This is a genomic window from Cryobacterium sp. M25 (genome assembly GCF_002929635.1).
GTDB classification, from domain to species: Bacteria; Actinomycetota; Actinomycetes; order Actinomycetales; family Microbacteriaceae; genus Cryobacterium; species Cryobacterium sandaracinum.
Genome location: NZ_PJJU01000042.1, coordinates 1 through 48,652, shown reverse-complemented (window position 1 = coordinate 48,652; position 48,652 = coordinate 1). Strand labels below are relative to the sequence as shown.

43 protein-coding genes and 1 pseudogene are annotated in these 48,652 nt (G+C 68.8%); 23 read left to right on the top strand and 21 right to left on the bottom strand.

Annotated features, from left to right (window positions below):
• Positions 1-73: 73 nt before the first annotated feature.
• Complete coding sequence (locus tag CXY81_RS04950) at positions 74-406, bottom strand: helix-turn-helix domain-containing protein (protein ID WP_104194173.1); 333 nt, start codon at positions 404-406, stop codon at positions 74-76.
• Between the two features lie 211 nt (positions 407-617).
• Between CXY81_RS04950 and CXY81_RS04945 the strand changes: the two genes are divergently transcribed.
• Positions 618-1,250 (top strand): hypothetical protein, encoded by a 633-nt coding sequence (locus CXY81_RS04945; RefSeq protein WP_104194172.1) that lies wholly within the window; start codon positions 618-620, stop codon positions 1,248-1,250.
• Positions 1,251-1,252: 2 nt separating this feature from the next.
• On the top strand, positions 1,253-2,509 hold the full coding sequence (locus tag CXY81_RS04940; protein ID WP_104194171.1) for a regulator: 1,257 nt from the start codon (positions 1,253-1,255) through the stop codon (positions 2,507-2,509).
• Between the two features lie 93 nt (positions 2,510-2,602).
• Here the strand turns inward: CXY81_RS04940 and CXY81_RS04935 are convergent, their stop codons facing one another.
• The gene (locus CXY81_RS04935) at positions 2,603-4,312 is read right to left on the bottom strand and encodes a DUF5671 domain-containing protein (protein WP_233193993.1); all 1,710 of its coding nucleotides are present in this window, start codon (positions 4,310-4,312) and stop codon (positions 2,603-2,605) included.
• Positions 4,309-4,773, bottom strand: coding sequence for a hypothetical protein (locus CXY81_RS04930; RefSeq protein WP_104194170.1), 465 nt, complete (start codon positions 4,771-4,773; stop codon positions 4,309-4,311). Before CXY81_RS04930 ends, CXY81_RS04935 begins: the two co-directional genes overlap by 4 nt.
• Positions 4,774-4,849: 76 nt before the next feature.
• On the opposite strand from CXY81_RS04930, the gene CXY81_RS04925 reads away from it, so the two are divergent.
• Positions 4,850-6,343 (top strand): sensor histidine kinase, encoded by a 1,494-nt coding sequence (locus CXY81_RS04925; protein WP_104099852.1) that lies wholly within the window; start codon positions 4,850-4,852, stop codon positions 6,341-6,343.
• A gap of 190 nt (positions 6,344-6,533) precedes the next feature.
• Here CXY81_RS04925 and CXY81_RS04920 read toward each other — a convergent pair whose 3' ends face one another.
• Positions 6,534-6,782: a WhiB family transcriptional regulator gene (locus CXY81_RS04920; RefSeq protein WP_035837005.1), complete on the bottom strand. Its 249-nt coding sequence runs from the start codon at positions 6,780-6,782 to the stop codon at positions 6,534-6,536.
• 183 nt (positions 6,783-6,965) lie between these two features.
• On the opposite strand from CXY81_RS04920, the gene CXY81_RS04915 reads away from it, so the two are divergent.
• Complete coding sequence (locus CXY81_RS04915; protein WP_233193992.1) at positions 6,966-7,421, top strand: hypothetical protein; 456 nt, start codon at positions 6,966-6,968, stop codon at positions 7,419-7,421.
• Positions 7,422-7,586: 165 nt separating this feature from the next.
• Here the strand turns inward: CXY81_RS04915 and bcp are convergent, their stop codons facing one another.
• From bcp to aroA, 3 genes are all read right to left on the bottom strand, one after another.
• A complete protein-coding gene (gene bcp / locus CXY81_RS04910; RefSeq protein ID WP_104099853.1) occupies positions 7,587-8,066 on the bottom strand; it encodes a thioredoxin-dependent thiol peroxidase in 480 nt (159 codons plus the stop codon).
• 175 nt (positions 8,067-8,241) lie between these two features.
• Entirely contained in the window at positions 8,242-9,291 is a 1,050-nt protein-coding gene (gene rsgA / locus CXY81_RS04905; RefSeq protein WP_104170225.1) for a ribosome small subunit-dependent GTPase A, read from the bottom strand.
• Positions 9,288-10,646, bottom strand: a complete 1,359-nt coding sequence (aroA, locus tag CXY81_RS04900; protein WP_104194169.1) for a 3-phosphoshikimate 1-carboxyvinyltransferase — start codon at positions 10,644-10,646, stop codon at positions 9,288-9,290. The genes rsgA and aroA overlap by 4 nt, the downstream gene beginning before the upstream one ends.
• 110 nt (positions 10,647-10,756) lie before the next feature.
• Here aroA and CXY81_RS04895 point away from each other — a divergent pair, with 110 nt between their 5' ends.
• Positions 10,757-11,362 carry a sigma-70 family RNA polymerase sigma factor gene (locus CXY81_RS04895; protein ID WP_233193997.1) on the top strand — a complete coding sequence of 202 codons (606 nt, stop codon included), beginning with the start codon at positions 10,757-10,759 and terminating at the stop codon, positions 11,360-11,362.
• Positions 11,359-11,601, top strand: coding sequence for a zf-HC2 domain-containing protein (locus CXY81_RS04890; protein WP_104170222.1), 243 nt, complete (start codon positions 11,359-11,361; stop codon positions 11,599-11,601). Before CXY81_RS04895 ends, CXY81_RS04890 begins: the two co-directional genes overlap by 4 nt.
• Here the strand turns inward: CXY81_RS04890 and CXY81_RS04885 are convergent.
• Positions 11,598-12,434 (bottom strand): VOC family protein, encoded by an 837-nt coding sequence (locus CXY81_RS04885; RefSeq protein ID WP_104194168.1) that lies wholly within the window; start codon positions 12,432-12,434, stop codon positions 11,598-11,600. The genes CXY81_RS04890 and CXY81_RS04885 overlap by 4 nt on opposite strands.
• Before the next feature lie 445 nt (positions 12,435-12,879).
• A complete protein-coding gene (locus CXY81_RS04880) occupies positions 12,880-16,692 on the bottom strand; it encodes a multifunctional oxoglutarate decarboxylase/oxoglutarate dehydrogenase thiamine pyrophosphate-binding subunit/dihydrolipoyllysine-residue succinyltransferase subunit (protein ID WP_104194167.1) in 3,813 nt (1,270 codons plus the stop codon).
• Between the two features lie 132 nt (positions 16,693-16,824).
• On the opposite strand from CXY81_RS04880, the gene CXY81_RS04875 reads away from it, so the two are divergent.
• From CXY81_RS04875 to CXY81_RS04865, 3 genes are all read left to right on the top strand, one after another.
• Positions 16,825-18,264, top strand: a complete 1,440-nt coding sequence (locus tag CXY81_RS04875) for a GuaB1 family IMP dehydrogenase-related protein (protein WP_104194166.1) — start codon at positions 16,825-16,827, stop codon at positions 18,262-18,264.
• A gap of 179 nt (positions 18,265-18,443) precedes the next feature.
• On the top strand, positions 18,444-19,877 hold the full coding sequence (locus tag CXY81_RS04870) for a hemolysin family protein (protein ID WP_104194165.1): 1,434 nt from the start codon (positions 18,444-18,446) through the stop codon (positions 19,875-19,877).
• Positions 19,870-20,931, top strand: a complete 1,062-nt coding sequence (locus CXY81_RS04865; protein ID WP_104170217.1) for a hemolysin family protein — start codon at positions 19,870-19,872, stop codon at positions 20,929-20,931. The genes CXY81_RS04870 and CXY81_RS04865 overlap by 8 nt, the downstream gene beginning before the upstream one ends.
• Before the next feature lie 6 nt (positions 20,932-20,937).
• On the opposite strand, the gene CXY81_RS04860 is transcribed toward CXY81_RS04865, so the two are convergent.
• Positions 20,938-22,029, bottom strand: a complete 1,092-nt coding sequence (locus CXY81_RS04860) for an NADH:flavin oxidoreductase/NADH oxidase (protein ID WP_104194181.1) — start codon at positions 22,027-22,029, stop codon at positions 20,938-20,940.
• A 74-nt stretch (positions 22,030-22,103) separates the two neighbouring features.
• On the opposite strand from CXY81_RS04860, the gene CXY81_RS04855 reads away from it, so the two are divergent.
• From CXY81_RS04855 to CXY81_RS04845, 3 genes are all read left to right on the top strand, one after another.
• Complete coding sequence (locus tag CXY81_RS04855; RefSeq protein WP_104194180.1) at positions 22,104-22,964, top strand: ADP/ATP-dependent (S)-NAD(P)H-hydrate dehydratase; 861 nt, start codon at positions 22,104-22,106, stop codon at positions 22,962-22,964.
• 71 nt (positions 22,965-23,035) lie between these two features.
• Positions 23,036-24,274, top strand: a complete 1,239-nt coding sequence (locus CXY81_RS04850; RefSeq protein ID WP_158252001.1) for a glycosyltransferase 87 family protein — start codon at positions 23,036-23,038, stop codon at positions 24,272-24,274.
• A 4-nt stretch (positions 24,275-24,278) separates the two neighbouring features.
• Positions 24,279-24,614 (top strand): thiamine-binding protein, encoded by a 336-nt coding sequence (locus CXY81_RS04845; RefSeq protein WP_104170215.1) that lies wholly within the window; start codon positions 24,279-24,281, stop codon positions 24,612-24,614.
• Between the two features lie 324 nt (positions 24,615-24,938).
• Here CXY81_RS04845 and CXY81_RS04840 read toward each other — a convergent pair whose 3' ends face one another.
• The 7 genes from CXY81_RS04840 to CXY81_RS04810 all read right to left on the bottom strand — a co-directional run bounded on the left by CXY81_RS04840 (position 24,939) and on the right by CXY81_RS04810 (position 34,122).
• Positions 24,939-25,625, bottom strand: coding sequence for a response regulator transcription factor (locus CXY81_RS04840; RefSeq protein ID WP_255408575.1), 687 nt, complete (start codon positions 25,623-25,625; stop codon positions 24,939-24,941).
• Positions 25,626-25,685: 60 nt separating this feature from the next.
• On the bottom strand, positions 25,686-26,984 hold the full coding sequence (locus CXY81_RS04835) for a hypothetical protein (protein ID WP_104194163.1): 1,299 nt from the start codon (positions 26,982-26,984) through the stop codon (positions 25,686-25,688).
• A complete protein-coding gene (locus tag CXY81_RS04830; protein WP_104194162.1) occupies positions 26,981-28,150 on the bottom strand; it encodes a sensor histidine kinase in 1,170 nt (389 codons plus the stop codon). Before CXY81_RS04830 ends, CXY81_RS04835 begins: the two co-directional genes overlap by 4 nt.
• A gap of 130 nt (positions 28,151-28,280) precedes the next feature.
• Positions 28,281-29,768 (bottom strand): DUF4389 domain-containing protein, encoded by a 1,488-nt coding sequence (locus CXY81_RS04825; protein ID WP_104194161.1) that lies wholly within the window; start codon positions 29,766-29,768, stop codon positions 28,281-28,283.
• A 125-nt stretch (positions 29,769-29,893) separates the two neighbouring features.
• The gene (locus CXY81_RS04820) at positions 29,894-31,120 is read right to left on the bottom strand and encodes a homoserine O-acetyltransferase (protein ID WP_104194160.1); all 1,227 of its coding nucleotides are present in this window, start codon (positions 31,118-31,120) and stop codon (positions 29,894-29,896) included.
• Positions 31,121-31,464: 344 nt separating this feature from the next.
• Complete coding sequence (locus CXY81_RS04815) at positions 31,465-32,796, bottom strand: bifunctional o-acetylhomoserine/o-acetylserine sulfhydrylase (RefSeq protein ID WP_104194159.1); 1,332 nt, start codon at positions 32,794-32,796, stop codon at positions 31,465-31,467.
• A 117-nt stretch (positions 32,797-32,913) separates the two neighbouring features.
• On the bottom strand, positions 32,914-34,122 hold the full coding sequence (locus CXY81_RS04810; RefSeq protein ID WP_104194158.1) for an acyltransferase family protein: 1,209 nt from the start codon (positions 34,120-34,122) through the stop codon (positions 32,914-32,916).
• A 26-nt stretch (positions 34,123-34,148) separates the two neighbouring features.
• On the opposite strand from CXY81_RS04810, the gene CXY81_RS04805 reads away from it, so the two are divergent.
• Positions 34,149-34,928, top strand: a complete 780-nt coding sequence (locus CXY81_RS04805; protein WP_104170208.1) for an SDR family oxidoreductase — start codon at positions 34,149-34,151, stop codon at positions 34,926-34,928.
• Between the two features lie 84 nt (positions 34,929-35,012).
• Here CXY81_RS04805 and CXY81_RS04800 read toward each other — a convergent pair.
• The 4 genes and pseudogenes from CXY81_RS04800 to CXY81_RS04785 all read right to left on the bottom strand — a co-directional run.
• Positions 35,013-35,240: pseudogene (locus CXY81_RS04800) on the bottom strand (alcohol dehydrogenase catalytic domain-containing protein); the annotation flags it as partial.
• 138 nt (positions 35,241-35,378) lie between these two features.
• Complete coding sequence (locus tag CXY81_RS04795; protein WP_104170207.1) at positions 35,379-37,022, bottom strand: cation acetate symporter; 1,644 nt, start codon at positions 37,020-37,022, stop codon at positions 35,379-35,381.
• Complete coding sequence (locus CXY81_RS04790) at positions 37,019-37,378, bottom strand: DUF485 domain-containing protein (protein WP_104099874.1); 360 nt, start codon at positions 37,376-37,378, stop codon at positions 37,019-37,021. Before CXY81_RS04790 ends, CXY81_RS04795 begins: the two co-directional genes overlap by 4 nt.
• A 78-nt stretch (positions 37,379-37,456) precedes the next feature.
• Positions 37,457-39,391, bottom strand: a complete 1,935-nt coding sequence (locus CXY81_RS04785; RefSeq protein WP_104194157.1) for an AMP-binding protein — start codon at positions 39,389-39,391, stop codon at positions 37,457-37,459.
• An 87-nt stretch (positions 39,392-39,478) separates the two neighbouring features.
• Between CXY81_RS04785 and CXY81_RS04780 the strand changes: the two genes are divergently transcribed.
• From CXY81_RS04780 to CXY81_RS04735, 10 genes are all read left to right on the top strand, one after another.
• Positions 39,479-40,195: a GntR family transcriptional regulator gene (locus CXY81_RS04780; RefSeq protein WP_104170205.1), complete on the top strand. Its 717-nt coding sequence runs from the start codon at positions 39,479-39,481 to the stop codon at positions 40,193-40,195.
• A 51-nt stretch (positions 40,196-40,246) separates the two neighbouring features.
• Positions 40,247-41,782, top strand: a complete 1,536-nt coding sequence (locus CXY81_RS04775; protein WP_104194156.1) for an MmgE/PrpD family protein — start codon at positions 40,247-40,249, stop codon at positions 41,780-41,782.
• Positions 41,782-42,693: a methylisocitrate lyase gene (prpB, locus tag CXY81_RS04770; protein WP_104194155.1), complete on the top strand. Its 912-nt coding sequence runs from the start codon at positions 41,782-41,784 to the stop codon at positions 42,691-42,693. The genes CXY81_RS04775 and prpB overlap by 1 nt, the downstream gene beginning before the upstream one ends.
• Positions 42,694-42,739: 46 nt before the next feature.
• Positions 42,740-43,870 (top strand): bifunctional 2-methylcitrate synthase/citrate synthase, encoded by a 1,131-nt coding sequence (locus CXY81_RS04765; protein ID WP_104194154.1) that lies wholly within the window; start codon positions 42,740-42,742, stop codon positions 43,868-43,870.
• Between the two features lie 36 nt (positions 43,871-43,906).
• The gene (locus CXY81_RS04760; RefSeq protein WP_104170202.1) at positions 43,907-44,524 is read left to right on the top strand and encodes a phosphoribosyltransferase; all 618 of its coding nucleotides are present in this window, start codon (positions 43,907-43,909) and stop codon (positions 44,522-44,524) included.
• Complete coding sequence (locus CXY81_RS04755) at positions 44,521-45,240, top strand: Type 1 glutamine amidotransferase-like domain-containing protein (RefSeq protein WP_104170201.1); 720 nt, start codon at positions 44,521-44,523, stop codon at positions 45,238-45,240. Before CXY81_RS04760 ends, CXY81_RS04755 begins: the two co-directional genes overlap by 4 nt.
• Positions 45,241-45,250: 10 nt before the next feature.
• The gene (locus CXY81_RS04750; protein WP_104170200.1) at positions 45,251-45,937 is read left to right on the top strand and encodes a uracil-DNA glycosylase; all 687 of its coding nucleotides are present in this window, start codon (positions 45,251-45,253) and stop codon (positions 45,935-45,937) included.
• Positions 45,938-45,963: 26 nt separating this feature from the next.
• Positions 45,964-46,542: a GNAT family N-acetyltransferase gene (locus CXY81_RS04745; protein WP_174720224.1), complete on the top strand. Its 579-nt coding sequence runs from the start codon at positions 45,964-45,966 to the stop codon at positions 46,540-46,542.
• 44 nt (positions 46,543-46,586) lie between these two features.
• Positions 46,587-46,949, top strand: coding sequence for a hypothetical protein (locus CXY81_RS04740; RefSeq protein ID WP_104194153.1), 363 nt, complete (start codon positions 46,587-46,589; stop codon positions 46,947-46,949).
• 72 nt (positions 46,950-47,021) lie between these two features.
• Positions 47,022-48,476: an amidase gene (locus CXY81_RS04735; RefSeq protein WP_104170197.1), complete on the top strand. Its 1,455-nt coding sequence runs from the start codon at positions 47,022-47,024 to the stop codon at positions 48,474-48,476.
• Positions 48,477-48,652: the final 176 nt, after the last annotated feature.

The following is a 48,652-nucleotide window of genomic DNA, read 5'->3' as shown; positions in this document are numbered from 1 at the left end:
CCCCCCGTGCGGTCAGCCCTGACCCTCCGGGAGCGGCACAACCACACGACGAGGATTCATCAATCTAGCCGGGTCAGTCGTCGGGACGGATGATCGTGCCGCCGGAAAGCTCGGGGATGTTCCCGAAGTCGGACTGCTGCCACAGCGACATGCGCCGGGCCTCTTCGTACTTGGCCTCGATGAAAGACTCGAGCACGACCCGTTCGACCCGCCACACGCCCGCGCTGCCGGCCCCGATCGTGCCTGCGCCGCCCGCCGGGGTGCTCTGGGTGCCGAGCCGGATGGCCGGCAGCTCACCGCTGCGCACCAGCTCCAGCACCTCGGCCACCGTCAACGAGAGGATCTCCGCGGTGTCGGCCAGGGTGAGGAATCGGCCCACACTGGAAGCAGCCCCGGAATCGTTCATGGATCGATTATCCGTCGGCGGGCGGGCCCTAATCGGGGCGGAGTGAGGCTGTGGATAACTTTCCCGCGTGGGGGCGAAGACGACCACGATGGACGTCGAGGCGGATTCCCGGGTCAAACGGAGTTTCGAGTCGAAACTATTGAGTCGGCACCATCGATTCGGCTCCATCGAGTCAGCACCAATTGAGTCAGTATTGGGGAGGCAGGCGCCCGTGAGCAAGACCGCCAGGAACGCACGACCGAAATTCTGGTTCGATCCGCGATTCGCGATCGGGCTGGCGCTCGTGGTCGCCGCCGTCGGAGGCGTCTATCTGATCGTCTCCGCCGCCGACCGGTCCACGGCGGTGTTCACCGCGCGCTCGGCGCTCGCCGTCGGGGACCGAGTGGAGGCATCCGACCTCGTGGCCACGCAGGTGCGGCTTGGTGTAACGGGAGACCTGTACGTGACCCCCGACGGGCTGCCGGATGACGGGCTGGTCGTCACCCGCACGATCGCCGCCGGGGAACTCGTGCCTGCGTCCGCGGTCGGGCGCACCGCCGGCACCGAGGTCACGAGCGTGGTCGTTGAGCTGACCAGCGCCCTGGCCTCGAACATCGGTCCCGGCTCCGTGGTCGACGTCTGGTCCGCCCGCAAAACGGTCCCGAACACGTTCGGGCCGCCGACGGTGCTCGTCGACCGGGCCGCGGTCGTGCGTCTGGTCGAGCCCACGGGGCTCGTGGCGGGCGGCGGCATCCGAACACTTGAGATCCTGGTGCCGAAGGGAGCCGTCGCGGCGGTGCTGGAGTCCATCGCGAACCGCGACGCCATCGCGGTCGTGCCCGTCAACGCACCGCTGGAGAAGTAAACGTGGCTACCATCGCACTGGCACTCGACCGGAACACCGAAGACCGTCTGCTGATCGACATCATCGAGCAGGGCCATGTGATCGTGGCGCGTTCGACGACTGCGGGCGAAGTGATCCTCGCCCTGCGGAGGCGCGCGCCCGAGTTGGTGATCGTTGGAGCCGGCCGCAGCACGCTCACGGCCGAGCTGATCACCGCCTGCGACGCCCACGGCGCCCGGGTGATCGCACTCGCCACCAACGACCAGGACCGGCGCAATGCGGCCGGGCTCGGCCTCTTCGACGTGGTCGACGCCGCCGCCGATTGGGCCGAGACTGAGGCGCTGATCGGCGCCGGGGTCGCCATTCCGCTGCGGGTCGGCGATCCGGCGGGCTTGCCCGGCACAAAACGGCAGGGCACGGTCATCGCCGTCTGGGGGCCGGCCGGCGCCCCGGGGCGCACCACTCTGGCGATCAACATCGCGGCGGAGATCGCCGCTGCCGGGCATACCGTCGCCCTGGCGGACATCGACACCTACAGCGGTTCGGTGGCGCCGAGCCTGGGGATGCTCGACGAGGCGCCGGGCTTCGCCGCTGCGTGCCGCCTGGCCGGCTCGGACAGCTTCACCCGGTCCGAATTTGAGCGCATCGCGCAGCGCTACAACTCACCGCAGGGAGCCTTCTGGGTGCTCACCGGCATCGGGCGGCCATCCCGCTGGCCTGAGCTCTCCACCGAGCGGGTGACGCGCACCATCAACGCGCTCCGTATCTGGGTCGACTACGTCGTGCTCGACACCGGGTTCAGCCTTGAGAGCGACGAGGAGATCTCCAGTGACCTGTTCGCCCCGCGCCGCAACGCGGCCACCCTGACGGGCCTCGGACTGGCTGACCACGTCGTCGCCTGCGGCCTCGCCGACCCGGTCGGGATGGCCCGGTTCCTGCGCGCCTGGGTGGACCTGGCCGAGGTGGTCACGACCGATCAGGTCAGCGTGGTCATGAACCGGGTGCGCCGGGGCGCGGTCGGGCTGGATGCGAACGGGCAGGTCGTGTCGGCGCTCCGCCGGTTCGGCGGCATCGAGTCGCCGATCCTGGTGCCGCAGGACCAGGTGTCCACGGATGCGGCCATCGTCGCCGGGCGCACGCTGCGGGATGCCGCGCCGAAGTCCCCGGCGCGCACCAGCATCCGTCGCTTCGTGCGCACTGAGCTGCTGTCGGTGCCCGCGCCCGCCACGGGGCGACGGCGCCGGGAATCGAGATGGCGCCGGCCAGCGGTGGCCACCTGAGCCCACCGTCGGCGTCGAATCCCGCGTCGAACCCCGCGTCGACTTGCGCGTCGACCCTTGTGCCAACCCCGGTGCGGAAGGCCGCACCGGCGCTCATTCCTGAAGCGGGATCACCTCTACCCGGTCGCCGGGGCCCGTGACGACCAGCACCCGCTTTCCGGTTACGCCGGTGAGGGCCTGGGCGAGATGCTCGGCCGTTGCCGAGCTACCGGCGCCGTCGGCGCGCTTCAGCACGAAGACGGCCGCGCCTCCGGTCGCTGCGCCGATTGCGAGGCTGAGGGGTTCCGGGTCGGCGTCCGTTACCAGGAGCACGCGGCCGATGGTGCGCGCCGGCTGCGGGGCCTCTGCACTCACCGAGCGGTCTCGTCGCCAGACAGCGAAATGATACCCAGCGGCGAGGCCGGTGGCTACCAGCAGCCCTAGCGAGGCCCGCACCCGGTCGATCACGCTGTCCCCGGTGAAGTCGCCGAGGGCGAACTCGAAGAGCCGGTAGCCGATCACCAGAAGCGTCACGATGGCAACGACCGCACTCACGCCGAACACCAGGATCAGGTACACCCTTCGTCCCGTGGAGCGGACCTCCGCGGGGGAGAGCGGCGTCGTAGGCTGCCAGGCCAGCCACCACACCGGGCCGCCGACGACGAGGGCGCTGATGCCGCCCAGCAGGAGGGTTCGGGTTCCTGAACCGGCGAGCGGGGTGGTCGTGGCGGCGAGGATCGCGTTCACGACCACGCCCAGCCCGGAGGCCGCGGCCACGAGACCCACGCCGGAGGTCACAAGCTTCGTCGCCACCCTCGTCGTGTCCGACCGGGCCAGGGTCAGGCCCCGGTGGTAGCTCCAGACGAGTGCGCCGATGAAGGCGACCGAGACGCCGAAACCCAGAAGGTCGAGGATGTCGGTGACCGGGTCGGTGCGGTCGAAGGCCAGTCTGAGCAGCAGGAACAGCACGGTTCCGACCCCGCTCAGCGTCAGGATGGCCGCCCCGGCCACGCCGACGGCCACGACCATTAGATCGGCGAGGCCGCCGCGCAGGTCGCGGGCCTGGCTGCGGATCCAGTGCCACCACCAGATGACCAGCCCGCCGGCGAACCAGATGAGCGCCTGGAGGGTCAACTCCCACCAGGGTTCGCCCGGGGTGAGGCTCGGTGCGGCGTCGACGGCGGCGTCGATGGCGGCGTCGAGAAGAGAGCTGAGGGCCGTGACGGCGCCGCCCACCGCGATCACGAGACCGAAGACGGAACCGAGGATCGGGGCCACGGTGACCAGCTGGGTGGGGCTCTTCTCCTCGTGCCGGGACATCCACAGGTGCCAGACCCACACGCCGGCCCAGACCACTCCGGTGGCGAAGAGGCGCGGTTGCCAGTCCCCGCGCACGAGCACGGCCGCCGTGGTCAGCAGGGCGGTGCTGAACGTGACAAGGGAGACCGTATACAGGCCGGCCAGGTAGAGCCCCCAGGCGACGGATGATCGTTCCGCGCCGTCCATTCGGCGCCACAGTACCCACCAGAGTACGGCCGCGAACGGGCCGGCGATGAGGGTGAACGCGAGCGAGCGGGCGAGCCCGGTGATGTCGCTGGAGGCAAGTGCGTTGCCGGCGTCGAGGAGGCGCCCGAGCAGTCCGCTCACTCCGATGGCGGCAATCACGACCAGGGCGAAGAGCAGAATGTATACGATCACCCGGCGTACCGTGGGCTGGGCCGCGCTCTCCCCGGACGGCGTCGATTTGCGCACCGCGATCACGATGCCGGCGATACCGCCGCCGATCACCAGGACGGCAACCAGCAGCACCACGCTGACCATCATGAACCGGCTTTCGGATTCGGGCAGATGTTGAGTTCGTAGGGGGCGTCATCGATCAACCACGTGCCGTCGACGGCCACCAGGTCGAAGACGCCCTGGGTCTCGTACTCGTCGGCGCCGAAGGGGCCGCTGCCGTAGGAGGTGACGATGGACACCTTCACGTCGGCGGACTCGGCCCGCTCGGTGGTCGACACGAGAGTGACCCGCATGTTGTCGGTGGGGCCCCGGTCGAAGTCCTCGCAGCCATCGAAAGCGTCCTCGGTGAGGTACGCGCCAGCGGCCTGCTCGTCGCCGTCGATGACGGCCGCGGAATAGTCCTGGACGCGGCCTTCCGGGGTGTCGGCGTCAAGCTGTTCGGGTTCGCCGCCGGTGAAGACGACGATGAGGGCGATGACCACCAGCGCTCCGATCACGGACAGTAGGGCAACCAGGGTCCGATCGGGCTTTCCATTTGCTGTGCTCATCTGTTCAGCATGGCCCAAACTACGCGACGGCACCACGACGGCGGTGGCACGTGTCCGGGGGACCTAGGCTATTGCTGTGTCGACGCTCAGTAATCTCGTACTTGCCCAGGGCCGCAGCAGTGCGGAGGATGTGGACTGGCTCCATATGCTTGTCGCGGATGGCCAGCTCCTGGCCGATCTCGCCTTCGCGGACATCGTCGTGTGGGTGCCCAGCAGCACCGGGAGCTTCGTGGCCGTCGCCCACGCCAGGCCGTCGAGCGCCGCCACCCTCTTCTATCGTGACTTCGTCGGGCAGAGCATCAAGGTCGAGTGGCGACAGCAGGTCACCGAGGCTTTCGAAACGGCGAAGATCGTCGACACCACGGCCCCCGACTGGTACGAGGAGACCCCGACCCGGGTGCGCGCGATCCCGGTGCGGCGGCGGCTCAGTTCCACGGGTTCCCAGATCTCGGACACGCCGGTGGCGGTGCTCACCCGGCACACCAACCTGAGTGAGGCGCGCACGCCGAGCCGACAGGAGCTGACCTTCAACGACTGCGCCAATGACCTCTTCGCCATGATCGCGTCCGGCGATTTTCCCGATCTGGGCGCCCCCACCGGCCCGAGGCGCGGCGCCCCGCGCGCCTCGGACGGACTCATCCGTCTCGACGTCGACGGCGTGACCACGTTCGCGAGCCCGAATGCCCTCTCCGCCTTCAACCGGATGGGGTTCGCCGACGAGCTGGAGGGTGAGTCCCTCGCCGAGGTGACCACGAGCCTGCTCACTGGAACGGCGGTTGTCGACGAGACCCTGCCGCTCGTGGTCACCGGCCGGGCGCCATGGCGCACCGACGTGGAGGCCCGCGGCGTGACGGTCTCGCTGCGTGCCATCCCGATCCGCAACCGGGGCGAACGGATCGGAGCCATCGTTCTCTGCCGGGACGTCACCGAGCTGCGGCACCAGGAACGTGAGCTGATCACGAAGGATGCCACCATCCGGGAGATTCACCACCGGGTCAAGAACAACCTGCAGACGGTGGCCTCGCTCCTGCGGATCCAGGCGCGCCGCACGCATTCCGACACGGCCAGGGAAGCGCTCAACCAAGCGATGCGCCGCGTGGCCGCCATCGCCGTCGTGCACGACACACTGTCCGAGGGCCTCAGCCAGAAGGTCGACTTCGACGTGGTGTTCGACCGGGTGTTGCTGCTGATCATGGAGGTGGCGTCCGCGCACAACACGACGGCGCATCCGAAGTCGTCCGGCAGTTTCGGTATCCTGCCCAGCGCCTACGCGACGCCGCTCGCCCTCGCGCTGACAGAGCTCGTGACGAACGCCGTCGAGCACGGGCTGGCCGGACGCGAGGGGGAGGTGTCGATCGAGGCCGAGCGTAACGAGGAGACTCTCACCGTGCGGGTCCGGGACAACGGCACGGGCCTGCCGGAGGGCAAGGTCGGGTCGGGACTCGGAACCCAGATTGTGCGCACCCTGATCCAGGGAGAGCTCAGCGGCAGTATCGACTGGCACACCATGATGGGCAGCGGCACCGAAGTGACCATCGAGATCCCGCTGCGGTACATGCGCGAAGCGTAGCGCCGGGCGCGGGGTGGCGCCGCGGGGTGTCGCCTCGGGGTGGCGCCGCGGGGTGGCGCCGCGGGGTGTCGCCTCGGGGTGTCCCCTCAGTGTGTCGCCTCGGGTGCTGAGCGCGTCGCGCGCAACGAAGAAAGGCCCGGCTGTTCAGCCGGGCCTTTCTCTGTGATCCTGTGGTGCGGGGGGCGCCGTGTTAGGACGCGCGCCGGGCCCGGGCCGCGCGTCGCTTGAGCGCGCGACGCTCGTCTTCGCTCAGTCCACCCCAGACGCCGGAGTCTTGACCGGTTTCGAGGGCGTACTGCAGACACACCTCGGTGACGTTGCAACGGGCGCAGACCGACTTGGCCTTCTCGATCTGGTCCACAGCGGGGCCAGTATTACCGACCGGAAAGAAGAGTTCCGGGTCGGCGGTGAGGCAGGCAGCTTTGTCGCGCCAGTCCATAGGGGTGCTCCTTTATTGCAGGGATGCCTGGCCGATTGGCCGAAGATGAGAGGCTGCCGATTGCAGGAAGGGTAATGGATCTACTCGTTCAGATCTACTCACGTCCCTGTGAGCGTCAACCGGGCCTCAAAAATGATCGCATAATGGTGGAGTCAAATCAATAGTTTTGAATGGGATATCTCTGTGAATGCACGGTCAGACCACAGCGGCGACGACGAGAACCAGGCCGGCCGGGTGCGTCGGCCACGGGCCGTGCTGCTCCTCGCCGCGATCCTCTGCGCGGAGGCCGCCCTCCTCTGGGTCGCGGTCGCGTGGCTTATTCTCGAGTTGCTGATCGCGACGCCGACCTCCTTGGCCACGGCCCTCGCCATCCTGGTGCTCGTGCTGATCGCCGCGTCCTGGGTGACCGCCATCGCGGTCAACTCCCTGCGGCGCCGGTCCTGGATCCGGGGCGCGGCCGTCACCTGGCAGCTGGTGCAGATCGCCGTCGCCATCGGCTCCTTCCAGGGGCTCTACGCACGGCCCGACCTCGGCTGGGCGCTTCTTCTGCCGTCGGTCATGGTCCTCGTGCTGCTGTTCCAGCGGCGCGTAATCGCAGAAACGACGTCGGCGCGCTCCGAGGACGACTTGCCGCAGTAGTGGCGCAGCAGCGGCGCAGCAGGGCCGCACCGGCGGCGGCAGCGGCGGGGTGGACCCGACGCGCGTTCGAGCGCTCCGGGGGCCGGTATGGGCCACCTGCGGCCGGTGAGGGCAGCGCAGGGACCGTGCAGGGACTGTGTCGGCCGCGTGGCGGCATCCGTTTGGTCAGGCCGGCAGGCCGAGCTTCTTGCGCAGGCTCGCGACATGGCCGGTGGCCTTCACGTTGTAGAGGGCTAGCTCGACCATGCCGGTCTCGTCGATCACGACGGTGGAACGCAGCACGCCCGTGACGGTCTTGCCGTAGAGGTTCTTCTCGCCCCAGGCGCCGTAGCCCGTGTGCACCGCGAGGTCGGTGTCGCTGAGGAGCGCGAACGTGAGCTGCTCGGTCTCCTGGAACTTCTTCAGCTTGACCGGGGCATCCTTCGACACGCCGAGCACCTGGTAGCCGGCCGATGCCAGTGAGCTGAGGTTGTCGCGGAAGTCGCAGGCCTGCTTCGTGCAGCCGGGCGTCATCGCCGCCGGGTAGAAGTACACGACGACCTTCGAGCCGGCGAAATCGGCCAGCGACACGGCGTTCCCGTCCTGGTCGGACAGGGTGAACGGAGGGGCTTGGTCGCCGGTCGCGAGCCGCGTGGAATCGGTCATCCCCCCACGCTACTGGTCCCGCCTGTACCCATTTTCCGCCCATCCCTGACGAATTCGACGGAGATTTGGGGTCAAGCACCCGTTTTTTGGCCCTGCAACGCTCTCTAGAGCAAAATCTCCGTCGAATTCGTTCAGTGCAGGGGCTGCTGGCTCGGGGGTGGTGGGTGACAGGGGGCTAGTGGGTGGGGGCGGCGGCGAAGGTGGCGAGCAAGCGCTGCAGCGAGTCCAGGCGCACCTTGCCGGTCTCGCCGAGCTTGCCGGCGCTAACGGCTTCATTGATCGCGCAGTCGGGCGAGTTCGGCAGGTGGGTGCAGCCGCGCGGGCACTTTTGGGAGATCAGGGCCAGGTCGGTGAAGGCCTTGAGGATGTTGTCGGTGTTGATGTGGCCGAGACCGAAGGAGCGCACGCCGGGGGTGTCGATGACCCAGCCCCGGCCGGCATCCGTTTGCAGTCGCAGCGAGATGGTCGACGAAGACGTGTGCCGGCCGCGGCCGGTCACCGTGTTGACGACTCCGACGGCGCGGTGGGCGCTCGGCACCAGGGCGTTGACGAGGGTGGACTTGCCGACGCCGGAGTGACCGACGAAGACCGTGTCGTGGCCGACCAGGGCGGCGGAGATCTCCGCCAGCGGCATGGCGTCGTCGCGGCTCTCGAAGACGGGCAGGTCGAGGCCGGCGAAGTTGCGGAGGAAGGCGGTGGGGTCGGCCAGGTCGGTCTTGGTGATGCAGAGAATGGGATTCACGCCCGCGTCGTAGGCGGCGACGAGGTAGCGATCGACGAGACGGATGCGCGGCTCCGGGTTGGCAACGGCCACCACGATCAGCATCTGGTCGGCGTTGGCGACGATCACTCGCTCCACGGCGTCGGTGTCGTCTGCGCTGCGGCGCAGCAGCGTCGTGCGCGGCACGATCCGCACGATTCGGGACAGGCTGCCCGGTGCTCCGGTCGTGTCGCCGACGATGTCGACGCGGTCGCCGGTGACGACGGCCTGCTTTCGCAGTTCGCTCGCCCGGGCGGCGGTCACCCGGCGCTCGGCAGGCAGGTTCTCGTCGAGCATGACGGTGTACCGGCCTCGGTCGACCGAGAGGATGCGCCCGGTCAGCGCGTTCTCGTGGTCGGGGCGGGTCTTGGTGCGCGGCTTGCTGCCCTTGCGGTTGGGGCGCACACGCACGCTCGACTCGTCGAACTCGGGCTCATCGTCGTCGGCACTCGCCCACCACGTCACGACGGGACTCCGGAAACGAGCGCCGACCAGAGGTCGGTGAACTGGGGGAGGGTTTTCGAGGTCGTGCCGATGTTTTCGATCAGCAGTCCGGGAACGCGAAGCCCGATCAGCGCGCCTGCGGTTGCCATCCGGTGGTCGTCGTAGGTGTTCCACGGCCCGCCGTGCAGCGGGCGCGGGTCGATCTGCAACCCGTCGGGCAGCTCGGTGACGGCGCCGCCAAGCCCGTTGATCTCCGCGGCGAGGGCCGCCAGCCGGTCGGTTTCGTGGTGCCGGATGTGCCCGATCCCGGTGATCGTGCTCGGGGACTCGGCCAGGGCGGCCAGGGCCACGAGCGTGGGCGCGAGCTCTCCGCCGGTCGACAGGTCGAGCTCCACGCCCCGGATGCGGCCGGTCCCAGAGACCGTCAGCCGGTCGCCCTCCCGAGACACCTCGGCGCCGAAGCGCGGCAGCAGGTCGGCCAGGTCGGCGCCGACCTGGGTCGTGGTCTCGGGCCAGCCGGAGATGGTGACGCTGCCCCCGGCCACGAGGGCCGCGGCGAGGAACGGCGCCGCGTTCGAGAGATCGGGTTCGATGTCGACCTCGGCGCCCTGGATCGGGCCGGGAGCCACGATCCACTCGCCGACGGCCGGGCTGTGCACCGTGACGCCGCGCCGGGCCAGCGTGGCGATGGTCATCTCGATGTGCGGCAGGCTGGGCAGGCGCTCGCCGGAATGGCGCAGGTGCAGGCCCTGCCCGAAGCGCGGCGCGGCGAGCAGCAGGCCGGAGACGAACTGGCTCGACGTGGACGCGTCGATGGTGATCTCCCCGCCGACTAGCGTGCCGGTGCCGTGCACGGTGAAGGGCAGGGCGCCGCGACCGTCGTCGTTGATGTCGGCGCCGAGGGCCCGCAGGGACGAGATGGTGGTGCCCATCGGGCGGCGGCGTGCGCCGGCGTCCCCGTCGAAGGTGGTCGGCCCGAGGCCGAGCGTCGCGACCGGCGGCAGGAAACGCATCACGGTGCCGGCGAGACCGCAGTCGACGGTCGTCGACCCGAGCAGCTCCCCGGGGGTGATCCTCAGGTCGGAACCGAACTCCCCGGCGCCGGGGACCTCCTCGATGACGGTGCCCAGTTGACGCAGCGCCGCGACCATCAAGTCGCTGTCCCGCGAGTGCAGCGGGGCACGCAACAGCGACGGATGCGCGGCGAGGGCGCTGAGCACCAGCTCCCGGTTGGTCAGCGACTTCGACCCCGGCAGGGACACGGACGCTGAGAGCGGGCCGGCGGCCGTCGGAGCGGGCCAGCGGGCATCCGTCACCTCGGGCGACGTGTCGCCGTAGGGATCGAACTCAGGCTTGGAATATCTCGAGATCAACATCGGTTATCAGAATAGTCGGTGATGAAAGAGAGAGGGAGGCCCGGGTGACGCTGTCCATGGTGCTGGAGCGACCCGCGGTCGTTTCACGCGACGGCTTAGGATTGTCCGTGATGACAACCGATGCGATCGAAATGCGAGACCTGTTCGAAGAGCAGGCACTGCCCTTTGTCGACCAGCTGTACGCCGCGGCCATGCGCATGACGCGCAACCCCTCCGACGCCCAGGATCTGGTTCAGGAAACGTTCGTGAAAGCGTTCGCTGCGTTCAAACAGTTCGAGCAGGGCACCAATCTCAAGGCCTGGCTGTACCGCATCCTGACCAACACCTTCATCAACACGTACCGCAAGAAGCAGCGTGAGCCGTTCCAGGGCACCATCGACGATCTCGAGGACTGGCAGCTCGGCGGCGCGGAGTCCCGCACGGCGATGGCGAATCGTTCGGCGGAGGCCGAGGCCATCGACCACCTGCCGGACAGCGCCGTCAAGGACGCGTTGCAGTCCATCCCGGAGGACTTCCGGCTGGCTGTCTACTTCGCCGACGTGGAGGGGTTCTCCTACCAGGAGATCGCCGAAATCATGAAAACACCCATTGGCACCGTGATGAGTCGCCTGCATCGTGGCCGGCGCCTCCTGCGCGACCTGTTGGCCGGTTACGCCCTTGAGCGCGGCCTGGGAACAGCGGCGGGCCAGACTCGAACCGGGAGCACACCAGCATGACCGATTGTGGCTGCGAGAAGGCCAAGGCCGAACTCGAGGAATACCTGCACAACGAACTGTGCGGCGAAGACGCGTCTGACATTCAGGAGCACCTCGCCCACTGCAGCGACTGCAGCGACGAGCACCTGGTCGGGCGCACCCTGACCGAGGCCGTGCAGCGCGCATGCCGTGAAATGGCCCCCGAAGACCTGCGCGACCAGGTGTTGCTGAAGCTGCGCACCATCCAGTCCGCCCACTAGCCGATCGGCAGGTCGGCGTCCTCCTCACCGGCGTCGTCGATGTTCTTCTCCTCGGGGAGCGGCTCGTCGACATAGCCGAGCACGAACAGGGCCCCGGTCGGGTCGGTGACCAGCGCGAAGGTGCCGAACTCCGCCGTCCACGGCTCACGGACGACCGTGCCGCCGAGCTCTGTCACGGTCGTGACGGCCGCGTGCACGTCAGGCACCCCGAGATAGAGCTGCCAGTGCGAGGGCACGCTGTCGGGCAGGTGTTCCGCGGCGTCGAAGACGCCCGTCACCATCTCACCCTCCGCCCCGATCGTGCTGTAGCGGAAGTCCTCCGTGTCGCTCAGGACGACCGGTTTCCAGCCGAACACCTCGGTGTAGAAATCGAGGGCGGCGGAATAGGAGCGGGTGTTCAGCTCGTGCCAGACCGGTGAGCCCGCCTCGCCGAAGACGTCGAAGCCGGTGAACTCGTCGGCCTGCCACACCCCGAAGGGCGCACCCGTCGGGTCCATGAGGATGGCCATGCGGCCCATGGTTCCCACCGTCATCGGCTCGGCCAGCACGGCTGCGCCGGCTGCGCGGGCGACGGCGACGGCGGCGTCGGCATCCGTCACCGACAGGTAGGTGGTCCACGCGTCGGGCAGTTGGGAACCCGGCTCCTGTGAGCTCATGCCGGCGACGTCCGCGTCGCCCTTCCGGAAGGTGACGTAGTTGCCGTACTCCGAACCGGAATCGCTGGCCGTCCAGCCGAACAGCCGGGTGTAGAACTCCCGGGCGCGCGGCAGGTCGGAGGTCATCAGGTCGGCCCAGCAGGGCTGGCCGGTTCGGTTCGCGTGCGGTGCGGGCATGGCGGATCTCCTTGTCGGTGGCCGATGCGTCGGCGGGCGGTGCGGCCAGCCTAGATGAGTGAGTCCTGATAGCCGAGGGGCATTAGGGGTTCGCGGTTCCGAGACGGTTGTTTCCGGTGCCGACGCCGGATGATCAGGGGACCGTGACGCTGGATGAAGTGTGGACCGCCGTGTCTTTCGAGTCCGAAGCCGTGCAGTAGCGCTGTCCCGAACGAATTCGACGGAGATTCCGCCCAAAACCGACCCAAAACATCCGGAAATGCTGTTTTGGAAGAAAATCTCCGTCGAATTGGTTCGACGCCGGGTCATGACCAGCGCTACGCGGTCGTCGCCTCTGATCTTGCGGGGGTGACACAGCCCGTCGATCAGGACTCACCCGTCGAGGACTGGGCCGTAGCGTCCGGTGCGGCCCATTCTGTCGAACGGTTCTGCCTGTCGGCGCAGGTTACAGGGTAAGCGCCTGGCGTAGTAGTTCGGCCTGCTCGACCGCGTGACGCTTCGCCGAGCCCGCCGCCGGCGACGCCGACGCCGCCCGGGAGAACAGGGTCACCGGGCGCGGGCCCAGCTTGTTCGTCTCGAGGTAGAAGAACGGCCAGGCACCCTGGTTCTCCGGCTCGTCCTGCACCCAGGCGAGTTCAGCGTCGGGGTACTGGTCGGCGACCTGCTTGAGTTCGACGGCGGGCAGCGGGTAGAACTGCTCCAGGCGAACCAGCGCGATCTCCGGGTTCGGGTTCTTGTCGAGTTCGGCGAGCAGGTCGTAGTAGAGCTTGCCAGCCAGGAACAGCACCCGCTTGACGCGCGGCTTGTCGGTGATCCGGGCGTCGTCGATGACCGGTTCGAACCGGCCGGTGGTGAAGTCGGCCACCTCGCTGGTCGCGCCGCGCAGGCGCAGCATCGACTTCGGAGTGAAGACGATCAGCGGGCGCCGCGGGCGCATGTAGGCCTGACGGCGCAGCAGGTGGAAGTACGACGCGGGCGTCGACGGGCGAGCGACGGTCATGTTGTCTTCCGCGCACAGCTGCAGGTAGCGCTCGATCCGGGCGGACGAGTGGTCCGGCCCCTGGCCCTCGTAGCCGTGCGGCAGCAGCAGCACAACGGATGACCGCTGGCCCCACTTCTGCTCGGCGGAGGAGACGAACTCGTCGATGACCGTCTGGGCACCGTTGGCGAAGTCGCCGAACTGCGCCTCCCAGAGCACCAGGGCGTCGGCGCGTTCCACCGAGTAGCCGTACTCGAAGCCCATGGCCGCGTATTCGCTGAGCAGCGAGTCGTAGATCCAGAACCGGGCTTGGTCTTCGCTGAGGTTCGCCAAGGGCAGCCATTCCTGGCCGTTGATGCGGTCGTGCAGCACCGCGTGACGCTGCACGAACGTGCCGCGGCGGGCATCCTGGCCGGCGAAGCGCACCGGGGTGCGCTCGAGCAGCAGGGAGCCGAGGGCGAGGAGTTCGCCGAAGCTCCAGTCGATTTTGCCGTTGCGACTCATGTCGTTGCGCTTCTGCATCAGCTGCTGCAGCTTATTGTGCACGGTGAAGCCGGCGGGCTTGTTCAGGAAGGCGTCGCCGATCAGGTGCACGACCGCTTCGGGCACCCCGGTGGTGGACGGTTCCCCGACCGCGTCGTCGTGCTTGTCGGTACCGTGCTTCTCGGCACCGATTCCCTGCGGCGCGGCACCGGCCGCGCTGACGATCGGGATCGACGAGGACTGCGCCGCGTGCGTCTCCATGAACGCGCGCTCGAGGCGGTCCTGGAAATCCGCGTGCGAGGCCTCGTATTCCTCCTGCGTGATGTCGCCGCGACCGACGAGAGCCTCGGTGAAAAGCTTCCGGACGGAGCGCTTGGCCTCGATCAGGTTGTACATCAACGGCTGGGTCATCGAGGGGTCGTCGCCCTCGTTGTGCCCGCGGCGGCGGTAGCAGACGAGGTCGATGACGACGTCCCGCTTGAATTCCTGACGGTAGGCGAAAGCGAGCTCCGCAACCCGCACCACGGCCTCGGGGTCGTCCCCGTTGACGTGGAAGATGGGCGCCTGGATGGTCTTGGCGACATCCGTCGAGTACACCGAGGTGCGTCCGTCACCGGGCAGTGTGGTGAAGCCGACCTGGTTGTTGACGACCAGATGGATGGTGCCGCCGGTGCGGAACCCGCGCAGTTGGGACATCTGGAGCGTCTCCAGGACGATGCCCTGGCCGGCCATGGCCGCGTCGCCGTGCACGAGGACGGGGAGGGTGGAGAAGGTGCCGATCGGCTTGCGGTCCTGCTTGGCGCGCACGATGCCCTCGAGGACGCCGTCGACGGCCTCGAGGTGGGACGGGTTCGCGGCCAGGTAGACCGGCATCTCCGTGCCGTTGGTGGCACGGAAGGTGCCCTCGGTGCCCAGGTGGTACTTGACGTCGCCGGAGCCCTGCACGGTGCGGGGATCCTGCGTGCCCTCGAACTCGCGGAAGATCTGACCGTAGGTTTTGCCTGCGATGTTGGTGAGCACGTTCAGGCGCCCGCGGTGGGCCATGCCGATGCAGACCTCGTCGAGGCCGGCATCCGCGGCACCCTGCAGGATCGAGTCGAGCAGCGCGATGGTGGACTCGCCGCCCTCGAGGCTGAACCGCTTCTGGCCGACGTACTTGGTCTGCAGGAAGGTCTCGAAGGCCTCCGCCTCGTTGAGCTTGCCGAGGATGCGCATCTGCTCGTCATGAGTGGGCTTGACGTAGCTCTTCTCCATCTTTTCCTGCATCCACTTGCGCTGGGCAGGGTCCTGGATGTGCATGTACTCGATGCCGGTCGTGCGGCAGTAGGAGTCGCGCAGCACGCCGAGGATGTCGCGCAGGAGCATCAGGCGTTTGCTGCCGAACCCGCCGGTGACGAACTCGCGGTCCAGGTCCCAGAAGGTCAGCCCGTGGTTCGAGATTTCCAGGTCGGGGTGGGAGCGCTGCGTGTATTCGAGCGGGTCGATGTCGGCCATCAGGTGGCCGCGCACGCGGAACGCGTTGATGAGCTCCTGCACGCGGGCGGTCTTGTCGACGGCGCTCGCCAGGTCGACGCTGATGTCGGGCGCCCAGTGGATCGGGTCGTACGGGATGCGCAGGGCCGAGAAGATGTCCTCGTAGAAGTTGTGCTGCCCGATCAGGAGCTCGTGCACGATCTTGAGGAATTCGCCCGAGCCGGCACCCTGGATGACCCGGTGGTCGTAGGTGCTGGTCAGCGTGATGGTCTTGGAGATGGCGAGGCCGGTCAGGGTCTTGCCGCTGGAACCCTGGAACTCGGCCGGGTAGTCGAGGGCGCCGGCGCCGATGATGCAGCCCTGGCCCTTCATCAGGCGCGGCACGGAGTGCACCGTGCCGATGCCGCCGGGGTTGGTGAGGGAGACCGTGGCGCCGGAGAAGTCATCCGCCGTCAGCTTGCCCTTGCGGGCCCGGGTGACGAGGTCTTCGTAGGAGGAGAGGTACTCGCCGAAGGTCATCGTGTCCGCGCGCTTGATGGCCGGGACCATCAGGGAGCGGGTGCCGTCGGGCTTGGGCAGGTCGATCGCGATGCCGAGGCCGACGTGCGCGGGGGCGATGACCGAGGGCTTGCCGTCGATCTCGTTGTAGTAGACGTTCTGGCTGGGGAACATCTTCAGCGCCTGGATCAGCGCCCAACCGATCAGGTGCGTGAACGACACCTTGCCGCCGCGCGAGCGCTTCATGTGGTTGTTCATCACGATGCGGTTGTCGATGAGGAGCTTCGCCGGGATGGTGCGCACGCTGGTGGCCGTGGGCACGGTCAGGCTGGCCGCCATGTTCGCCGCGAGGCTCTTGGACATGCCGCGGAGCGGGGTGACGACGTCGACCTCGGTGGCCTCGGCGGCGGTCGGCTGCGAGTTCGTGATCGGAATGTCGGCCGGCACGGGGACCCGCTTGGGCGCGCTGGACGTCGTGCGCGCGGTGCGCTGCCCGCCGACGACGGGGATGGGTGCCGTGATCGGGGCCGGCTCCGCCGCTGAGGCGGCCGGGGTTGCGGGGGCGCTTGCCGCGGGTGTGGTCACGTCGGGAGCGATCACGGCGGGCGCGTCGCCTGCGGGTGCGCTGCTCGCGGGAGCCTCTGAACCGTCGCTGCGGCCGTTCGCGGTCCGGTGGTAGCTCTCGAGGACGGGCCACCAGGACTCGTCCACCAGCTTCTTGTCGACGAGGTACCGATCGTACAGTTCGTCGACGAGCCACTCGTTCGCTCCGAATTCACCCGACGTCGTCTCGTCGGACCCACTACCGGTCAACTGGCTTGACACAGCCGGTTCCCACTCTCTACGTTGATTTTGAATGTCCCGAGCGGTCGTGCACGCCCGGCGCGGTCTGCCCGTCCAGCCTAATCCCCTCGGGCCTGGCTGCGGGCATCCGCGCGGGGCGCTAGCGTTATTTCCATGCAGTTCTATGGAGCGGTACCCAGCCACGACCTCACGTATTCCGACGTCTTCCTTGTGCCGAGTCAATCGGATGTGAGCAGCCGTCTCGATGTCTCCCTCGCCCCGGGCGACGGCAGCGGCGCCACCATCCCCATCGTCTCGGCGAACATGAACTCGGTCACCGGGCCGCGCCTGGCGGCCGCGCTCGCTCGCCGCGGCGGGCTCGGCGTGCTGCCGCAGGACATGCACCTGCAGGATCTCGACGCCGCGATTCGCTGGGTCAAGGCCCAATCCACCCGCTTCGACACCCCCTTCAACTTCGCCCCGGGGGACACCGTGGCGCTCGCCCTGCGGCAGGTGCCGGCTGTGGCCGGCCAGGGATTGGTCATCAACGACCAGAACGGCGACTACCTGGGTGCCATCGACGCGTCCCGGCTGGCGACGGCGCTGCCCGACGCGCTCCTCGGAGACCTCCTGCACGGCACGATGACCTCCCTCGACGCCGACGATATCGAAGGCCCGCGCCGCGCGTTCGACGTGATGACCGCGGCCGAGCTCGACTTCGCCACCGTGCAGCACCACGGCCGGGTGATCGGCACCCTCAGCCGCAAGAGCGCGCTTCGCTCCACCCTGTATCAGCCCGCGCTGGACGCGCAGGGCCGACTGCGCGTGGCCGCGGCGGTCGGCATCAACGGCGACATCGCGGCCAAGGCCCGGGCGCTCGTCGCCGCGGGGGTCGACGTTCTCGTGATCGACACCGCGCACGGCCACCAGGGCGGCATGGCGCGGGCGATCGAGATCGTCGCCGACCTGGGCCTCGGCATCCCCATCGTGGCCGGCAACGTCGTGACCGCGGATGCCGTGGGTGACCTCGTCGGCGCCGGCGCCACCATCGTGAAGGTCGGCGTCGGCCCCGGCGCCATGTGCACCACGCGCATGATGACGGCGGTCGGCCGCCCCCAGTTCTCGGCCGTGCTCGAGACCGCCGCCGCCGCCCGGGAACTCGGAGCGCACGTCTGGGCCGACGGCGGGGTGCGCTACCCGCGCGACGTGGCGCTCGCGCTCGCCGCCGGCGCGGCATCCGTCATGATCGGATCCTGGTTCGCCGGCACGATCGAGGCACCCGGCCTGCTCGACCGGGACGCCGCCGGCGGCATTTACAAGGAGAGCTGGGGGATGGCCTCCACCAGGGCTGTGCGCCAGCGGTTCGACCGCCTCGACGCCTACGAGCTGGCCCGCAAGACGCTTTTTGCCGAGGGGATCTCCAGCTCGAAGATCTACCTGGACCCGCTACGGCCGTCCGTCGAGGACCTGCTGGACATGATCACCTCCGGCGTGCGCAGCTCGTTCACTTATGCGGGCGCGACCTCGGTCGCAGAGTTCCACACCCGTTCGCTAATCGGGATCCAGTCGGCGGCCGGCTACGAGGAGGGCAAGGCCCTGCCCGTCTCCTGGTAGAGGTGGGGGGCCTGACACCCGGGACCGACTCGTGGCCTCGGTGCCGGGCGGTAGACTGGGAGGAATAATGGACGACCCCCCTCCTGCGCATGCGCCCGGTTTCTCGCCCGGAAATTCTTCCCGTCACCCGAACGGCGTCTCGGTCATGAACTTCGGTGCCGCCGTCGTCGAGGTCCGCCATGTATGAGTGGATCATGCTCGCCGCGGGGCTCCTCCTCACCGTCGGCACCGGCCTGTTCGTCGCCAGCGAGTTCGCCCTGGTCAACCTGGACCGGTCGGAGCTCGAGGCCCGCCGCGATCGAGGAGAGACCCGACTCGGCCTGACCATCGCCGCACTCAGGATCACCTCGACGCACCTCTCTAGCGCTCAACTGGGCATCACCCTCACCACCCTGCTCACCGGTTACACCATGGAGCCGGCTCTGACCATGCTGCTGTCGCCGTCGCTGATCGGCCTGGGGCTGTCCCCGGCGGTGGTGCCGGTCGTCGCGGTCACGACCGCGGTCATCGTCGCCACACTCGCCTCGATGATCATCGGCGAGCTGGTGCCGAAGAATTTCGCCCTCGCCCTGCCCGTGCAGACCGCGAAGCTGGTCATCCCGTTCCAGACACTGTTCACGACCGTGTTCAAACCGGCCGTCGTCGTGCTCAACGGCAGCGCCAACGGTGTGCTGCGGTCGATCGGGATCGAGCCGAAGGAAGAGCTGTCCGGGGCGCGCACCGCGGAGGAGCTGTCCTCCCTCGTGCGGCGCTCGGCCAGTGCCGGGCTGCTGGAGAAAGACACCGCCACGCTCCTGCACCGCACGCTGCTCTTCTCCGGGCATACCGCCTCGGACGTGATGACGCCCCGCCCGCGGGTGGCCAGCATCGAGCGCACCGCCTCCGCCCAGGCCGTCATCGACCTCACCCGCCAAACCGGGTATTCCCGCTTCCCCGTCGTCGACGAGGGCGTCGACGACATCGTCGGGATCGTGCACGTGAAGCAGGCCGTGGCCGTTCCCCGACGTCGCCGGGCGGATGTCCCGGTATCGGCCCTGCAGTCCGAGGCCATCCGGGTGCCCGAGACCATGAAACTCGACGGACTGCTGGTCGAGCTGCGCGGCCGCGGTTACCAGATGGCCATCGTCGTCGACGAATACGGCGGCACGGCCGGAGTGGCCACGCTCGAGGACCTGGTCGAGGAACTCGTCGGAGAGGTTGCCGACGAGCACGACCGCACCCGCGCCGGTGTGGTGTTGTCTACCGACTCTCTGACATTCCCCGGCATGCTCCGCCCGGACGAGCTGCTCGACCGCACGGGCATCGTGATCTCGGAGGACGGCCCCTACGAAACCGTGGGTGGGTTCGTGATGAGCGAATTGGGTCGCCTGCCCGTGGTCGGCGACGTCGTGCAGCTGGCCGGCGGCGTGCTGTCGGTGGAACGCCTCGACGGCCGACGGATCGACCGGCTCCGCTTCACACCCTGCGGCGAGCCCGTCGAGCCCGAGGAGGGCGGCGGGCCTGCCCGGGGCGACCGCGGTACCAGGACCGACAAGAAATCCGAAAAAAAGTTGGACAAAAAGGGTGACCGCAAGAAGAACGGTATGGAGCGCACGGTGAGTGACCATGAGTGACTGGGCGGGGCTGGTCTGGCTGGTCGTGCTGCTCGCGGCCAACGCCTTCTTCGTCGCCGCGGAATTCGCGGTTATCTCCGCGCGCCGGTCCCAGATCGAACCTCTCGCCGAGGCCGGCAAGAAGCGCGCAATCACAGCGCTGTGGGCGATGGAACACGCCACCCTCATGTTGGCGACCACCCAGCTGGGCATCACGGTCTGCTCGCTGCTCATCCTGAACGTCTCGGAGCCGGCGATCCACCACCTGCTCGAGATCCCGCTGGGCCTGACCCCGCTACCGGAGGAGGCCATCGGAGTGATCGCCTTCGTGATCACGCTGCTGCTGGTCTCCTACCTGCACGTCGTGTTCGGTGAGATGGTGCCGAAGAACCTGTCGTTCTCCATCCCCGACCGGGCCGTGCTCGTGCTCGCCCCGCCGCTCGTCTTCTTCGGCCGCCTGGTCAAGCCCGTGATCGTGACGCTCAACGCCACCGCCAACCTGGTGGTGCGAATGTTCGGGGTCCAGCCCAAGGAGGAGGCCACCAGCACCTACACGTTGGACGAGGTGGCGACCATCGTCTCCCAGTCGACCCGGGAGGGCGTGCTGCGGGACGGCACCGGGGCACTCAGCGCCACGTTCGAGTTCACCACCCGCAAGGTGCGGGACGTCGCGGTGAACCTCGATGGCCTGATCAGCCTGCCCGAGGCGGCCACCCCCGCAGACGTGGAGAAGGCCGTCACCAGACACGGTTTCTCCCGCTATGTGCTGGTGAACGAGTCCGGTGAACCGACCGGGTACGTTCACCTGAAGGACGTCATCGACCTCGACGGCGACACGGCCACCTCGGTCGGGCAGGGCAGCTACGCGGAGCCGATCCCGGGCAAGCGCATCCGTTTGCTGGCGTCGATCTTCGAGGACACCGACCTCGAAGATGCCCTGGCCACCATGCGGCGTTCGGGCGCGCACCTGGCGCGCTCGTTCACCGCGACCGGTGAGACCGTGGGGGTGCTGTTCCTCGAGGACATCATCGAAGAGCTGGTCGGCGAAGTGCAGGACGCGACCCGGCGCCTGTAGCCGTTCTCAGGAGGCCGGCCACCGGGCGCGCAGGTACTGCGGCGGCCAGTAGTCCACGCCGGCGCCGAGCTCGTGGGCGGCCCGCAGCGGGAAGTGCGGGTCGCGCAGAAGTTCGCGGCCCAGAAGGACCGCGTCGGCCCGACCGGATGCCACGATCTGCTCGGCCTGGTGCGCGGTGGTGATCAGCCCGACGGCGCTGACCCGCACATCCGCCGCCGTTTTCACGTGCTCGGCGAGCGGCACCTGGTAGCCGGGACCCAGCGGGATGCGCACCCCGGTCACGTTGCCGCCGGAGGAGATGTCGAAGAAGTCGGCGCCGGCGGCCGCGGCCCAGCCGGCGACCTCGGCCGTCTCGTCTTCGGTCCAGCCGCCCGGGGTGTAATCGGTGGCGGAGAACCGCACGAACAGGGCGCGCTCCTCGCCGATGGCCGCGCGCACGGCGGCCACGACCTGAAGCAGCAGGCGGGCCCGGTTCGGCAGCACGCCGCCGAACCCGTCGGTGCGCCGGTTGCTCAGCGGGGACAGGAACTGGTGCAGCAGGTAGCCGTGCGCCGCGTGCAGCTCCACGACGTCGAACCCGGCCTCCACCGCCCGGAGCGCGGCGGACGCGAACCCGTCAACGATTCCCAGGATGCCCGCGGCATCGAGGGCCACGGGCGGTGCGTAGCCGGGGAACGGCACGGCCGAGGCCGACACGGTCGGCCAGCCGCCGTCATCCGTCGCCATGGTGCCGTGCCGGTCTCCGCCCCAGGCCGGCCAGACGGAAGCCTTGCGCCCCGCGTGGGAAAGCTGGATGCCGGCCTTCGCGCCCTGCGCATGAAGGAAGGCCACGATCGGTGCCCAGGCGGCGGTCTGTTCCGCGTTCCAGAGGCCGGTGTCGGCGTAGGAGATGCGGCCCTCCGGGCTGATCGCGGTTGCCTCGACCAGGATCAGGCCGGCGCCGCCCGCGGCCAGCGCGCCCAGGTGAACGAGGTGCCAGTCCCGCGGGACGCCGTCTTTCTCCTGCACCGCGTATTGGCACATCGGCGCCGCCCAGATGCGGTTGCGCAGGGTGACGCCGCGCACGGTGAACGGTTCGAACAGGGCGGCAACAGCCACGGATTTCCCCCAAGGGTCGAGTGCGCGGGCGAAGCGGCCGGCCCGACGCACTCAAAACAACCTATCGTGAGTGCATGAGCGAACCACGGGGATGGCTGGAATGGGACGACGCACGGGCGCGCGAGCGGATCGCGGTTCCCCGGGCGGACGACGACAAGTACCGCCGCGGCGTGCTGGGCGTGCGCACGGGCTCCGACGAGTACCCCGGGGCCGCGGTGCTCGGAGTCGAGGCGGCCCTCCGCACCGGGGTCGGGATGGTGCGCTACCTCGGCCCGAGACGGGCGTCCGACCTGGTGCTGCAGCGCCGCCCGGAGGCCGTCACCGCCCCCGGGCAGGTGCAGGCCTGGCTGCTCGGCTCGGGCCAGGACGCCGCCGCGCGCGACCGGGTGACCGAGGCCGCGCTGCTCGGTGCCCTGGCCGAGGGGCTGCCCACGGTGTGCGATGCCGGGGCCCTCGACCTGGTCGGCCGGGCGACCGGGCCCGTCGTGATCACCCCGCACTACCGCGAACTCGCCCGGCTGCTTACCCGCCTGCTCTCCCCGCAGGGCGAGTCGGTGGCCGGCTCCGAGGTGGCCGCTGCGCCGGGAGAGTGGGCCGTGCGCGCCGCGTCCGGCCTCGGCGTCACGGTGCTGCTCAAGGGAAGCGTCACCTGGATCGCGGCGCCCGACGGCACCCGGCTGACGGTGTCGAAGGCGCCCTCCTGGCTGGCGACGGCCGGATCCGGGGACGTGCTCGGCGGCATCCTCGGCGCCCTCCTGGCCACGCATTCACGGGCGATCCAGACGGATGCCGCCGCGCCGGCCCATCTCGCGGCGACGGCCGCCCTGGTGCACGCCCGGGCAGCGGCCCGGGCGTCCAACGGAGGTCCGATCACCGCGCTCGACATCGCCGGCGCGGTGCCGGCCACGATCGCGGACCTGATCGGCTCGCGTTGACCGCCGCGCTGGGCCCCGCGCTGACTGTCCCGGTGCGGCGGCGGAGCCGTGGGGGTGTGCGAAGGTGGAGCGTGCCCCAATCCGTCGCAGAACACCTGGCCGCCGGAGCCGGCGTGCCGACATCGCGAACGCTGCTCTGGGCCGGCTTCGCACTGGTGCACGGCGTGCTTTGGTGGCTCTGTTTCGCGTCCCCCGGCTGGCCGCTGGGCGATGTGGAGGTCGTCTACCTCGGCTGGGCGACCGACGCGGCATCCGGTGCCGACGTCGTGGGCATCACCACCGGCTTCGTCTACCCGCTGCTGGCCCTCCTGCCCATCCTGGCGCCGCTCGCGTTCGGCCCCGACCTCTACGCCGCCGGCTGGCTCGGGCTCGTGACCCTGCTGAACGCCGGGACCTTCGCGCTGCTGCTCGGGCGGGGCCGCAACCGGCGTGCCCTGGCCGCGGCGGCCTGGTGGCTGGGTTTCCTGCTGCTGCTCGGGCCCGTCGCCCTCGCCCGGATCGATGCGGTCACCGTGCCGCTGGCGATCGCCGCACTGCTGTTCGTCGGCGCCCGGCCGGTCTGGGGCACCGTGCTGCTGACTCTGGTCACCTGGGTGAAGATCTGGCCGGTGGCCCTGGTGATCGCGCTATTCGTCGTCTCGAAGGACCGCTGGCGGGTGCTCGTCGCCGCGGCCGGGACGAGCCTGGGCATCGTGCTGGTGGCGCTCGGGCTCGGCAGCGGGCCGAACGTGCTCAGCTTCGTCGGCGAGCAGACGAACCGCGGCATCCAGATCGAGTCCCCGGTCGCCGGCCTCTGGATGTGGCCGGCCGCGCTGGGTCTGCCGGGCAGTTACCTCTACTACGACCGGCAGATCCTCACCTTCCAGATCATCGGCACCGGCACGAACGTCGCCATCGTGGCGATGACCCCCCTGCTCGCCCTCTGCGGGCTGGCCGTGGTGCTCCTGGCCTGCCAGCGGATGCGTGCAGGCGCCGAACCGGCCGGCCTGTTCCCGCCGCTGGCGCTGGCCCTGGTGCTGACCCTGATCGTCGTCAACAAGGTCGGCTCGCCGCAGTTCACGACCTGGCTGGCCGCGCCCATCATTTTCGGGCTGCTGGTGCGGGGGCCTGCCTGGCGGCTCCCGGCCGTGCTCGGGCTTGTCATCGCGGCCCTGACCCAACTCGTCTACCCGCACTTCTACGACCGCCTGCTTGTGGCAGACCCGGCTCTGGTGCTGGTGCTGACCGTGCGCAACGCGCTGGAGGTCGTGCTGCTCGGCTGGGCCGTGTGGCAGATCCTGTTCCCACCCACCCCCTATCAGAAGGAGTAACCCCATGCTGGTTGCATTTTCCGTCGCCCCGTCCGGCTCCCACGATGACGAAGGGTCGGTGCACGACGCGGTCGCCGCGGCCGTGCGCATCGTGCGCGCATCCGGGCTGCCCAACCACACCGATTCGATGTTCACCACCATCGAAGGCGACTGGGACGAGGTCTTCGCGGTGGTCAAGGCCGCCACTGAAGCCGTCGGAGCCTGGGGGCCGCGGGTGTCCCTGGTGCTCAAGGCCGACATCCGGGGCCGCCGCACCGGGGAGCTGACCGGGAAGGTCGAGCGCCTCGAGGCGGTGCTGGCCGAGGCCGCAGCATCGGCGGCCGCCACACCGGCCGCGTAGCCAGGTGAATCCCATCTGGTTGCATCGCTCTCCGGGAGTCAGAGCCGACCATACCGCGGGGCGCTGATTGACCCCGGCGGAACGCCGTGCCGGGCGTCTAATTAATTCGACGGAGATTCTGGGTCAAACCCTCGTTTTTGAGCCCAAACGCGCTGCTTAGAGCAATATCTCCGTCGAATTCGTTCGGGCCACCGGCCCCGTACTCTGGAACCATACCTGCTCACGGCCTCGCCATCGCGGGCGACTTCGGCTACGTCGCCCCGGTCTGGATCGGCGCGAGGCAGCCGGGCCGTTCGGCAGCCGGGCCCTTCGGCAGTGCCGAAGTCAGTCGCCCTGGAGCAGGATGCCGTCGTGGATGGCGCGCTTGCGCAGGGCGACCTTGGTTCCCACGTCGAAGCCCGCGAGACGGTACTTCTCCCGGATGCGCTTGAGGTAACTCTTGGCGGTCTCCTCGGAGATGCCGAGCTGGTGCGCGACGGCCTTGACCGGCTCGCCCGCGCCGTAGAGGGCCATCACCCGGCGCTCCTGCGCGCTGAGGCGGGGAGAACCGCCGTTCGCGCCGTTGTTGAGGGCCTCGTCCAGTTCGGCCGAAATGAAGGAGTCGCCGTCATAGGCGGAGCGGATCGCTTCGACGATCATCGTTGCCTCTTCGCTCTTCACCAGGTAACCGAGCGCACCGGCAGCCAGCGCCTCGCGCACGAGCCCGGCCTCGGAGTAGGTGCTCATCAACACCGTCTTCACGCCGGCCGTCTTGAGCGTCGAGATCTTCAGTGAGACCGGGATGTTGTCTTTGAGGTCGAGGTCGAGGAGCACGACGTCGACGGGAAATTCGGGGTGGGTGAGCAGCTCGGGCCAGGTGGTGACGGCGGCGACCATGTTGATGTCGTCCGCGGCCCCCCGGATCCACTCGGTGAGGGCCCCCAACAGCATGCGGTGGTCGTCGACGAGGGCCAACCGGATGGGGTTGTCCTTGCTCGGCGCCTCAGTGCTCAACGTGGTTGTGTTCGTCACTTCTGTCTCCTTGTGCTTCTGGCCCCGAATGAGAAGCTCAACAGCGTAGTTCCACGGACCCTAAGCATCCGCGGGATTGTCGATACTGCATTCGATTTCCAGATGCAGACTTCCGTCCCGGCTGGAATCGACGTGAGGGCCGACTATTCGGATAGCTTGCCACGTCTCGGGGTCCACTCGACGCCGTGGCACACCCGTCGTGGTCAATTCGATCGGAAATCGTAACTTCTGGCGAGCGGAGACGCCGTGCGTGGGTCGGATCGGTCCGAGAGAGAGCGAAACGGATGCCTCGTCGCGGGTTGTGTCGCTGATCAGCAGCCAGATCGTGCGCAGAAGGGCATCGCGCTGGTCGGGGTCGAGCATGCCGGCCAGCCCCGCCGGGTCGTGCAGGCCGACGGACGGTCCCAGGAACTCGGACTCGGTGATCGCGTGGTGCAGCCAGGTCTCCCGGCGGCCCCGGATCAGGTGCAGCCGCAGTTGCGTGGCGAGGTCTGCCGCCGTCGTCGACTTCTCGGAACTCAGCGGCAGCGCCGTGCGACCCTTCGCGACGTCGTCGAGCAGAGTCTCCGCGTCGAGGTCGATGCGGGCGAGTTCCTCGGAGGCGAACATCCCCACCGCGAACTGCGGCTGGGAGATGGTGCTCTGCACCAGCACCAGGTCGAGCTCGCGCTGGGCCATCCGGCGGAATCCCCGCACCGTGGCGACGCCGAGCAGCGGAGGCAGGATGGCGAGGCTGATCGCAAGGAGGTCGGGGGCGAAGGTGAGCGGATCGGCTCGCTCCTCGGTGAGCGCCCCGAGGAAGAGAAGCAGGCCGAGCGCCATCGCGGCCGAGACGAGGTCGTGCCCGCGGCGCACGGTGGCCAGGGAGATGAGCAGGGTGCCGACGGCGGCGGCGGCGGTCGGGTAGACGCCGGAGTCGGTTTCGCCCCACGACCCGATCAGGTCGAGCACCACCACGGCGGCGCCGGCGGCGATGGCCGCGGCGAACAGCCGGTCCGGCATCCGAGCCGAAAGGCGCTGCACCGTGATCAGTGCCAGGACCGTGGTCGCCATCAGGAGACCCCACGCGATGAGGCTGGGCGTCGGGTCGGGATATTCGGACCACTGCACGGCGAACTGCCCGAACAGGAACAGGGTGATGAAGCCGCCGCTGAACGTCAGGCCGATGCCGAGGTGGCGGCCACCCAGGCCGCTCTGGTTGGCGCGGGTGGTCTGCTCGGTGCGTTCGGGGCGTCGGAAACTGCGCCGGTAAGCCCGGCGTTCCTGGCGGTCCTGATTGCTCGGCTGGTCGGGCCCGCCCGCCGCCGCAGCGCGGCGCGCGTCACGGCGGCGGGCGTCGACGATGCCGGGGACGGTCACTTGGGCACCTCGAGCACGACCGTGGTGCCGGAGCCGGGGGAGGAGAAGAGGCGGGCGTTGCCGCCCACGTCGCGCAGGCGGGCCACGACCGATTCGGCGAAACCGAGGCGTTCGGCGCTGACGCCGCTGAGGTCGAAGCCGACCCCTGCGTCGGTGACCATGGCGCGCACGGTTGTGTCGTCATCAGTGATCGTCACGTCGGCGCGGGCGACGCCGGCGTGACGTCGCACGTTCTCGAGGCACTCGCCGAGGGCGAGGAGGAAGGAGTCGAGCACGTCGCTGGGCAGAAGAACCTGTCCGCTGCCGTGCCAGTCCACATCGAGGCCCATCCGCCCGAACCGCTGCTTGACCGATTCGAGGGTGCTGCCGAGCATTGACTCGGTGGCCGGCTCGAGCGTGTAGACCCCGGAGCGGCGCGGGGTGGGGAGGCCGCCGAGCCGTAGCTGCCGCAGCAACCGGGCGTCGTCGCCGGCCTGTTGGCGCAGTGCGGCCGGGCTGACGCCGACGCCGGAGTGCGCGAGGAGGGTGAGGGTGGCCAGCACGGTGTCGTGCAGCAGCCGGGCATCCTGCCGGCGTTGGGCTTCGAGCTCGCTGGCATGGCGCTCGGCGAGGTGGGCGCGGCCGATGAAGGCGATGCGCGCCATGACGCGCGGCACGCTCTGGGCCAGCCACCAGGCCACCAGGGCGATGGCAAGCCAGACGCTGAGGGTGAGCAGGAGGGGCACGGTGGCGTCGGACGAGGCGCGGGTGGCGACGAGCACGCTGGCAACGGTCGCACCGAATACCAGGAACAGCACCAGCAGGCGGGCGGCGCTGACCACGAGCACGAGGGCGACGCAGCTCAGGGCTCCGGCGGCGATGCCGCCGATTATGGCCTGCTCGACGAGGTTCAGGCCGGTGGCACGCTGGCCCGACCAGCCCACGAGCAGGATCACGGCGATGCCGGAGACCAGGATCAAGGCGACCCAGCGCATCCGGCCGGACCGGCCGAGCAGGTACTGGCCGGCCACCAGCAGCAGCAGCAGTGGCAGGCTCCGGGCCAGGGTGCTCACGGTCAAGCCGCCCGGGACGAGCATCGCGAGGAGCGCAGCGGCCGAGCCGGCCAATCCGCACAGGCGAGCCGCTCTGCGGAGCAGACGGTCACGTTCCTTGTAGATTCGTTGCATAGCGGCGCTCTCACCCCATTTGCCCTCTATACAGAACCCTACCGGCCCGGTGTCCGTTCCCCCGCGCGCTCCGTGGCATCCGTCGGCGTCCGCGCGGCCGACGGCGTTCCCGACGGGCGTGACCGGCGACTCAGGGCGTGCTCGACGCCGCTCCGCCGGCAGGTGCGGCGGGTGCGATCGGTGCTCGTGTGACCGCGGCCTCCGGGGTGTCGGCGCCGCCCTGGTCGAGGCGGAACGGCGGGTACTCGTCGCGGAACAGGGCGGTGTAAACGGCCACCCGGAAGATCCAGCGGTCGATGCCGAGGATCAGATCGAACAGGCTGCGCCGGTACCGGCCGGTGAAGAGGAGGATGACCGCGGCGATCAGCACCAGGACCCCGATCAGGGACGGGACGGTGTTCGAGACCGAGTCGCCCTCGTCGTTCCGCCAGATCGTCGCACTTCCGGTCAAGGCCGCCACGATCAGCAGGTGCGGAATCGCCAACAGCCACCATTTGACCAGAACGAGCCCGTGCGAGAGGCGCTCCGGGTAATCGACCTGCAGATCGGCGGGATAGTCGGCCGACGACGCCAGGCTGAAGGGGGGGTACCGGTCGGTGCCGAGCGCCGAGTAGGCGTAGAAGGACACCCGCCAGCTCCAGCGCAGCACCCCGACGTTGAACTGGAAGAGGGCCGTCGGGTATCGACCGGTGAACAGGATGGCGAACCCGGCGACGATGGTGGTGACGACAAACCCGAACCAGAGGAACAGCAGCACCACCACGTGCGGGAAGATCAGGATCCACTTCACCAACCACAACCAGCGGGACAGCCCCTCGTCGAGGGTTCCGGTCAACCGGGCGGGAAACGTCCGCTCACCGGGATGGGCAGGGACCGCGGTCGCCCCGGGTGGGCCTGCTCCGACGAAAGTTGCTGCTCCGAGCGGTGTGTCGGGCGTGGCGCCGGGCCCGGTTGCGGGCAGTGTGCCGCGGCCCAGGCCGATTGCTCCGAACACGGTCAGCACCAGGCCGATGAGAAGGATGAACAGGCCGACCAGAAGCAGCCCCACCGCCAGCGGGGCGAGGAACCCGAGGCGAATGCCGGCTTGCAGGGCGACCGAGACGCCGGGACTGGCATCCTCGTTCATTACGACGACCGCCCAGCTGCCGCTCGTCAGGTCCCAGTCGATCTCCTGAGTGCCGGGACCCTCGGCGGAGGATACCCAGAAGTCCTGGGCGCCGGGGGCCTCGGGAGCGCGGCTGCCCGGAATGTCGCGGTACACCGCACGGAAGGGATTGATGTTCAGGTCGCGCAGCTCGGTGGCATTCACCCCGGCCAGGTAGCGGTCGACGTCGGCCTGAGGCGCGACGCCGATGAAGACGTCCGCTGTGGAGGTGGAGAGCGCGCGGAGTCGGAGACTGCCGATGTCCGCCGGGACGTCCTGGAGCCCGATCGAGCCGATCCGGGGCGAGGTGAGCGCGAACGACTGTACCGAGAACGAGCGGGCGGGGCTGGTGAGGTAGCCGTCCTCGCCCTGCGCGTTGACCACGGCGGTCATCGCCCCGGCCAGGGCCAGCGAGAAGCCGAGCAGAGAGAGGATCGCGCCAAAGATCAACATGATAACGGAACCGGGTTTCATGGCGCGTGTCCTCTCATCGGGTACGTCTCGATTCAGGGTACGTCTCATTCACGGGCACGACTCGGTTCACGAGGGTGTCGCGTTCCGTGGCCTGCCGGTCGACGTCGTCTTGATCCGGGACCGTGTCACGCTCGATGCGAGGGAGCGGGACGGGTCAGAACGCGCAGAAGTTGCGCGCCGATGGCCTCGTTCTCGATCAAAAAACCGTCGTGGCCGAAGCCGGAGTGGAGCGTGACGGCATCCGTGTCGTCGATGTTGCCCTGCAGGTGGGCGGCGATGACCTGTTGGCCCTCGAGGGGGAAGAGGCGGTCACTGTCGATGCCGACGACGACGCTGAGAGCATCGATGCGGGAGAGGGCGGATGCGACACCGCCGCGGCCGCGGCCGATGTCGTGCGAGTTCATGGCCTCGACCAGCACGATGTAGCTGTTCGCGTCGAACCGCCGGGTGAACTTGTTGCCGTGGAAATCGAGGTAGGACTCGACGGCGAACCGGCCGCCCGCGCCGAGCGGACTGATCTCGCTTTGCCAGCCGCGCTCGAAGCGCAGGTTGAGCTCCTCGGAGCTGCGGTAGTTCAGCAGCGCCATCCGCCGGGCCAGGGCGAGGCCGCGGGTCGGGCCATCGCCATCCGCGGCGTCGTAGTAGTCGCCGGAGCGGAAGAGCGGGTCGCTGCGGATGGCTTCGATCTGCACCGAATTCAGCGCGATCTGGTCGGCGGTCGTCACCGGCGGTGCCGCGAGGATTGCCAGGCGGGCGACCCGGGACGGATGCTCGATGGCCCACTCGAGCGCGTGCATCCCGCCCATCGAGCCGCCGACGACGGCGGCCCAACGGTCGATGCCGAGACGGTCGGAGAAGGCGACCTGCGCGGCGACCTGATCGCGAATGGTGAGGTAGGGAAAGCGGGTGCCCCATTCGGAGCCGTCCGGGGCGAGGGAGGCCGGTCCGGTGCTGCCCTGGCAGCCACCGATCATGTTCGGGGCAACCACGAACCAGCGGTCGGTGTCGATGGCCAGGCCGGAGCCGACGATCCTGCTCCACCAGCCCGCAGTCGGGTGGCCGTGGCCGGCCGGGCCGACCAGGTGGCTGTCGCCGGTGAGGGCGTGCAGCACGAGCACGGCGTTGTCGCCGCTCGGGGACAGTTCGCCCCACGTCTCGTAGGCGATCCGCACGGCGCCGAGGCTGCTGCCCGCCTCAAAGTGCAGCGCACCGACGTCGAGGAAACGACGGTTCCCCACGGGGTCGCCGTCGCGCCACGCACCCGTCGCCGGGGGTTTTCCGAGCAGCGACCGAGCCTGGGCTTCGGTCACGAAGCTCGACGGGACGGTGTCTGCCGAATATTGCCAGTCCATAGGCTCCCTATTCTGCCGGGTGAACAGCCTTTCCGGCTTATTGTCACCGCACCACCTGGTCAGCGCACCGCACGCCCGGCCGTCGCCGCGGAGTACCCGGCCGACACTCGGGCTGCACCCGGTTTCCATTCGGGTTGCACTGGGTTTCCACTCGGTTTCCACTGGGTTTTCCACTGGGTTTCCACTCTGTTCGCACTCGGCGAAGCCGAATCAGCTCGCCACCCGAACGAATTCGACGGAGATTTTGGCGATTTTGGCCTGNAAAAACTCCGTCGAATTTGTTACCCCCCCCCCCGGGGGGGGGGGGGGGATACCCATCCGGATTGGCAGCGGCTGGGGGCGTGTCAGGCGTTGGCGCGGGATGCCTGCACAACCGCGCGGGCGGCCGCCAGGCCGGTCTCGAGGTCGGCCTTCAGATCGGCGATGTTCTCGATGCCGACGGAGAGGCGCACAAGGCCCGGCGTCACACCGGCCGTGAGCTGCTGCTCCGGGGTGAGCTGCGCGTGCGTGGTCGAGGCCGGGTGGATGACGAGCGACCGCACGTCGCCGATGTTGGCCAGGTGGCTGAACAGGGAAAGGTTGTCGACGAGGGCGCGGCCGGCATCCACTCCGCCCTTCAACTCGAAGGACAGCACGGCGCCGACACCGCGGGGCGCGTAGGTGTTGGCGGCGGCGTACCAGGGGCTCGACGGCAGGCCGGCGTAGTTGACCGAGGCGATGTCGGGGTGGTTCTCGAGCCACTCCGCGATGTCCTGGGCGTTCTGCACGTGGCGTTCGATGCGCAGGCTGAGAGTCTCGATGCCCTGGATGAGCTGCCAGGCGCTCGCCGGGGCGATCGCGGATCCGAGGTCGCGCAGCAGCTGCACGCGCGCCTTGATGATGTAGGCGATGCCGTCGCCGACCGCGCCCGTGTAACTGACGCCGTGGTAGGACGGGTCCGGCTCGGTGAGGCCGGGGAACTTCTCCACGTTCTTGGACCATTCGAACGTGCCGCCGTCGACGATGACGCCGCCGATGACGGCACCGTGGCCGCCGAGGAACTTGGTCGCCGAGTGGACGACGATGTCCGCGCCGTGCTCGAACGGGCGGATCAGGTAGGGGGTGGCGATGGTGCTGTCGACGATGAGCGGCACCCCGCCGGCGTGCGCCACATCGGCCACGAGACGGATGTCGAGCACATTGATCTTGGGGTTGCCGATGGTCTCGGCGAAGAAGAGCTTGGTGTTGGGGCGCAGCGCCCGGCGCCACTCGTCGGGGTCGTCCTGGTTCTCGACGAAGGTCGTCTCGATACCCAGCTTGGCCAGCGTGTACTTGAACAGGTTGTAGGTTCCGCCGTAGATCGAACTAGACGAGACGATGTGGTCGCCGGCCTGGGCGATGTTCAGCACCGCGAACGTGGAGGCGGCCTGGCCCGAGGCCAGGAGCAGAGCTGCGGTGCCCCCTTCGAGGGCGGCGACGCGCTCTTCGACGACGGCCTGGGTCGGGTTCATGATCCGGGTGTAGATGTTGCCGAATTCGGCGAGTGCGAACAGGTTCTGCGCGTGCTGGGCGTTGTCGAACACGTAGGACGTGGTCTGGTAGATCGGGGTGGCCCTGGCATTGGTGGTCGGGTCGGGCTGGGCACCGGAGTGCACCTGCTTGGTTTCGAACTTCCAGTCTGCAGCGTTGTCGCTCATGAGGTGATCTCCCGGGTGATCCTCGACGAGCGTGGACCTTCCAGCGCTCTGCCAGCGATTCTAGGCAGGGGGTTGTCGAGCTGGCAACGGACACCGCAACACAGCGTCACGAAGCGGTTAGCGCGGCGTGCCGGCGGCAGGGTCTGCGGACGGTGTGTCTGCGGGAGGCTCGGCGGGAGGCTCCACGGGAGGCTCTGCGGGAGGCTCGGCGGCGAGCGTGCCGGCAGGCGCGTCGAGGTGCGGAAGCACGATCGTGCCGGTGTCGGTGCGCGCCGTCTTGCGGAACAGCCAGCGGGCGCGCGGCTCGATCAGCGGGCGGAACACCCTGCGCACGATCCGCTGCGAGAGGGCGATGGAGATCAGCGCGCTGAACCCGATCATCGCGGGCAGCACCCAGCCCGGCTGGGGTCCGCCGAGCACCCCGCTCTCGCGCAGGAGGAACAGCACGAAACTGTGCAGCAGGTAGATGTACATCGTGGCCGCGCCGTAGGGCGTGAACCAGAGCCGTCGCCGGGGCATGAGCACCAGGAATGCCACGATGAGGGCGAACGCGAGCAGCAGCAGACCCAGACGGATGACGCCGGCCCAGAGCTGGTCGTAGCCGAACGCCGGGTAGGCCTCGTCGTAGAGCAGGAACTGGCGCACCTGCGCCTCACGAAGGGCGTCGATGTTCGCCACGATCACGCCCAGCAGTGCCGTGAACAGGGTGAACGCGCCGATCCGCCAGTGCCATACCGCGGTGGCGTGCAGCCCCAGCCAGCGGTCGGTGAGCTTCCACTGGCGTAGCTGCCAGCCGAAGACGAAGAACGGCAGCAGCCCGAGCGTGCGCGACAGCGCGAAGGTGCTGTCGATCGACGCGAAGTACCCGGCGCCGACGGAGATGATCACACTGATCAGCAGCGGATGGCGCAGCAGCACGAGGAAGGGCAGGGCGAGGCGCCAGGCCAGGAGGGCGATCAGGAACCACAGGGTCCAGGAGGGGGACGAGTAGTCCAGGCGGAATTCGCCGCCGAGTAGCCAGTGCACGACTGTCCAGATCGTCTCGAAGATCACGTAGGGGAGCACGATGTCGGTGACCAGACGATGCAGCTGGCGGGTGCCGAGCGGGCCCGACCGGGCGAAGTACCCGCTGACGGCGACGAACAGCGGAACGTGGAAGGCGTAGACGAACAGATAGAACTCGTAGGCGACATCCGACTCGGCGATGAGTTTCAGGATGGCGTGCCCGAGCACAACCAGGGCGATCGCGATCCAGCGCGCATTGTCCCAGAGCGGCACGCGTCGTTTCTGCACGTGCGGTATTCCGGCGGCGCGTGGGCTCATCATGCTGCTTCTCCGACCAGAATGGAACCATGGGTACAAAAAGAGTCGTTGTGACCGGTGCGAGTTCGGGGATCGGTGCCGCCACCGTGCGCCTGTTCCGCCAGCGGGGCTGGGATGTGGTGGGGGTGGCTCGCCGCACCGACCGCCTCGCGACGCTGCAGGCGGAGACCGGGGCGCAGGTCTTCACGGCCGACCTCACCCGGCAGGCCGACGTGGACGCGCTGCGCGACTATCTCGCGGCGTCCGGGCCGGTGCACGCGCTGGTCAACAACGCGGGCGGCGCGGTGGGGCTGGACACCGTCGAGGAATCGAAGGTCGAGGACTGGGCCTGGATGTTCGAGATCAACGTGCTCGCGGTCAAGCGGGTCACGAGCGCCGTGCTGCCCTTGCTGCGGGCCGGGATCCGGGCGGAGGGCGGCGCCGCCGACATCGTCACGGTCACGTCCATTGCGGGTCATGTCGCCTACCTCGGAGGTGGAGGGTATAACGCGGCGAAGTTCGCCGCGCACGCCCTGATGGAAGTCTTGCGCCTGGAATTGAATGGCGAGCCGATCCGGGTGATCGAAGTTGCCCCCGGGATGGTGCAGACCGAGGAATTCGGGCTGGTGCGCTTCAACGGTGATGCGGAGAAGGCCGCCGCGGCCTACGCCGGGGTGCCGAATCCGCTCACCGCCGAAGATATTGCCGAGACGATCGTGTCGAGCGTCGAACGCCCGGCCCACGTCAATCTGGACCTGATCGTGATTAAGCCGGTTGCACAGGCGGCCCCCACGCGAGTCGCGCGGGGGCCGCTGGCACCCAAAGACTGACGCACTCAAGCGTTCTGCCTAGGGGTGGACCAGGATCTTCACAGCGGTGTCGTTGTGGTTGATCAGGGTGTCGAAGCCCTCGCTGGTGAGGTCGAACTCGTGGCCCATGGTGACCGGGAGGGATTCATGCGAAAGCGGATGCGGGTGGCCGGGCGCCGAGATGAAGATCGGGCCGTCGAGATACTCGTGAAGGTCGGTGCCGCAGATGCCGCACCAGGCGACTGCGATCTTCACTGTGCCGCTGCGGGTCTCCGGCTCTTCGATGTTTTCAATGCGGACGTTTTTCTGGCCGTGGAAACGTGCAGCTTTCATTGAGAATCTTCTCCAGTCATGCGTCAAAGGCTCGGCGCAGGCGGATGGTCTGGCCCTCCAGCCCGCGGAACGACACTACTCCCCCCGGCTGGGGTGCAGCCGAGGGGAGTAGTGGTCATGCGGGTCGTACGGTTTCGATCAGTGCTCGGAGGCCTTCTCGGCGCCGAAGCCGGTCATGGACCGCACGGACATTTCCGCGGCCAGCAGCGGGTCTTCCTTGCGGGTGCTGGTGACCGAGCCGAGCCAGCCCAGGAAGAACCCGATTGGGATGGAGATGATGCCGGGGTTGCTCAGAGGGAACCAGGCGAAGTCGACGTCTGCACCGAACATCGACGTCTCCGTGCCGGAGAAGACCGGCGAGAAGATGATCAGACCGACGGTGACCGCAAGGCCGCCGTACATGCTCCACACGGCGCCGCGGGTGGTGAAGCCGCGCCAGAAGAGCGAGTACAGGATGGTCGGCAGGTTGGCGCTCGCCGCGACGGCGAAGGCCAGGGCCACCAGGAAGGCGATGTTCTGCCCCTGCACGCCGATGCCGCCGGCGATCGAGAGGATGCCGATGATGACGACGGTACGACGTGCGACCTTGACCTCGGCGTCGGGGTCACCCTTGCCCTTCTTGATCACGCTCATATAGATGTCGTGAGCGAAGGAGGTCGCGGCGGTGATCGTGATCCCGGCCACCACGGCCAGGATCGTGGCGAAGGCAATGGCCGAGATGAAGCCGAGCAGCAGCGGTCCGCCGAGCGCGAGGGACAGCAGCGGCGCGGCCGAGTTCACTCCGCCGGGAGCGGCGAGGATGACATCTGCTCCGACGAGCGCGGCGGCACCGAAGCCGAGCACCAGCGTGAACAGATAGAACGCACCGATCAGCCAGATCGCCCAGACGACCGAGCGACGGGCTTCCTTGGCGCTGGGCACCGTGTAGAAGCGCATCAACACGTGCGGCAGGCCCGCGGTGCCGAGCACCAGGGCGATGGCGAGCGAGACGAAGTCGAGCGGGTTCTCGCCGTATTTCAGGCCGGGCACCAGGATGGCGTCGGCCGGCACACTCGTCGAGGCGGCGATGGCCGAGTCGAGAAGCGCCGAGAAGTTGAAGCCGTTGATGGCCAGCACCCAGACGGTCATCGCGAATGCGCCGATGATGAGCAGGAACGCCTTGATGATCTGCACCCAGGTGGTGCCCTTCATGCCACCGATGAGCACGTACATGATCATCAGGCCGCCGACCACGGTGACCACGACGGACTGCCCGACCTTGTCGTTGATGCCGAGGAGCAGCGACACGAGGCCGCCGGCTCCGGCCATCTGGGCGAGGAGGTAGAAGAAGCAGACGGCAAGGGTGGTCGTCGCCGCGGCCACGCGCACGGGACCTTGACGCAGGCGGAAGGAGAGCACATCCGCCATGGTGTACTTGCCGGTGTTGCGCATGAGCTCGGCCACCAGCAGCAGGGCGACGAGCCAGGCCACGAGGAAGCCGATCGAGTACAGGAAGCCGTCGTAACCGCTGACCGCGATCGCCCCGACGATGCCGAGGAACGATGCCGCGGAGAGGTAGTCGCCGGCGATGGCGAACCCGTTCTGCGGGCCGGTGAAGGACCGGCCGCCGGTGTAGTAGTCGGCCGCGGTCTTGTTGTTGCGCCCGGCGCGGATGACGACGATCAGGGTGACCGCCACGAAAGCGAGGAAGATCGAGATGTTCAGCACGGGGTTGTTTTCCGCAGGTTCGACGGCTTGGGCCAGGCGGCCCGGCAGGGACTGCAGAATGCTGGTTGCGATCATTTCTTGTCCATCTCCTCAAGCTCGGCACGCAGCTCGGCCCCGAGGGGGTCGAGACGGCGGTTCGAGTACGACACGTACCACATGGTGATGGCGAAGGTGGTGACGAACTGGCCGAGGCCGAGCACCAGTCCGAGGTTGAACTTGCCGAAGACCGGGATTGCCATCACGTCGGGCAGGTAGGCCGCGACGAGCACGAAGGCGAAGTACCAGATGAAGAAGAAGGCGGCCAGCGGCAGCACGAACCCGCGGCGCTGCTTCTTCAGCTGGATGAACTTCGGCGTCTTCTCATACGCGATGTAGTCGATGGTGGACGGTTTTACTCCGTCCGGGAGTTTGTCTTTCAGTGATTCCGCCATGCGGGCTCCTTTGCTCCGGTGAAGTGATGTGACTGTGTGGGATGGTGCTGGGGTGATCTGTGGGGGTCGACTGGTGCTTCAGGTGTGCGGGCCGACTCCATGCACGGCCTGCTTGAGGGCGTCGAGAACCGTGGGATCCTCGATCGTCGGCGGCACGGTGTAGGCCTCGCCATCGACGATCTGCCGGATGGTCTTGCGGAGGATCTTCCCCGACCGGGTCTTCGGCAGCCTGTCCAGGATGGTCACGTCTCGGAACGCGGCCACCGGCCCGACATGCTCCCGCACCAGCGCGATGAGCTCTGCGCCGAGAGTGTCGTGGTCGATCGTGGCCCCGGACTTGAGCGTGACGAAGCCGGCCGCGCGCTGCCCCTTGAGCGGGTCGCGCACGCCGAGCACCGCGCACTCGGCGACCGCGGGGTGCAGGGTGAGCACCTCCTCGAGCGAGCCGGTGGACAGTCGGTGCCCGGCAACGTTGATCACGTCGTCGGTGCGGCCCATCACATAGAGGTAGCCGTCCTCGTCGAAGTGGCCGGAATCTCCGGTGGCGTAGAAGCCGGGGAAAGCCGACAGGTAGGAGCTTTCGAAGCGGTCTTCGCTGCCCCAGATCCCGAGCAGGGTGCCGGGCGGCAGCGGGAGGCGGATGGCGATGTTGCCGTCCTTGCCGGCCTTCGTGACCGGCTTGCCCTGGGAATCGAGGATGGCGATGTCGTAGCCGGGCACCGGGAACGTGGCCGAGCCCGGTTTCGTCGGGATGTCGGCGATGCCCCGCGGGTTCGCGCAGATCGCCCAGCCGGTCTCGGTCTGCCACCAGTGATCGACCACCGGGCAGTGCAGCCCGTCATTGGCCCAGTGGTATGTCTCCGGGTCGAGGCGTTCGCCGGCCAGGAACAGCCCGTGCAGGCTCTGGATGTCGTGCCCCGCCAGTTCGACCAGGCCAGGGTCGACGCGGCGGATGGCACGGATGGCCGTGGGCGCCGTGAACAGGACTGACACCTGGTAGTCCTCCACCACGCGCCAGAACGCCCCGGCATCCGGGGTGCCGACCGGTTTGCCCTCATAGATGACCGTGGTGGCGCCGACCAGCAGCGGGGCATAGACGATGTAGGAGTGGCCGACCACCCAGCCGACGTCAGAGGCCGCCCAGAAGACGTCGCCGGGCTTGACGTTGTAGATGTTGGCCATCGACCAGGCCAGCGCCACGGCGTGGCCGCCGTTGTCGCGGACGATCCCCTTCGGATTGCCGGTCGTTCCGGAGGTGTACAGGATGTAGAGCGGGTCGTCGGAGCGAAGGCTGATCGGCGCGGCCGGGGAGGCCTCGTTCTCCTCGTGGGCCCAGTCCAGCCAGGCCACGTCGCTGGTGCCGGCGTAGTCGGCGGCGCAGCCGGGGACCATCTCCCGGTCGCGCACGATGACGGTGTGCACCGAGCCCTTGCTGCGAGCGAGGGCGCGTTCGACCAGAGGCAGGTATTCGACCGCCCGGCCCGGTTCGAGGCCGCCGGAGGCGGTCACGATCACGGTCGGTCGCGCATCGTCGATCCGCACGGCGAGCTCGCTGGCGGCGAAGCCGCCGAAGACGACGGAGTGGATGGCGCCGATGCGGGCACACGCCAGCATGGCGACGATGGCTTCCGGGATCATCGGCAGGTAGACGATCACCCGGTCGCCCTGGCCGACGCCGCTGGCGCGGAGCACCCCGGCGAAGCGCTCGACGCGTCCCAGAAGTTCGCGGTAGCTCAGGCGCACCCGGGTGCCGGACATCGCCGAGTCGTAGATGACGGCCGTCTGTTCGCCGCGGCCGGCAAGCACGTGGCGGTCGAGCGCGTTGTAGCTGGTGTTGAGTTCGCCGTCCGGGAACCAGCGCCAGGCGCCGGGGAAGCGTTCCTCCAGCGCCACCGTCGGCGGAACGGTCCAGTCGATTGCCCGGGCTGCCTGCAGCCAGAACGCCGAACGCGTGCCGTCATCGATGCTTCTCTGCCACAGGTCGTGATACCCCGCCGAAGCTTCCCCTGACATTCGAACCTCTCCGTTGAAGTTCCTATGTATACATAGAATTCGTGAAGTCTGGCACAAATCCCGCAATAAGGGAATAACATGTGATTTGTGTATACAGAAACCCCAACGACGGGGACCACGGTTCCGGTTCGCGCAAGTGAACGCGCCTATCGGCAGCTGCGCGGCGAGATTCTCGACGGCCTCCTGGCGCCCGGCACGGGGCTGCTCGAGGTGGAGCAGGCCGCCCGGATCGGGGTGTCGCGCACCCCTCTGCGCGCGGCGATCGCCCGGCTGATCGCCGACGGTCTGGTGGCCGGCCGCACCGGCCGTGGGTTCATGGTCACCGAGATGAGCGTGGACAGAATCGGGGAACTCTACGAGGTGCGACGGGCGTTGGAGGAACACGCCGCCCGGATCGCCGCCGAGCGCCGCGACCCGGCGGTCTTCGAGGCTCTCCGCACGCAGTTCCTTGCGGCCCCGGAGCTGCTCCGGCACGGCAAGGCGGGACTACGCCGCTACTACGAGCTGATCGACGAGTTCGACCTGGCCCTCGACGTGGCCGTGGCGAACCCCTTCCTCGTGGGTGCGCTCGCCGGGGTGCGCACGCACCTCGCCCGCATCCGTCGCCTGGCCCGGGACAACCCGGACCGGCTCCGAAGCGCCGCCGCCGAGCACCTGCTCATCGTGGACGCCGTTCTGGCGGGTGACTCGTCGCTGGCCGCCCACGCCACGCACGTGCACCTCCACCAGAGCCTCACCAGCGTTCTCGCGACCCTCCGGGGATCGTCGGCCGTTCCGGCCGACCCATCGCCTCCACCGCGCTAACCGCACTATTCGAACCAATCGAACCAATCGAACCAATCGAAGGGATCCACCGTGCAGCTCCACCACGTTCGTGTTCACCGCAGCGACGAGAACCTTGCCCGCACCGACCAGCTGGCCTGGAAGATCGCCGAGGTCGCTGCCGATCCGGTCGCGGTGAGCGACGAGGTGACCGAGATGATCGTCAACCGGGTGATCGACAACGCCGCCGTCGCCGCGGCGTCGCTGACCCGGCGCCCGGTGGTGTCGGCCCGCTCGCAGGCGCTGGCGCACCCGCGTTCGTTCAACGGCGTCGGGGCGACCGTGTTCGGTGAGCAGCGCTCCCGCCGGGTGTCACCTGAGTGGGCGGCCTGGGCCAACGGGGTCGCCGTGCGTGAGCTCGACTACCACGACACGTTCCTCGCCGCCGAGTACTCACACCCCGGCGACAACATCCCGCCGGTCGTCGCGGTCGCCCAGCACCTCGCCACCGCCCGCGGATTGACCGGTCGCGACCTCGTGCGCGGCATCGCCACGGGCTACGAGATCCAGATCGACCTGGTCAAGGGCATCAGCCTGCACGCGCACAAGATCGACCACGTGGCCCACCTCGGCCCGTCGGCGGCCGCCGGCATCGGCACCCTGCTCGGGCTCGACCCCGAGACCATCTTCCAGGCGGTGGGGCAGGCGCTGCACACCACGACGGCCACCCGGCAGTCCAGGAAGGGCGAGATCTCCAGCTGGAAGGCACACGCCCCGGCCTTCGCCGGCAAGATGGCGGTGGAGGCGGTCGACCGCGCAATGCGCGGCGAAACCAGCCCCACCCCGATCTACGAGGGTGAAGACGGCGTGATCGCCTGGCTGCTCGACGGGCCGGATGCCGCCTACGAGGTGTCGCTGCCGTCGAATGGTGAAGCCAAGCGCGCCATCCTGGACAGCTACACGAAGGAGCACTCGGCGGAGTATCAGGCGCAGGCGTGGATCGACCTGGCCCGGAAGCTGCACCGGGAGCACCCGGCCCTGTCCGATCCGGCCAACGTCGTATCCGTCGTCATCCACACCAGCCACCACACCCACTACGTGATCGGCTCGGGCGCGAACGACCCGCAGAAGTACGACCCCACGGCCAGCCGGGAGACCCTCGACCACTCCATCCCGTACATCTTCACGGTCGCCCTGCAGGACGGCAGCTGGCACCACGTGGATTCCTACCGGCCCGAACGCGCCGGCCGGGCCGACACGATCGCCCTCTGGAACAAGGTGATCACCACGGAAGACAGCGAGTGGACCCGCCGTTACCACTCGCTCGACCCGGCCGAGAAGGCCTTCGGCGGTCGAGTCGAGATCGAGCTCACCGACGGCAGCCGGGTCGTCGACGAGATCGCCGTCGCCGACGCCCATCCGCTCGGCGCGAAGCCGTTCGGGCGGGCCGAATACGTGCACAAGTTCCGCACCCTCGCGGCCGACGTGGTCGAGGAGGGCGAGATCGTGCGCTTCCTCGCCGCGGCCGAACGCCTGCCGCGGCTTGGCGCCGGGGAGCTCGGCCAGCTCACCATCGTGGCCCGTAACGGGTTGCTCGCCTCACTTCCCACCCCGAACGGAATCTTCTGATGTTGTACTCGAAAGTCAGCCCTGCCGCCAAGCGGGCCGCGTTCCGCGAGGACCTGGCGAGCGGCCGGCTGCTGCGCTTCCCCGGTGCGTTCAACCCGCTCTCGGCCCGACTGATCGCGGCCAAGGGCTTCGAAGGGGTGTACATCTCCGGCGCGGTGCTCTCGGCCGACCTGGGTCTACCCGACATCGGCCTGACCACTCTCACCGAGGTGGCCGGCCGGAGCCAGCAGATCGCCCGGATGAGCGACCTGCCCACGATCGTGGACGCCGACACCGGCTTCGGCGAGCCGATGAACGTGGCACGCACGATCCAGACGCTCGAGGATGCCGGCCTGGCCGGCATGCACATCGAGGACCAGGTCAATCCGAAACGCTGCGGTCACCTCGACGGCAAGCAGGTCGTCGACGACGACACGGCGGCCAAGCGCATCCGGGCGGCCGTCGATGCCCGGCGCGACCCGAACTTCCTGATCATGGCGCGCACGGACATCCGTGCCGTCGACGGCCTGGCTGCCGCGGTCGACCGGGCGAAGAAGCTCGTCGACGCCGGGGCTGACGCGATCTTTCCGGAGGCGATGGCATCCCTGGCCGAGTTCGCGGCCATCCGCGCCGCCGTGGACGTGCCGGTGCTGGCGAACATGACCGAGTTCGGCAAGGGCGAGCTCTACACGACCCAGCAGCTGGCGGATGTCGGCATGAACATCGTCATCTTCCCGGTGTCCCTGCTGCGCCTCGCGATGGGGGCGGCCGAACGCGGCCTCGACATCATCGAGGCGCAGGGCTCACTGACCGGCTTGCTGCCGGAGATGCAGCACCGGGCGAGGCTCTACGAGCTGCTCGACTACGAGTCGTACAGCCACTTCGATTCCGGCGTCTTCAACTTCACCCTCAACCCGGATGTTGCCTCGTAGCAGCCCGGCCCCGCACGCAGATCCAGTCTCAACGCAAGGGAGCTACATGAGTCAGAACGAACCGACCATTTACAAGGGCCTCGCCGGCGTCGTGGTCGACTATACGCAGGTGTCCAAGGTCAACCCCGAATCGAACTCGCTGCTGTACCGGGGCTACCCGGTGCAGGAACTCGCGGCACAGAAGAGCTTCGAGGAGGTGGCCTACCTGCTCTGGCACGGCGAGTTGCCGACCGACGTCGAGCTGGGTGAATTCGAGGAGCAGGAACGCTCCCTCCGGCACCTGACTCCTGCGGTGAAGCGCGTCATCGACGAGCTGCCGATGACGGCGCACCCGATGGACGTCGTGCGCACGGCGGTCAGCCTGATCGGCGCGAACGACCCCGATGCGGCCGACGCGTCGCCGGCGGCCAACCGTGCCAAGGGCCTGCGGCTCTGGGCCCAGATGCCGGCGATCGTGGCCTACGACCAGCGCCGCCGCCACGGCCTCGAGCTGATCGAACCGCGCAGCGACCTCGGCTACTCGGCCAACTTCCTGTTCATGACGTTCGGCGAGGTGCCCGAACTCGTGGTCGTGAACGCGTTCGATGTGTCCATGATCATGTATGCGGAGCACTCCTTCAACGCGTCGACGTTCACCGCCCGCGTGATCACCTCGACCCTGTCCGACCTGCACTCCGCGGTCACCGGAGCGATCGGGGCTCTCAAGGGCGCGCTGCACGGCGGGGCAAACGAGGCCGTGATGCACATTTTCGATGAAATCGGGCTCGGCCTGGGCGCCGGGAAGCGCGCCGAGGCGTGGCTGAACGAGACCCTCGCCGCAAAGCGGAAGGTGATGGGCTTCGGCCACCGGGTGTACAAGCACGGGGACTCGCGGGTGCCGACCATGCGCACCGCGCTGGTCACCCTGGTCGAGCATTATGACCGGCCGGACCTGCTGGAGCTCTACGAATCCCTCGAGGCGGGGATGACGACGCGCACCGGCATCCTGCCCAACCTGGACTACCCGTCGGGACCTGCGTACAACCTGATGGGATTCGACACCCTCACTTTCACGCCGATCTTCGTCGCGGCGCGACTGACCGGGTGGACCGCGCACATCATCGAGCAGACCGCATCGAATGCCCTGATCCGGCCGCTCTCGCTCTATAACGGCCACGAGGAGCGGCACCTGGCCTGAGCTCACCGTGACCGCGCCGTGACCTACCATTGGGAAATGGGATTCGACGCGGACGACGCTGCACGTGATGTGACCGGAATTGAGCGGGAAGTGCTGGGCTGGGACGTGTTCGCGGACGCGTCCCGCCAGCTGTCGAAGGCGGTGCTGTCGAGCGGTTTCCAGCCGGATGTCGTGATCGCCATCGCCCGCGGCGGGCTGCTGCTCGCCGGCGCCATGTCGTATGCGCTGGGCACCAAGAACTGCGGCAGCATCAACGTGCAGTTCTACACCGGCGTCGACGAGCGCCTCCCCGTGCCGGTCCTGTCGGGACCGATGCTCGACGCGCCGTCGCTGACCGGCCTGCGGGTGCTGCTCGTCGACGACGTCTCCGACTCCGGGCACACCCTCGCGATGGTCGTCGCGCTGCTGCGGGAAACCGCCTGCGAGGTGCGCACCGCCACCCTGTACACGAAGCCTCGCACCGTGCTGGTGCCCGATTTCACCTGGTGTGAAACGGACCGCTGGATCGTGTTCCCCTGGTCCTCGCTGCCTCCCGTAGCGGAGAGCCTCACCGGTGCGAGCCTGCCGGGCGGCGCACAGCTCGATGACGCCCTGCCTGTCGCGAGCCTGCTCGCCGCCAGCCTGCCCCTCGTGGCCCGGGGCGCCCTGCTGTGAGCGTGCACCTGGTCGGCGGCGGTTGGAACCCCCGGACAGACGCGGCCGTCTTCGGACCCTTCCTGGCCGAGGCCACGGCGCGCGGAGTCGTGGCAGGCCGCGCGGAGCCTGGCATCGCGATCCTCGTCGTGCGTGCCGAAGACGCCGCCGACCACGCCGCGAACCTGGTCGCCGCCGTTTCCGCGGCCGGCGAGTTCGAGCCGAAGGTCACCGTCGTCGCCCCGGGCGACGTCTTCGCCCTGACCGCTGTGTCCGAGGCCGACGGAATCCTGGTCGGCGGCGGAGTCACCCCCGCCTACCTGGTCGCCGTGGCCCCGATATTCGGTGAGATCCGTCGTCAGGTGGCCGCCGGCGTCCCCTATCTCGGATTCTCTGCCGGCGCGATGATCGCGGCCGAGCGTGCCCTGATCGGCGGCTGGCGCATGGGCGGCGTCGAGGTCAGCGGCGAACACGCCGCCGAGGGGCTCGACGAGATCACCGTCGAACCCGGCATCGGGCTGCTCGACGTCACCGTGGAGGTGCACGCCGCCCAGTGGGGCACGCTGTCCCGGCTGGTCGCGGCCACCGAGGCCGGCCTGATCGACGGCGGCCTGGCCGTCGACGAGAACACCGCGCTGGTCGTCGGGGAGGGCGCGCTCAGCGTCGTCGGAGCCGGCAGTGTCTGGCGGGTCAGCGAGGCCGACGGCGGGGTGCTCGTGAGCACCTTCGGGGCCTGAGCCGAGCATCATGCCCGTCACCCTCGCGGCGCTGACCGAGAGCCGGGCCATCGATCTTGGCTGGGCCCAGGCGCTGGCGCCGGTGGGGCCGGAGATCGACCGGATGGCGGAGCTCCTGCGCGCCGAGACTCTGGCCGGCCGCATCTGGCTACCGTCCCCGGAGAACGTCTTCCGCGCCTTCGCCGAGCCGTTCGACGCCGTGCGGGTGCTCATCGTCGGCCAGGACCCGTACCCGACCCGGGGACATCCGATCGGGCTCGCCTTCGCGACCGAGGCACACGTGCGACCTCTGCCGCGCAGCCTGGCGAACATCTGCCGGGAGCTGCACGACGACGTGGGCGTCACCGCCGCCACCGGAGACCTCTCGCCGTGGTCGCGGCGGGGGGTGCTGCTGCTCAACCGCGTACTCACCGTGCAGGCCGGCCTGGCCGGGTCGCACCGGCGCCGCGGCTGGGAAAGCGTGACCGAGCAGGCCATCCGTGCCCTCGTCGCCCGGGACCGGCCGCTCGTGGCGATCCTGTGGGGGAAGGATGCCGGCACGCTGCGGCCGCTCCTCGGGGACACGCCGGTGATCGAGTCCGCGCACCCGAGCCCGCTGTCGGCCAGGCGCGGATTCTTCGGTTCAAAGCCGTTCAGCCGGGCCAACGAGTACCTCGGCCGCACCGGGGCGGCCCCGGTGGACTGGTCCCTCGGGTAATCTGGAGCTCTCTGGAGGAGTTAGCTGTGCTTGAAGAGGAATACCAGCCGCGTCGGCAATTGCCCCGACACCTTCGACCGACGCCCGCGGAAGAGGCGCCGTTCGGATTCACCATGCGTGAGGCCCAAATCACCGATCTGCCGTATATCCGGGAGGTCTACAACTACTACGTCGCCAACAGCACGGTCACCTTCGACGTCGACCCGATGACCCTGGCCGAGTGGCGCAGCAAGTTCTACTATCTGGGCAAGCTCGGGATGCCGTTCATCGTGGCCGTCTCCCCGGCCGGCCAGCTGCTCGGCTACGCCCTGGTCAGCCCGTGGAAGCAGAAACGCGCCTACCGGTTCACGGTCGAGAACTCGATCTACCTCGGAGCGGCCTCCACCGGCAAGGGACTGGGCCGGATGCTGCTCGGCGAACTCATCGAGCGTTCCCAGGCGGCCGGGCTCAAGGAGATCATCTCGGTCGTCGCCGACCAGGGCGCCGACGCGTCGATCAAGCTGCACCTCGACTTCGGATTCGCGGAGATCGGCCGGATGGGCAAGGTCGGCTTCAAGTTCGACCGCTGGCTCGGCACCGTGCTCCTGCAGAAGAGCCTCAAATAGGCGCAGCGGCGAGCCTGCGGCCAGCGGACGCCTAAAATCGAGGGATGACCGATGCCCTGCCCACCCTGCCCGAGCGCCACACCGTGTTGCGCTCGTTCGCAGGACACCTCGAGGCCGGCCCCGACGCCGTGTTCAACCGGCTCGTGACGGCGATGGCCTCGGGGGCGGCCGGCGGGGGCAACGTGCACATCGACCGGGACCGACGCCGACTCGTGCTGCGGCGCGGCTGGTGGTACCGCGGCGAGTACCAGGTGCTGCCCGAGGAGGAGGCCGGGTCGCTCGTGCAGTACGAGATCATCAACGTCGCGCAGCTGCTGCCGTGGGCCGGGTCGTGGGCGGCGGCATCCGTTCTCCGCGCCGCGCCGCGGGCGTTCCAGGCGTTGCTGACCGGACTGTCCCACTCCTGAGCGTCGCGCCGCTGAGCGTCTCGCCGCTCCGTCGCGCCGATGCCCGGCATCCCGGCTGGCTAGGCTCGGGGGATGGCCGCTCCGCATGAACTGACCGCTCTCGAACAATGGCAGGCGCTGCAGCGCGGTGAGATCAGCCCCACCGAGCTGACCGAGCACTACCTGGGCCGGATCGAGGCTCAGGACTCCGGCCTCGGCGCGTTCGTGAGCGTGACAGCGGATGCCGCGCGGAAGCGGGCCCGCTTCGTCGAGCAGCTGATGCCGCGCAGCATGCCGCTCTGGGGTCTGCCCTTCGCCGACAAGGACCTGCAGAGCCGCGCCGGCGTGCCGGCCCGGTTCGGATCGCGGCTGATGCAGGATTACGTGCCGGCCGAGTCCGACGATCTCGTGCTCGCCCTGGACGCGGCCGGCGGCGTGAGCCTCGGCAAGACCAGCACGCCCGAGTTCGGGCTGCCGTCGTACACCGAGACGCTGGCCGGGCCGCCCGCGCGCAACCCGTGGGACCGCTCCCGGGGCGCGGGCGGCTCCAGCGGCGGGGCGGCGGTGGCCGTCGCCGCCCGGCTGCTTCCCTTCGCTCCGGGTTCCGACGGCGGCGGCTCGGTGCGGATCCCCGCGGCAGCCTGCGGTCTCGTCGGCCTGAAACCGTCGCGCGGCCGGGTGCCCTCATCGTCCGGGATCAACGCGCTCGGCGGTCTCAGCGTGGCCGGACCGCTGGCACGGACGGTGGCGGATGCCGCCCTGCTGCTGGACGCCATGATCGCGCCGCGAGGCGGGCATCCGCAGCACCTGTACTCGCTCCGGCCCCCCGGCGACGATGCACCTCTGCTGGCCGCCGCCGTGCGCGGCGAGGGCCGGTTCCAGCTCGGCGTGATGACAACCTCCGCCTGGGATGACGCCTACCCGATCGAGATCGCTCCCGAGGCGCTGGCCGCCCTGATGGTGGCCGTCGACGGGTTCGCGAGTATGGGCCATGGCCTGGAGGAGACGGCGCTCGAGCCCGACGACAGCTATGTGCCGGCGTTCCGCACGATCTGGCAGGCCGGCGCTGCGGGCATCCCCGCCGACACCCCGGAGCAGGAGAAGCTGCTCGAGCCGCTCACCCGCTGGCTGATGAACCGCGGCCGGGAGCTGTCCGCTCGGGATCTGGCTCAGGCGCTCGCGGCCCTGTCGGCTTACGAGCGGTCGTTCATCCGCCAGTTGTCCCGGTTCGACGCGGTGCTGACCCCGGCGCTCGCGCTCACGCCGCGCCCGCTGGGCTGGTACGACGCGGTCGACGGGGAGCGCAACTTCGCCCAGCAGGTGCAGTACACCCCGTTCACGTCCATGGTCAACGTGAGCGGACTGCCCGCGATCGTGCTGCCCGTTGCCGAAACCGGGGCTGGACTGCCGATGGGAGTACAGCTGATCGGCCGGCCGGGCGGGGAGGCCACGCTACTGGCGCTCGGTGCGCAGCTCGAACGGAGGCTGCAGTGGCAGCACCGCACGCCGCCCGAGGCCGGCGGCCTCGGACTCCCGTGCGCCCGCTGAGTGATTCCGAGCGCGTGGCGTCAAACCAACTTGACCCAATTCGACGGAGATTTTGGGTCAAACACCGGTTTTTGAGCCTAAACACGCGGTTTAGAGCAAAATCTCGGCTCCCCTGCTCTATCCGTGGGTGTTTCGGAGCGCCTTAACGGCCGCACGCCGCTTCCTGTCTAGGTTTC

Excerpts from the sequence above, each read along its gene's own strand:
- CXY81_RS04735 (WP_104170197.1), top strand. The coding sequence starts at position 47,022 with ATGGCCGCTCCGCATGAACTGACCGCTCTCGAACAATGGCAGGCGCTG.
- CXY81_RS04790 (WP_104099874.1), bottom strand. The coding sequence starts at position 37,378 with ATGGCGGAATCACTGAAAGACAAACTCCCGGACGGAGTAAAACCGTCC.
- CXY81_RS04760 (WP_104170202.1), top strand. The coding sequence starts at position 43,907 with ATGGGATTCGACGCGGACGACGCTGCACGTGATGTGACCGGAATTGAG.
- CXY81_RS04830 (WP_104194162.1), bottom strand. The coding sequence starts at position 28,150 with ATGCAACGAATCTACAAGGAACGTGACCGTCTGCTCCGCAGAGCGGCT.
- CXY81_RS04865 (WP_104170217.1), top strand. The coding sequence starts at position 19,870 with ATGAGTGACTGGGCGGGGCTGGTCTGGCTGGTCGTGCTGCTCGCGGCC.
- CXY81_RS04785 (WP_104194157.1), bottom strand. The coding sequence starts at position 39,391 with ATGTCAGGGGAAGCTTCGGCGGGGTATCACGACCTGTGGCAGAGAAGC.
- CXY81_RS04825 (WP_104194161.1), bottom strand. The coding sequence starts at position 29,768 with ATGAAACCCGGTTCCGTTATCATGTTGATCTTTGGCGCGATCCTCTCT.
- CXY81_RS04920 (WP_035837005.1), bottom strand. The coding sequence starts at position 6,782 with ATGGACTGGCGCGACAAAGCTGCCTGCCTCACCGCCGACCCGGAACTC.
- CXY81_RS04890 (WP_104170222.1), top strand. The coding sequence starts at position 11,359 with ATGACCGATTGTGGCTGCGAGAAGGCCAAGGCCGAACTCGAGGAATAC.
- CXY81_RS04875 (WP_104194166.1), top strand. The coding sequence starts at position 16,825 with ATGCAGTTCTATGGAGCGGTACCCAGCCACGACCTCACGTATTCCGAC.
- CXY81_RS04810 (WP_104194158.1), bottom strand. The coding sequence starts at position 34,122 with ATGATGAGCCCACGCGCCGCCGGAATACCGCACGTGCAGAAACGACGC.
- CXY81_RS04740 (WP_104194153.1), top strand. The coding sequence starts at position 46,587 with ATGACCGATGCCCTGCCCACCCTGCCCGAGCGCCACACCGTGTTGCGC.
- CXY81_RS04870 (WP_104194165.1), top strand. The coding sequence starts at position 18,444 with ATGTATGAGTGGATCATGCTCGCCGCGGGGCTCCTCCTCACCGTCGGC.
- CXY81_RS04885 (WP_104194168.1), bottom strand. The coding sequence starts at position 12,434 with ATGCCCGCACCGCACGCGAACCGAACCGGCCAGCCCTGCTGGGCCGAC.
- prpB (WP_104194155.1), top strand. The coding sequence starts at position 41,782 with ATGTTGTACTCGAAAGTCAGCCCTGCCGCCAAGCGGGCCGCGTTCCGC.
- CXY81_RS04930 (WP_104194170.1), bottom strand. The coding sequence starts at position 4,773 with ATGAGCACAGCAAATGGAAAGCCCGATCGGACCCTGGTTGCCCTACTG.
- CXY81_RS04935 (WP_233193993.1), bottom strand. The coding sequence starts at position 4,312 with ATGATGGTCAGCGTGGTGCTGCTGGTTGCCGTCCTGGTGATCGGCGGC.
- CXY81_RS04895 (WP_233193997.1), top strand. The coding sequence starts at position 10,757 with ATGACAACCGATGCGATCGAAATGCGAGACCTGTTCGAAGAGCAGGCA.
- CXY81_RS04855 (WP_104194180.1), top strand. The coding sequence starts at position 22,104 with ATGAGCGAACCACGGGGATGGCTGGAATGGGACGACGCACGGGCGCGC.
- CXY81_RS04815 (WP_104194159.1), bottom strand. The coding sequence starts at position 32,796 with ATGAGCGACAACGCTGCAGACTGGAAGTTCGAAACCAAGCAGGTGCAC.
- CXY81_RS04950 (WP_104194173.1), bottom strand. The coding sequence starts at position 406 with ATGAACGATTCCGGGGCTGCTTCCAGTGTGGGCCGATTCCTCACCCTG.
- aroA (WP_104194169.1), bottom strand. The coding sequence starts at position 10,646 with ATGTTGATCTCGAGATATTCCAAGCCTGAGTTCGATCCCTACGGCGAC.
- CXY81_RS04805 (WP_104170208.1), top strand. The coding sequence starts at position 34,149 with ATGGGTACAAAAAGAGTCGTTGTGACCGGTGCGAGTTCGGGGATCGGT.
- CXY81_RS04845 (WP_104170215.1), top strand. The coding sequence starts at position 24,279 with ATGCTGGTTGCATTTTCCGTCGCCCCGTCCGGCTCCCACGATGACGAA.
- bcp (WP_104099853.1), bottom strand. The coding sequence starts at position 8,066 with ATGACCGATTCCACGCGGCTCGCGACCGGCGACCAAGCCCCTCCGTTC.
- CXY81_RS04820 (WP_104194160.1), bottom strand. The coding sequence starts at position 31,120 with ATGGACTGGCAATATTCGGCAGACACCGTCCCGTCGAGCTTCGTGACC.
- CXY81_RS04765 (WP_104194154.1), top strand. The coding sequence starts at position 42,740 with ATGAGTCAGAACGAACCGACCATTTACAAGGGCCTCGCCGGCGTCGTG.
- CXY81_RS04795 (WP_104170207.1), bottom strand. The coding sequence starts at position 37,022 with ATGATCGCAACCAGCATTCTGCAGTCCCTGCCGGGCCGCCTGGCCCAA.
- CXY81_RS04750 (WP_104170200.1), top strand. The coding sequence starts at position 45,251 with ATGCCCGTCACCCTCGCGGCGCTGACCGAGAGCCGGGCCATCGATCTT.